The organism is Ruegeria sp. CE12, from assembly GCF_056537525.1.
Map to the genome: position 1 here is coordinate 171,390 of NZ_JBQFRS010000006.1, position 57,671 is coordinate 229,060.

At 54.1% G+C, this 57,671-nt stretch carries 52 protein-coding genes (2 of these 52 cut by a window edge); 13 read left to right on the plus strand and 39 right to left on the minus strand.

Annotation, left to right across the window (positions count from 1 at the left end; genetic code table 11):
- Nucleotides 1-797, plus strand: the 3' portion of a protein-coding gene (locus ACR0IO_RS15555) for a GlxA family transcriptional regulator (protein WP_480742504.1). The gene continues 100 nt to the left of window position 1, outside the view; 797 of the gene's 897 nt are visible here — the last part of the coding sequence; its start codon lies off the left edge, out of view; it ends in the stop codon at nt 795-797.
- Between the two features lie 149 nt (nt 798-946).
- On the opposite strand, the gene ACR0IO_RS15560 is transcribed toward ACR0IO_RS15555, so the two are convergent.
- On the minus strand, nt 947-1,891 hold the full coding sequence (locus tag ACR0IO_RS15560) for an alpha/beta hydrolase (protein ID WP_480742506.1): 945 nt from the start codon (nt 1,889-1,891) through the stop codon (nt 947-949).
- Nucleotides 1,892-2,000: 109 nt separating this feature from the next.
- Between ACR0IO_RS15560 and ACR0IO_RS15565 the strand changes: the two genes are divergently transcribed.
- Together ACR0IO_RS15565 and ACR0IO_RS15570 are read left to right on the plus strand one after the other, a co-directional pair.
- Complete coding sequence (locus ACR0IO_RS15565) at nt 2,001-2,600, plus strand: TetR/AcrR family transcriptional regulator (RefSeq protein ID WP_480742508.1); 600 nt, start codon at nt 2,001-2,003, stop codon at nt 2,598-2,600.
- Between the two features lie 168 nt (nt 2,601-2,768).
- Nucleotides 2,769-3,023 (plus strand): DUF1289 domain-containing protein, encoded by a 255-nt coding sequence (locus ACR0IO_RS15570; protein WP_155149318.1) that lies wholly within the window; start codon nt 2,769-2,771, stop codon nt 3,021-3,023.
- A gap of 1 nt (nt 3,024) precedes the next feature.
- Here ACR0IO_RS15570 and ACR0IO_RS15575 read toward each other — a convergent pair whose 3' ends face one another.
- The 10 genes from ACR0IO_RS15575 to ACR0IO_RS15620 all read right to left on the minus strand — a co-directional run bounded on the left by ACR0IO_RS15575 (nt 3,025) and on the right by ACR0IO_RS15620 (nt 11,739).
- Nucleotides 3,025-3,495, minus strand: a complete 471-nt coding sequence (locus ACR0IO_RS15575) for a Dps family protein (RefSeq protein ID WP_480742509.1) — start codon at nt 3,493-3,495, stop codon at nt 3,025-3,027.
- A 111-nt stretch (nt 3,496-3,606) separates the two neighbouring features.
- Nucleotides 3,607-4,053 carry a hypothetical protein gene (locus ACR0IO_RS15580; protein ID WP_155149314.1) on the minus strand — a complete coding sequence of 149 codons (447 nt, stop codon included), beginning with the start codon at nt 4,051-4,053 and terminating at the stop codon, nt 3,607-3,609.
- Nucleotides 4,054-4,187: 134 nt separating this feature from the next.
- Nucleotides 4,188-4,862 carry a class I SAM-dependent methyltransferase gene (locus ACR0IO_RS15585; RefSeq protein WP_480742511.1) on the minus strand — a complete coding sequence of 225 codons (675 nt, stop codon included), beginning with the start codon at nt 4,860-4,862 and terminating at the stop codon, nt 4,188-4,190.
- Nucleotides 4,863-4,888: 26 nt separating this feature from the next.
- Nucleotides 4,889-5,368, minus strand: coding sequence for a pseudoazurin (locus ACR0IO_RS15590; RefSeq protein WP_480742512.1), 480 nt, complete (start codon nt 5,366-5,368; stop codon nt 4,889-4,891).
- The gene (locus ACR0IO_RS15595; RefSeq protein WP_480742513.1) at nt 5,352-6,125 is read right to left on the minus strand and encodes an ABC transporter ATP-binding protein; all 774 of its coding nucleotides are present in this window, start codon (nt 6,123-6,125) and stop codon (nt 5,352-5,354) included. Before ACR0IO_RS15595 ends, ACR0IO_RS15590 begins: the two co-directional genes overlap by 17 nt.
- The gene (locus tag ACR0IO_RS15600; RefSeq protein ID WP_480742514.1) at nt 6,122-7,195 is read right to left on the minus strand and encodes a FecCD family ABC transporter permease; all 1,074 of its coding nucleotides are present in this window, start codon (nt 7,193-7,195) and stop codon (nt 6,122-6,124) included. The genes ACR0IO_RS15595 and ACR0IO_RS15600 overlap by 4 nt, the downstream gene beginning before the upstream one ends.
- Before the next feature lie 53 nt (nt 7,196-7,248).
- Entirely contained in the window at nt 7,249-8,409 is a 1,161-nt protein-coding gene (locus ACR0IO_RS15605) for an ABC transporter substrate-binding protein (protein ID WP_480742515.1), read from the minus strand.
- Nucleotides 8,410-8,593: 184 nt separating this feature from the next.
- Complete coding sequence (locus tag ACR0IO_RS15610) at nt 8,594-9,937, minus strand: TonB-dependent siderophore receptor (RefSeq protein ID WP_480742586.1); 1,344 nt, start codon at nt 9,935-9,937, stop codon at nt 8,594-8,596.
- On the minus strand, nt 9,835-10,722 hold the full coding sequence (locus ACR0IO_RS15615) for a TonB-dependent siderophore receptor (protein WP_480742516.1): 888 nt from the start codon (nt 10,720-10,722) through the stop codon (nt 9,835-9,837). Before ACR0IO_RS15615 ends, ACR0IO_RS15610 begins: the two co-directional genes overlap by 103 nt.
- Nucleotides 10,723-10,872: 150 nt before the next feature.
- Nucleotides 10,873-11,739: a helix-turn-helix domain-containing protein gene (locus ACR0IO_RS15620; protein WP_480742518.1), complete on the minus strand. Its 867-nt coding sequence runs from the start codon at nt 11,737-11,739 to the stop codon at nt 10,873-10,875.
- A 371-nt stretch (nt 11,740-12,110) separates the two neighbouring features.
- On the opposite strand from ACR0IO_RS15620, the gene ACR0IO_RS15625 reads away from it, so the two are divergent.
- From ACR0IO_RS15625 to ACR0IO_RS15635, 3 genes are all read left to right on the plus strand, one after another.
- Nucleotides 12,111-12,764, plus strand: a complete 654-nt coding sequence (locus ACR0IO_RS15625) for a TetR/AcrR family transcriptional regulator (protein ID WP_480742520.1) — start codon at nt 12,111-12,113, stop codon at nt 12,762-12,764.
- Between the two features lie 122 nt (nt 12,765-12,886).
- Nucleotides 12,887-14,191, plus strand: a complete 1,305-nt coding sequence (locus tag ACR0IO_RS15630) for an MFS transporter (RefSeq protein ID WP_480742521.1) — start codon at nt 12,887-12,889, stop codon at nt 14,189-14,191.
- 24 nt (nt 14,192-14,215) lie between these two features.
- Nucleotides 14,216-16,396, plus strand: coding sequence for a TonB-dependent receptor (locus ACR0IO_RS15635; protein WP_480742522.1), 2,181 nt, complete (start codon nt 14,216-14,218; stop codon nt 16,394-16,396).
- A 97-nt stretch (nt 16,397-16,493) separates the two neighbouring features.
- Here ACR0IO_RS15635 and ACR0IO_RS15640 read toward each other — a convergent pair whose 3' ends face one another.
- The 11 genes from ACR0IO_RS15640 to ACR0IO_RS15690 form a co-directional block, all read right to left on the minus strand.
- Entirely contained in the window at nt 16,494-17,339 is an 846-nt protein-coding gene (locus ACR0IO_RS15640; RefSeq protein ID WP_480742523.1) for a TonB family protein, read from the minus strand.
- Nucleotides 17,336-17,659, minus strand: coding sequence for an ExbD/TolR family protein (locus ACR0IO_RS15645; protein WP_480742587.1), 324 nt, complete (start codon nt 17,657-17,659; stop codon nt 17,336-17,338). The genes ACR0IO_RS15640 and ACR0IO_RS15645 overlap by 4 nt, the downstream gene beginning before the upstream one ends.
- 64 nt (nt 17,660-17,723) lie before the next feature.
- Nucleotides 17,724-18,095 (minus strand): ExbD/TolR family protein, encoded by a 372-nt coding sequence (locus ACR0IO_RS15650; protein ID WP_480742524.1) that lies wholly within the window; start codon nt 18,093-18,095, stop codon nt 17,724-17,726.
- A 4-nt stretch (nt 18,096-18,099) separates the two neighbouring features.
- On the minus strand, nt 18,100-19,053 hold the full coding sequence (locus ACR0IO_RS15655) for a MotA/TolQ/ExbB proton channel family protein (RefSeq protein WP_480742525.1): 954 nt from the start codon (nt 19,051-19,053) through the stop codon (nt 18,100-18,102).
- 269 nt (nt 19,054-19,322) lie between these two features.
- Nucleotides 19,323-20,384, minus strand: a complete 1,062-nt coding sequence (locus ACR0IO_RS15660; protein WP_480742526.1) for a siderophore-interacting protein — start codon at nt 20,382-20,384, stop codon at nt 19,323-19,325.
- Between the two features lie 12 nt (nt 20,385-20,396).
- Nucleotides 20,397-21,179: an ABC transporter ATP-binding protein gene (locus ACR0IO_RS15665; RefSeq protein WP_480742527.1), complete on the minus strand. Its 783-nt coding sequence runs from the start codon at nt 21,177-21,179 to the stop codon at nt 20,397-20,399.
- Nucleotides 21,180-21,181: 2 nt separating this feature from the next.
- Complete coding sequence (locus ACR0IO_RS15670; RefSeq protein WP_480742528.1) at nt 21,182-22,192, minus strand: FecCD family ABC transporter permease; 1,011 nt, start codon at nt 22,190-22,192, stop codon at nt 21,182-21,184.
- Entirely contained in the window at nt 22,189-23,220 is a 1,032-nt protein-coding gene (locus ACR0IO_RS15675) for a FecCD family ABC transporter permease (protein ID WP_480742529.1), read from the minus strand. The genes ACR0IO_RS15670 and ACR0IO_RS15675 overlap by 4 nt, the downstream gene beginning before the upstream one ends.
- Nucleotide 23,221: 1 nt before the next feature.
- A complete protein-coding gene (locus ACR0IO_RS15680) occupies nt 23,222-24,208 on the minus strand; it encodes an iron-siderophore ABC transporter substrate-binding protein (protein ID WP_480742530.1) in 987 nt (328 codons plus the stop codon).
- A 59-nt stretch (nt 24,209-24,267) separates the two neighbouring features.
- Nucleotides 24,268-26,517, minus strand: coding sequence for a TonB-dependent siderophore receptor (locus tag ACR0IO_RS15685; RefSeq protein ID WP_480742531.1), 2,250 nt, complete (start codon nt 26,515-26,517; stop codon nt 24,268-24,270).
- 434 nt (nt 26,518-26,951) lie between these two features.
- Entirely contained in the window at nt 26,952-27,095 is a 144-nt protein-coding gene (locus ACR0IO_RS15690; RefSeq protein WP_480742532.1) for a DDE-type integrase/transposase/recombinase, read from the minus strand.
- Nucleotides 27,096-27,413: 318 nt separating this feature from the next.
- On the opposite strand from ACR0IO_RS15690, the gene ACR0IO_RS15695 reads away from it, so the two are divergent.
- Nucleotides 27,414-28,151, plus strand: a complete 738-nt coding sequence (locus tag ACR0IO_RS15695; protein ID WP_170334513.1) for a class I SAM-dependent methyltransferase — start codon at nt 27,414-27,416, stop codon at nt 28,149-28,151.
- A 10-nt stretch (nt 28,152-28,161) separates the two neighbouring features.
- Here the strand turns inward: ACR0IO_RS15695 and ACR0IO_RS15700 are convergent, their stop codons facing one another.
- Nucleotides 28,162-29,343 carry a GSCFA domain-containing protein gene (locus ACR0IO_RS15700; protein WP_480742533.1) on the minus strand — a complete coding sequence of 394 codons (1,182 nt, stop codon included), beginning with the start codon at nt 29,341-29,343 and terminating at the stop codon, nt 28,162-28,164.
- 174 nt (nt 29,344-29,517) lie between these two features.
- Here ACR0IO_RS15700 and ACR0IO_RS15705 point away from each other — a divergent pair, with 174 nt between their 5' ends.
- Entirely contained in the window at nt 29,518-31,278 is a 1,761-nt protein-coding gene (locus ACR0IO_RS15705) for an FkbM family methyltransferase (protein WP_480742534.1), read from the plus strand.
- A gap of 76 nt (nt 31,279-31,354) precedes the next feature.
- On the opposite strand, the gene ACR0IO_RS15710 is transcribed toward ACR0IO_RS15705, so the two are convergent.
- The 7 genes from ACR0IO_RS15710 to ACR0IO_RS15740 form a co-directional block, all read right to left on the minus strand.
- Nucleotides 31,355-32,053, minus strand: a complete 699-nt coding sequence (locus ACR0IO_RS15710) for a hypothetical protein (RefSeq protein WP_480742535.1) — start codon at nt 32,051-32,053, stop codon at nt 31,355-31,357.
- A gap of 370 nt (nt 32,054-32,423) precedes the next feature.
- Complete coding sequence (locus ACR0IO_RS15715) at nt 32,424-34,496, minus strand: hypothetical protein (RefSeq protein WP_480742536.1); 2,073 nt, start codon at nt 34,494-34,496, stop codon at nt 32,424-32,426.
- An 18-nt stretch (nt 34,497-34,514) separates the two neighbouring features.
- Nucleotides 34,515-36,650, minus strand: a complete 2,136-nt coding sequence (locus ACR0IO_RS15720; protein ID WP_480742537.1) for a sulfatase-like hydrolase/transferase — start codon at nt 36,648-36,650, stop codon at nt 34,515-34,517.
- 2 nt (nt 36,651-36,652) lie between these two features.
- Nucleotides 36,653-37,567, minus strand: a complete 915-nt coding sequence (locus ACR0IO_RS15725; protein ID WP_480742538.1) for a hypothetical protein — start codon at nt 37,565-37,567, stop codon at nt 36,653-36,655.
- 5 nt (nt 37,568-37,572) lie between these two features.
- Entirely contained in the window at nt 37,573-39,189 is a 1,617-nt protein-coding gene (locus ACR0IO_RS15730) for a hypothetical protein (RefSeq protein WP_480742539.1), read from the minus strand.
- A 103-nt stretch (nt 39,190-39,292) separates the two neighbouring features.
- Nucleotides 39,293-41,539, minus strand: coding sequence for a glycosyltransferase family 2 protein (locus tag ACR0IO_RS15735; protein ID WP_480742540.1), 2,247 nt, complete (start codon nt 41,537-41,539; stop codon nt 39,293-39,295).
- 269 nt (nt 41,540-41,808) lie between these two features.
- Entirely contained in the window at nt 41,809-42,873 is a 1,065-nt protein-coding gene (locus tag ACR0IO_RS15740) for a glycosyltransferase family 2 protein (RefSeq protein WP_480742541.1), read from the minus strand.
- A gap of 448 nt (nt 42,874-43,321) precedes the next feature.
- Between ACR0IO_RS15740 and ACR0IO_RS15745 the strand changes: the two genes are divergently transcribed.
- The gene (locus ACR0IO_RS15745) at nt 43,322-44,263 is read left to right on the plus strand and encodes a hypothetical protein (RefSeq protein ID WP_480742542.1); all 942 of its coding nucleotides are present in this window, start codon (nt 43,322-43,324) and stop codon (nt 44,261-44,263) included.
- Between the two features lie 88 nt (nt 44,264-44,351).
- Here the strand turns inward: ACR0IO_RS15745 and ACR0IO_RS15750 are convergent, their stop codons facing one another.
- From ACR0IO_RS15750 to ACR0IO_RS15790, 9 genes are all read right to left on the minus strand, one after another.
- On the minus strand, nt 44,352-45,302 hold the full coding sequence (locus tag ACR0IO_RS15750; protein WP_480742543.1) for a formylglycine-generating enzyme family protein: 951 nt from the start codon (nt 45,300-45,302) through the stop codon (nt 44,352-44,354).
- 524 nt (nt 45,303-45,826) lie between these two features.
- Nucleotides 45,827-46,669, minus strand: coding sequence for a fumarylacetoacetate hydrolase family protein (locus tag ACR0IO_RS15755; protein WP_480742544.1), 843 nt, complete (start codon nt 46,667-46,669; stop codon nt 45,827-45,829).
- Nucleotides 46,670-46,686: 17 nt separating this feature from the next.
- On the minus strand, nt 46,687-47,442 hold the full coding sequence (locus ACR0IO_RS15760) for an SDR family oxidoreductase (RefSeq protein ID WP_155149266.1): 756 nt from the start codon (nt 47,440-47,442) through the stop codon (nt 46,687-46,689).
- Between the two features lie 8 nt (nt 47,443-47,450).
- Nucleotides 47,451-48,953: an aldehyde dehydrogenase (NADP(+)) gene (locus ACR0IO_RS15765; RefSeq protein WP_480742545.1), complete on the minus strand. Its 1,503-nt coding sequence runs from the start codon at nt 48,951-48,953 to the stop codon at nt 47,451-47,453.
- Nucleotides 48,954-48,965: 12 nt separating this feature from the next.
- On the minus strand, nt 48,966-50,078 hold the full coding sequence (locus ACR0IO_RS15770; RefSeq protein ID WP_480742546.1) for a fumarylacetoacetate hydrolase family protein: 1,113 nt from the start codon (nt 50,076-50,078) through the stop codon (nt 48,966-48,968).
- 1 nt (nt 50,079) lies between these two features.
- Nucleotides 50,080-50,910: an amidohydrolase family protein gene (locus ACR0IO_RS15775; RefSeq protein WP_480742547.1), complete on the minus strand. Its 831-nt coding sequence runs from the start codon at nt 50,908-50,910 to the stop codon at nt 50,080-50,082.
- A complete protein-coding gene (locus ACR0IO_RS15780) occupies nt 50,907-51,335 on the minus strand; it encodes an RbsD/FucU family protein (protein WP_480742548.1) in 429 nt (142 codons plus the stop codon). Before ACR0IO_RS15780 ends, ACR0IO_RS15775 begins: the two co-directional genes overlap by 4 nt.
- A complete protein-coding gene (locus tag ACR0IO_RS15785) occupies nt 51,325-52,377 on the minus strand; it encodes an aldo/keto reductase (protein WP_480742549.1) in 1,053 nt (350 codons plus the stop codon). Before ACR0IO_RS15785 ends, ACR0IO_RS15780 begins: the two co-directional genes overlap by 11 nt.
- On the minus strand, nt 52,374-53,111 hold the full coding sequence (locus ACR0IO_RS15790) for a GntR family transcriptional regulator (protein WP_209016337.1): 738 nt from the start codon (nt 53,109-53,111) through the stop codon (nt 52,374-52,376). The genes ACR0IO_RS15785 and ACR0IO_RS15790 overlap by 4 nt, the downstream gene beginning before the upstream one ends.
- An 84-nt stretch (nt 53,112-53,195) precedes the next feature.
- Here ACR0IO_RS15790 and ACR0IO_RS15795 point away from each other — a divergent pair, with 84 nt between their 5' ends.
- The 4 genes in view from ACR0IO_RS15795 to ACR0IO_RS15810 are tightly spaced (at most 48 nt apart) and all read left to right on the plus strand, a layout consistent with a single transcriptional unit that may run on beyond the window.
- Nucleotides 53,196-54,749 (plus strand): UxaA family hydrolase, encoded by a 1,554-nt coding sequence (locus ACR0IO_RS15795; protein ID WP_480742550.1) that lies wholly within the window; start codon nt 53,196-53,198, stop codon nt 54,747-54,749.
- Between the two features lie 41 nt (nt 54,750-54,790).
- Nucleotides 54,791-56,317 carry a sugar ABC transporter ATP-binding protein gene (locus ACR0IO_RS15800; RefSeq protein WP_480742551.1) on the plus strand — a complete coding sequence of 509 codons (1,527 nt, stop codon included), beginning with the start codon at nt 54,791-54,793 and terminating at the stop codon, nt 56,315-56,317.
- Nucleotides 56,314-57,321: an ABC transporter permease gene (locus tag ACR0IO_RS15805; RefSeq protein ID WP_480742552.1), complete on the plus strand. Its 1,008-nt coding sequence runs from the start codon at nt 56,314-56,316 to the stop codon at nt 57,319-57,321. Before ACR0IO_RS15800 ends, ACR0IO_RS15805 begins: the two co-directional genes overlap by 4 nt.
- A 48-nt stretch (nt 57,322-57,369) precedes the next feature.
- A protein-coding gene (locus tag ACR0IO_RS15810) for an ABC transporter substrate-binding protein (RefSeq protein WP_155149249.1) crosses the window boundary here: on the plus strand, nt 57,370-57,671 show its 5' end (the start). Its footprint extends 643 nt past the window's final position; 302 of the gene's 945 nt are visible here — the first part of the coding sequence; the start codon lies at nt 57,370-57,372; its stop codon lies beyond the right edge, outside the window.

Below are 57,671 nucleotides of genomic sequence, written 5' to 3' on the forward strand. Positions count from 1 at the left end.
AAGGGTATCGTTCTTTGCGCGTGACCATCACCGACACAGTTGTCCCCGGATATGACGCTTATATCCTGCCGCCTGCGGGACAGGAGGTTGATGTCTCAGCCCAACCTGACATTCCAAAATTCCTGAAACAAGAACATACACGCGGGGCGCTTGTATGCTCGGTTTGCGTGGGATTGGTTTGGTTGGCAGAGGCGGGAGTTATAGGCAATCGACCTGTGACAACCCATTGGGGATTGGAAGCCCTCATGGCCGAGCGCTACCCCGGCGCTGCGACGGACGTCGATCAGATCCTGATTGAACATTCTGATCTGGCAACTGCAGGAGGCATGATGGCCTGGGTGGATCTGTCTATGGCGCTCATTGAACGCTTTGTTGGCCGCGATGCGATGATCGAAACCTCGCGACGGTTTGTCGTTGACGTCGGCCGTATGGATCAACGGCGCTATCGTAGTTTCACCCCGGATCTTTCGCATCAGGATGCTGCAATTCGAAAGGCACAATTGGCCATCGAAAGTGGCTATGCGTCGCGTCTTTCGGTGGATGATCTCGCCCAACAAGCGGGACTGGCAGAACGTACATTCATCCGACGCTTTACATCTGCGACAGGCATGACGCCGATGACTTATGTACAAGCCATCAGGATAGAGAAAGCCAAAGATCAGCTGATCCATTCGACAAAGCAAATCCAGCAAATCGCGTTTGACACAGGATACGCTGACCACTCCGCCTTTGGCCGAAAATTCCATCAGGCAACTGGGATGACGCCCAAAGATTTTCGACGGAAGTTCTCGGCTTGAGTCAAAGCCGGGAATTTGTTCAGCACACTGAGCAGGTCTTTCGCTAAACGGCACGGTGTCTCAGGTTTTTCGAGAAACCGTACCGCCTCGCCGGTGCTGAAGTTCGCCTAAAAAGGTAGAGGTGCAAGTGTGACCTCTACCAAATTTACTCACTTGCTGAAGAATTCCGCCACAGCGTCGGTTGACGCTTTGACGGCATCTGGCTTGTAGTAGAAATCAACATGGCTGAATTCATCGAAGGCCAGTTCTTCATGCTCGTTGGTTAGCTTTTCGACAAATTGGGTCGAGCAGATCGCTGTAAAAGCCGACTTGCTGTAGATCACCAAAGAAGGCTGAACGATCTTGTCTGCATAAGCTTCACCGATGGAAATCAGAGACTGCATGCCCTGATCGCCGATATGCATGTTGGTGTAGGTCGATACAGCCTTCGGTCCTTTGACCCCATCGCGTCCGTAATAGTCATAGGTCTCTCCGGCCATCGGATTCACGCCCAGGTCAATAAACTCCTGCCGTGATTGTTCATCGTTGAGACCGAACGGGGTCACATAGTCAGGCTCGCCGGTTTCGTACATTTTCTGCATCGACGCGTTTGCAGCTGCGATCTGCTGATTGGCCATGTCGCGATCGGCCCATTGGAAGCCATCGGCCGCCATCATCCCGGAAACCATCGCGATCTTTTTGATGCGGTGGTCGGTAACGGCTGCCGACGCGATAATCGAGCCCCCTTGGCACACGCCAAGGCCATAGATCTCATCAACGAAGGACAGGGTTCCAAGGTAGGAAACCGCATCCCATGTGTTTTCAATCAAACGGAACATGTACCGCGATTGCTTGAACTCTCCAGGCAGCGCGGGTGACTCACCCATGCCCAGATAATCGAAGCCAAGGTAGATGAACCCTCTTGCAGCCATTTCCGGCCCATAGGTTGCGGGAATTTGGTCTTTGACCTGAGGGAACGGGCTGGCGCCCACGATTGCTTTATATGTCTTGGTCTCATCAAAACCTTCTGGAATATAGAGGTCTCCGACCAAATCCACTCCGAAGGATTTGAAGGTTACTTTGTTTCTTCCGGCTGTCAGGGTTTGGGTTGCCATCTTCTGGGTCCTTTCGGGTCGATCGGCATCTCGCCTTGCAAAAGTAAATTACACTGTTTACTTATGGAGTGTGGGACGTGTTTGTAAACACATCTTTTTACTTTTTGAGATGAGAATCGTGAAACGGACTGAAAAGAAAAGAAAAGATATTATCGATGCGGCCATCGAGGAGTTCCGAGAGCAAGGATTTCTGGGGGCCAAGACGACCACGATCGCCAAGAATGCGAACGTATCGAGTCGCACGCTGTACAATCATTTCGAAAGCAAAGAGGCGCTGTTCGAGGCGATTTCTGAGATCATGATCGAGCGCAACTGGAGCATGGAGCCGGTGCCCTACGACCCAGATCGCGACTTCGTCGAGCAATTGAAGGACGCTCTTTGGCGCTACATTGAGGTGATCACGGAAGAGACCGCGCTCGGATTGAACCGGATGGTCATATCTGAACTAATCCGTGACCTTGATCGATCCCGGCAGTTCTTCACTGAATCCGCAACCCATGACTACCCGATAACAAGGCTGATCAGCGAAGCCATGGATGCAGGTGTAATCCGTCAGGCCGACCCGGTCTTCGCGACCAACCAGCTTCTTGCACTAGTCAAAAACTTCTTCTTCTGGCCAGAGTTCTTCCTTGGCGAAAACCCTACGCCCAAAGAGATAATGGACGATTGCATCGCAATGTTTATGGCACATTACAAACCGAAAGATTGAAGCCAGTAGCTGCCGGCTGCTTTAGATCGATTTTGATTGCACTAAATGTTGTGACACACCCGGATTAATGGAATGCCTGCTCGACAAAATTAGTGAACTGGACCATTAGCTTCTGATCAACCAGCCACACGCCGCAGATTCAGCCAATCGTATAAGCGAGTATCAGTGATGAGCAAAAAAGTCCCGTCACCCTGTATCGATGTTTGCAAATTCCGCCGCGAGGGGCATTGCATCGGGTGTTCGATGACAAAAAGCCAAAAGAAGCTTTTTAAATCGATCAAACGACCCGATCAGCAGGAGGCGTTCATACAGATGCTGATCTGTCAGCAGGAAAAAATGGGCCGGTACACCCACTGGGGACCGGCCTATCTGAAAAAGCTGAAAAAGAAGAAGGCCAAAGTGAATATCACTCTGGCCAAATAGGTCAGCGCAGGTGCGAGCGCAGGAACCACGCGAATTTCTCGTGAGTCTGACCGCGGCTGATGCACAGATCTTCGGTTAGTGTATCGCCATGTTCGGCCGCAAGCTCACCACAGCCCGCGAGGGTTGATGCCAGAGTTTCCTGAGCGTCCAACATGATCTTGATCATTTCCTTGTCAGAAGCGTCACCTTCGTGCTCGCTTACCTTGGATCGTTTGAGCATGCCGGCCAGCGTGCCTTCTGCATGCGCATCCAGGGCTTTTATACGTTCTGCCAGATCATCCTGTGCTACGAAGTGATCCTCGTAGATCTTCTGAAAAAGCTCGTGCAGTGGGCCAAAGGCCATACCGGTTACGTTCCAGTGAAAGTTCTGGGCGAGCATGGTTGTCACGGCTGTTTCCGCGACAGATTGGTTCAAAGCGTCTGCAATGGCTGCACGGGAATCCTTGGTGAGGTCAATAGCTGTTTGGGTCATAATACTTCCCTTGATCCTGCTTGTTACAATGCTGATTTGAGGAACAAATACAGCGCTCCTCTCCATATCTAGAGGATCAGGGAATTTTTCCAAGTACTTTTTAGAATAATTCTAAATCCGATGAAATTGCTCGGAAATTGAACGGATTAGAAAGGCCAGGTTTCGTTGTGTCCAGCGCGGAACGCGTGATTGAATCAGAAACCGAAAGCTGTCGTCGTCATTCTGTTCAACAGCTTCGAACAAACGTCCAAGCCATGCCTCGTCAAACGAAAGATCGGTTGTTCCGGGCCTATAAAAAACGGGTCGATTTGAGACAGCCTGTCTGAACCCGCGCATGAGCGTTTCCGCATGGCGCATCTTTGCGTCTGCAGGATCAGCCAGCAACAGTGCACAAGCTTGCTCAAGATCAACACGTGCGGCTGATCTGCTTCGGCGGGCCACTATCCGAAGATGATCAATAATACGCAGCGACCGCTCCGACATCGTCGGAACAGGAGGCGCATAGGCGTATTCTTCAGTTTTGAAACCGATTGCCTGCATCACGTGGGACCGTTTCATTACTCTGACACTCTCAGGTGCCACCATCAGAACCTGACAATAGTAGTAAGGTATAGTTTCATCAAGTAGCGTTACAGATTTTTTGAACAGGTCTTCAGCGCTTTAGCAGTTTTCGGGTTTGTCTGCCTCGATACCTAGAGTCGCGTGAAACGGAAAAGAAGCTTCCAGCTTGAATAGACCTCAAGGCGATCCACGTCTGTCGGGAAGTAGGCGCTTGGCCCTTCCAAGGGTATGAGGGCGCTTGCCATGAACCGGCTGACCGAAACTTCAAACCCTGCATCCCGAAATGCTGTGGCAATGTCCTCGGTGCTATGATCCGGCACTTCGATGTTGGAAAACTCTTGTATCTTCGGACGCCAGCTAGCCCACAATGGGCTGTCCCTGTGACAGCAGGTTACAGCGTAGTAGCTGCCGCTAGGTTTGAGGACGTCAGCAATCTGGGCCGCGTGATCCGCAAGGTCATCGATAAGATAGATAACCTCGTGACTGAATGCGTAGTCGAAATTTGACCCTGCATCAGAGAGCCTGGTCGTTGCTTTGTATGCTATCGGACGATCGCCTTTTCGGGCTTCGGCCAGCTCGACCGCATGCTTTGCGAGATCAACGCCTACACCACTTGCGAAAGGCTTGGTGTCGTACAGCAGCCTCAGGAAACCACCCTGATTGCAACCGACATCCAATACATGTGCGCTTGGATGTTCTGGTAGATCAATTGCCTTGATCATCTCATGCCAAATCCACGCGTGATCATCACCCATCGAGTCTTCTTCTTCAGGCTTGGTCGACCAGGTTTCGATCAGGTCCGTCATTGAATTCTCCATTTATGAAAATGCGATCAGGCTGGTGTCTCAACCTGCTTTAGTAATGAGCGAAATACTTTGCGGGCCGATCCGGGGTGGCGCACTTTTTTGGCGGCCGCGAGGTTCGACACATCGCCACCTACGACAATCAACCCGACCATACCCCATTCGTAATGCGGCACACAGATATGCCCGTAGATGCCGGGGACGGTGAATTCGACTGTCAGTTCCTCATCAATCGCACCGTTCCACGGGGTTGCCCCTTCGGGGATCATACCGCGTTTGGATGCCGAGTTGTGACCGGCATCCGTTGCAAGGAATGTTACGGTATCTCCGGTTTCAATGTTCAGAATTGCGGGTTCGAACACGTTAGGGGTGTCGGGATCACCACAGTCAGCGTTGAGCATCAGGATAGAATGTGCCCCGCTTTCGGAAGTAGGTGCAGGGCAGGCCCAGGCCGCACTGGCACCGGCCAGTACCGTCATCGAACAGATGAAATTACGACGCGTAAGCATGAACAAGCAAATCCTCTCTGGGACCGGCGGTGATCTCGATATCCACGCCGTAGGTTGCAGAAATGGCAGGTGATCGCAGGACTGTATCCGCATTGCCCTGCGCCTGGATTTTTCCGTCGCCCAGCAGGATTATGTGATCGGCAAACCGCGCAGCCAAATTGAGGTCGTGCAGGGCAACGATACCGACTGCATGCCGTTCCACGATTGCCGACTTGATCCTGCTCAATACCTCCAGCTGGTGTCGCAGATCCAAGGCAGAGGTCGGCTCGTCAAAAAGATAGACGGAAGAGCGCCGGATTAGCGCCTGCGTGACCGAGACCATTTGGGACTGACCACCAGACAGCTCGCTTACATGCGCTTCGGCCAGATGGCCGATTGCTGCGGCATCCAAAGCCTTACCGACGGCGTGCATGTCCGCCTCGGTCACACGCCATCCGCGCAATTGCTTGTGGGCCATCATCACCACGTCAAAAACCGTGAGTGACGCGTTTGCTGCAAAGAACTGCGGCATGAAGCAGACACGCTTCAGCCGTTCCCGCGATGACAAACTATCAAGGTCTACATCGCCAAGATGCACCTTGCCCGAAGAAGGTTTCAGAAGCCCGGCAATCAATCGAAACAGCGTTGATTTCCCTGCGGCGTTGGGGCCGATCAGGGCTGTCAAATGACCGGGTTGCAGGGCGTCAAATCCGACGCCATCCAGAACCTGACGATTGCCATAAGAAAAGCTGAGCGCGTCTGCGGTAAGCATACTCATTGCCAGTGCCTCTTGCGTTGGCCCAGAATGAGCATGATGAAAAACGGTATCCCGATCAGCGAAGTGATCATTCCGATCGGATACACGATGCCGGGGGTTATGGTCTTTGATGCGATAGATGTACCCGACAGGATCAAAGCGCCGCACAAAGCGGACAACGGCAGGAAGCCGCGCTGATCCTCACCCACGATCATCCGGGCGATATGCGGACCAACCAGACCGACAAAAGCAATCGCGCCGACAAATGACACGGCAACTGCAGACAGGAGTGACACTCCGGCTAAAACGCTGATCCGTAGCAGTGAGACATTGACGCCAAGCGCTGCGGCTTTGTCCTCACCCATCCGAAGGGCCGTCAAGGCCCACGAGCGGCTGAGAAACCACGGCAGGATCACGGCCAGAACGGCCACGCAGACACCGACTTTGGGCCAGGTTGCGCGGGCCAATGATCCAAGCTGCCAGAAAATCAGCTGTGCCAATTGAATCTCGGAGGCACCGTATTGCAGGAATGCAAGCAATGCATTGAAGGTAAACAGCATTGCAATCCCCACGAGGATCATCGCCTCAGGCGAGACACCGCGCAGTCGCGTGAACAGGAACAACGCGCAGGACGTGAGCATCGCAAAGACAAAGGCGTTTACGGACACGAATAACCCGCCAACGCCGGGAATGACGGACCATCCCAATACGATGGCCAAAGCCGCACCAAACCCTGCTGCAGAAGATAAGCCAAGGGTAAAGGGATCGGCCAGAGGATTGTTCAAAATGGTCTGCATTTCGGCGCCGGCCACACCCAGCATTGCCCCAACTGCAACGGCCATCAAAGCCACTGGCAAACGCAATTGCCAGATGATGACGTCCTCTTTCGGAGTTGCAATGGATCTGTCGAAGATGACCTCGAACGCCCGCCAGGGCGTAAGGCTGGCGGCTCCGGTTGTAACGTCAACAACAACTAGCGCGCAAAGCAGAAATGTTGCGAGGAATACAAGAGCTACCCTGCGAAGAGAGCGGCGCTTATACGCGCGTACCAGCACTTCGGCACCGGTTAGTTCAATGGATTGTTCGGTCATGTTTTGGTCCGAGAAAATCAGGCCCCAACGTATTGAGCGTTGGGGCCTTTCTGTCAGGAGTCTTCTTGACCCAATGTGATCCAGAACTGACCGGACGCATCGTAGGGCAGGAACCGATCATGGAGTTCCTGGAATGTGGCCTCGGGATCCAGATCCTCAAAATCCTCGGGGTGAATCCACTTAGCCAGAACTTGCACCGCCACGAAGTGATATGGCGAGTTGTAGAACTGGTGATAAATCGAGTGAAAACGACCGTCTTTCACAGCGCGTAGCTCGGAAAACCCTGGACGCGACGCCAGAGCAGTCAGGCGTTCGGCGTTGACCTTCGGATCGCCCTCATATCCCAGAAGAGTCGACGTAACCTCGGGGCGGGCTTCAACCCAGTTGGCGCCTGTACCAAAGACAACGTCCGGGTCAGCTTCGATGATGCCTTCAAGGCTCAGATCAACCGAATAGGCGTTGGCTAATGTTGATGCGTGGTTAACGCCGCCAGCCAGTTCAACGAAGCGGCCATAATTGTATGGGCCAAACGACCAGCAGCAGAAATCAGCCTGCCAGCCCGCCGCGTTTTCAACGACGACCAGGGGGCGGTCTTCAGCTGGAATGGTATCAACTATATTGGATACCTTGCGCATCTGGGCGATGTAGAAATCAATGAATTCGGCCGCGCGTTTTTCTTCACCAAAAATACGGCCGAGGATCAACATCGATGGAACCGCGTTTTCAGTGGCATTTCGGCGGAAGTCGATGAATGCAACTTTCACACCCGCCGAGTCCAGTTTTTCGATCAGGCCTGTTTCTTCGGCTTTGAACAGATTGCCGACGTCCAGCAGAACAAGGTCAGTTTCTGCTTCCAGCACCGCTTCGATACTGAATTCACCAGCATAAGGATTGCCGAAATCGATCATCCGGGCGGTGTCTTCGGGGAAGGCTGCCTCGTATTTACGGAAAGCGTCCGGGTCGTATTGGACCAGATCACTTTTCCATCCGACGATCTTTTCGAACGGATTGCCTTCGATCAAGGGGGCGATGCCATACATCATCCGGCCTTCGCCGAGGATGATCTTGTCGGGCATTTCTGAAAGAGTGACTTCGCGTCCTGCGATGTCGGTGAAGGTCAGGGCTTCGGCTTGAGCGGATGTTGCGGACGCGGTGAAGCTCGCGCTGGCTGCAATGGCACCAAGGAAGCCGCTCAGTGTGGTCCGATAGGACATAGCGGTCTCCGGGTTGGATGATTACAAATTGGGTTCTAAGCGATGCGTTTATAAAACCCAAGTAAAAAAGTAAGGTAATTCGCCGTTTGTTTATGGGCAGTATTCACTTGTTGCCGGCATCGGGGTGGCCAAGCCGGTCAATACTGTTGCCACCCCTCCCAGAAAGACTGTGCGTCACAGTAGGTTAGAAGTTGTAGACAAAACTGCCTCGTACGGTCCGTCCTGCCCCCCAATAGCACGCGGTCGCATTGTCACAGGTGGAGACGTATTTCTTGTCGGTCAGGTTTGCGATGCTCAGATCAATTCGAGCGCCTTCAAAGCTTGGGTTTTTCGCGCCCAGATCATAGCTGATTGCGAGATCCGCCAACAAATAGTCACCGATTTCGATATCGTTCCGGGTGCTGCCGAAGGTCGTACCCATATATCGAAGGCCGCCTGCCAGTGTCAGCCCATCCAATGCGCCATCCAAATCGTAGCTGGCCCAGATAGAAGCCTGATTTTCTGGTGCAAACGGCAATTTGTTACCCTGTGTAGCGGCAGAGCCGTTGGTGATTTCGGCATCAAGATAAGTGTATGACGCCAGCAAGCTCAGACCATTATTAAGCGCAATGCGGCCTTCCATTTCGACGCCGCGCACCCGGCTTTCTCCGATCTGGGATTGGATAAGGCCTGTGTTCACGACCGTGTTTTGTTGGCGCAGATCAAATGCGGCCAATGTAAAAAGGGCATTTGTTCCTTCGGGCGCGTATTTCATACCCACTTCGGTCTGCTTGCTCTTGGTAGGCTCCGGCGGGTTACCGGTCGTGGTGTTGACACCCGCCAGCGGTTCAAAGGAAGTCGCATAGCTGACATAGGGAGATACGCCGTTGTCAAAGCTGTAGACCGCGCCGGCCCGCCAAGTGAATTCGTTTCCGGAGTTTTCGGTCCGGACATTGCGGGTCTCGTTCAGACTGTCGAGATCATACCAGTCGTTTCGTGCACTCAGCATGATTGTCCAGTTCGAAACTTCGATCTGGTCCTGCAGGTACACTCCGGACTGGCGCAGATCTGTCTGGGTTTGCGTCACAGGAAACAGCGGGGATGGCGTTGCGCCGTAGACTGGATTGTAAACGTTGATCGGTCTGATGGACCCGACACTAAAGTCGAAATCCGTTTTCTGTGTGAGATAGTCAACGCCAGCAAGCAATGTGTGACGTACTGCACCGGTATCGAAGCTGTAAGTCAGGTTGTTGTCTGCGTTTGTCGCTTTGGTCTTGTCGGTAATGCCGACAGCCCTGCGAAACAACAGCTCGTTCGAGCCGGGGACAAACCCAAACGGTCGCGCAACTTTCAGATCATAATCCACATCCAACCAGCGTATTTTGCTCGACAATTTCCAACCGTTTTCGAACTCGTGGTCGAACTGGTAACCAATCATGTTCTGTTTCAGATCATAGTTGTCCCAATCCGGTTCACCGGTAAATCTATCGCGCGGAATCTCTCCGTTCGGATTTGGGGCAATTGTGCCTGAGGCGGGCAGAAACTGAATGGATTTTGCATTGTCGTCGATGACATAGGCCTGCAGGTCAGTGACGTAGCATCTGTTGGTCGCCAGGTTACGCCACCCATCAAAGCGGTCCGATCATCGTTCACGAAATCCACACGGGTATCTGCGTTTCGTGCAATGCCGGTCAGCCGGTAGGTAAACCGCCCGTCTTCTGTCAGCTTGCCACCAAAATCGGCAAAACCTTCGATCTGTTTGGGCGACCCAAGTCGCAGACCAACCTGCCGTACGGTCTGTTCGGTCGGTTTCTTGGACACCAGATTAACCAGACCACCGGGCGGCGTTTGCCCATAGAGGCTGCCTGACGGACCTTTGAGCACCTCAACCCTGTTCAGGAAATAGGGATCAACCCGCGGCCAGGCGAACTGACCGCGCGCCGGTTTCAGCCCGTCCAGATATTCATTCGCGCTGAACCCACGAACACGGAACCAATCGGACCGGGGATCGTCGCCATAAAGCTGCGTAGAGACACCAGGGGTATAGCGAAGCGCTTCGGACAGATTTTCCACCTGTCTCTGTTCCAGTTTAGCGGCGGTCACCACTGAGATTGACTGTGGCGTGCGCGATATCGGCAATGTGGATTTTGTGCCAACGCTGCTGGTCTTGGGGACAAATCCGTCCTCGGCATCAGCAGACGCTTGTTCATTGCCATTAACAATGATCGGATCAAGCTCGACCGGGAAATCTTGGGCATGGCTTGGCGCTGCGGCCAGAACCACGGCAACCGAAGACAACAGGTGTGGTATGAAGAAATTGGCACCTGGCCGCATTTTTAGATCCTCGCAAAAATTGCCAAATTGACGTGATCTGGCTTTTCTCTGCAGAGAATGGCGTTCAACGAGTGCGAACGTATAAAGCGCAATCAAAATTCCGCAATTGCCCTCAATTACGCGATTGAATCAAAAGCTTTCGTGATTGTATCAATCCGCGGTGCCGCGCATCAGGCTGCCCGGATTCACGTTGAATCTGCGGCTGAACAGGGTGGAAAAATGTGTTGGAGTATACCCGACCGCATGAGCTGCCTCTGCAACTGTACAGGAGCGATTGGCCAGCATGCGCCATGCGGATGTCAGTTTTTGCTCCTGCAGCCAAGCGTGCGGTGACAAGCCAGTGACGCTCCGAAAATCGCGGCTGAATTTAGCGGGGTTTGTTCCGCATTTCCGTGCCAGTTCCCGCATATCTGGCGTAGCTACGAAGTCGGCCTGCATCAAGTCCTGAGCGTGCTTAATTCGCTCAAGGTCGATCGACTTCAGCTGAGGCTCCTTTCGGTGTGAGCCATCCGAAATCTTACCAAGGACTGTGGCGGCCAGATTCAAGCCCGTTGCCATTCTGAGCATGTTTGCTGACTTGGAACCCGGTATTGTCAGCAACTGCGTGACCATCGCCCTGATAGCTGTATCGGCGGGCATTGACTTGATGACTAAAGGGGCTTTGTCTGTTTGGTGCAGAAGTTCTTCGGGTGATTGGCCTAATTCTTGCTGGACAAGTTCGCGATCCAGCGTCAATGCTACATCACATCGTTTCGTTCCGGCATACGCTGTCTGATCTCGCTCGTGTTCACCGTCACTTAGAATGGTTAGAACCGTAGGTTGTTGGATAACAACCGGGTCCCGGAAATTCGCTCGAAGCTGCATTTCGACATTAGTGACCACCAGTTTCAAACCATCTTCGATCGGTTGATGAGTTTGTATATCGCTTACCAAATCTCCACGGGCTGAGAATATGCCCAACCTTCCATCCAGGTGCACTGATTTCTGGGCAACTTGGGAATTCGAGCTCGGTTTCATTTTCTGAACATTACCAGTTACTTCAGACCCACGATTCCTAGACAGAGCCGTTTGTTAGTTTGAAGCTGGTTTCACGTTCTATGCAGGGTCAGACCCGCCATTCTGTTGACTGGCTCAAATCGTGATCAGAATAGGGACTTAATGCGGTGGCGGTGTCAATCCCAGGTCGATGCGGCATGTTCCATTAGGCAAGACTGCATGTCCCTCGAACAAAGCATGATTGTATTTTGTTTCCGACTTGATGCTGCAAAAAGAACCTGCGCACAACCGGACAATCCGGGAATTCAACCGCTACAGAAGCTCATTGCTGTGGCCGAAAGAAACGCGCTCTGCTACAAAAATTGAGCAAAATTCGTTCTTTAGCTGAGATCATGCCAGATTCCCAGAATTCCTCTGTTTCCCCGCGCAAAGCAGCTCAACAACTGCGGTCACAAAAAAAGGTCGAGACCATTCTGGAAACGACTCTGACTTTGTTAAAAGAAGGGCCTGCAGACCGGGTGACCACCAATGCGATCGCAGCCCGCGCAAATATTAGCATCGGCAGTCTCTATCAGTTCTTTCCCAACAAAGAGGCCATTTTTTATGAACTGTTCAAACATTGGCTTGCTCAGACGCTAAATGCGCTGGATGAGGCCGGGCAGGCGCTTCAGGACGGGTTGTCCAAAGAAGAATGCATCGACGCAATTCTTGTGGCACTGGCCGGCCATCCCGAAATTAACTCGCGCGGGCATTGGCAATTGCGCCGAGCCATGGGCAGTTCGCGCGAATTGGCCGAATTGGAGGCGCAACATTTGCAGCAGATCCTTGAGCGTATTGTTGGGCTGCATGCGAAAATCAGCGGCCACCCGCCCGCCGCGCTTGGGCAGGAGCTGGCTCTGTTACAGAACCAGATCACCATAGCCTGTTTGCAGGTATTGGCCATGACTGACGACTCGCCAAACCGCACGCGGATTCTGGGTTGGTGTAAGCGAATGTTGATGCTGGTCTTCGATTTCCCAGAATTAGACGGCAAGAAGAGATCGTAATTATCATATAAAACAATCGTTTATTCAAAAATATGAGCCACAGCTCATTTTTCTTGTAAACCTGAGTAATTCTGTCTAGTTTCGCCGCGGTTTTCACCTGCAAGCAAGGCGTTCGGTCAGTAATGTCCAGGTTAAATACGATTTTCCTAACGAACCAGACGGTCCAGTCGCCGACGCCGGACCGCCTTGATGCGCGTGTGTGGTTGACGCTTGTGGGGCTTTACGTGGCTCAGGCTATCCCGATTTATCTTGTCGCCGCTGCGTTACCGCCGATCCTCCGGGCTCGCGGGGTGGACCTGTCCTTGATCGGTGGGTTGGGGATTCTGATGCTTCCCTGGGTTATCAAACCCCTTTGGGCACCGTTGATCGACCGCCTGTCGCGCTATCGGGGGATCGGGCGCAAGGGGGTTATCATAGGCACTCAGTCAATCGTTCTGCTGACGATTATCGCCTTGTCGCAGTTTGACCCGGTTCGGGACATCAGCCTGTTCTTTCCGCTTTTACTGACAACTGCGTTTGCCTCGGCGACGCAGGATATTGCAACCGACGGATATGCGGTCGAGCATCTGCCCCCGCGATATCAGTCGGGCGGAAACGCCATTCAAAGCGGTGCGGTTGCCGCAGGTGTTTTGATTGGCGGATCCGGCACCTTGTTCCTGTATGACATCGTCGGGTGGCAAACTGCGGTCCTGACCGCAGGTGCGCTTTCTTTCGCGGCAGTATTGGTTTCAGTGATAGTTCCAGAGGCACTGGGAAAACGAGAAGATGGAAGCGAAAAGCAGAAACCCGGGTTGCGCCATTTTTTCACGCGACCCGGTGCTTTAGCGGTTTTTGCATTTGCACTGGTATTCAGGCTGCCTGAGGGGCTGATAAAGGCGTTGGAGCAGTCTTTTTTGGTTGACGCGGGCCTATCCCTGTCCCTGATCGGCTTGATATCCGGCGGGTCCGCTGCTGCCGTGGGCCTGATGGGCGCCTATCTAGGCATGGTCGTGATCAAGCGCCTAGGGCTGGCACCATTCTTCGCGGCGTTGATTGCAGGTCGCACATTGATCTTCGCGCTATACGGAACTGCCGCTTTGTACGGTTTACCGTACGAAGCGCTGATAGGCCTGTCCATGCTGAACACGTTCAGCCGTTATATGGAAATTGTGGGCCTGTTCACCGTGTTCATGCGCGTTTCGTCGCTGTCACAGGCGGGAACGGACTTTACCATACTCTCGAGCGCCAACCTGCTTGTCTACATGATCGGTTCAATGGCCGCAGGGGTCGCGGCACAGGCCTTCGGATACGCTTTTGTCTTCTGGCTCGCTTGTGCGTTGTCATTCGTCACTGGGGCTATCGCCCTCGTTCTTCTTTCGAAATCACAGATCAGGCAGGTCGCACCCACCCAGGATCACTCTTCCACCCGGGTGCCCTCACCGAACTAACACACACACAAAAGGAACAATCTGATGGGACAGAAACGCGTGCTGCGAACCAGCGCGGCCCTTACCGCTTTGCTCAGTGCTTCACCAGTCTTCGCGCAAGACAGCGCAACCGAAGAAGATCTGTTGACGCTCGAGCCAATCACAATCTCAGCTTATCGCAGCAATGCCGACACCTCGACTATTCCGGGGACGGTTCAGGTCATTACATCAAACGATATCGAACAGCGTATCCTGCTGGGTGAGTCCCTCGAGCAGATATTGTCGGATTTCGTGCCCGGTCTCAGCGTTTCGAATGGCACGGTGTCCGGGGCCAGCCAGACGCTGCGTGGGCGAAACATCCAGATTCTGATTGATGGGGTAGCGCGTACAAGTGAACTGCGGGGCTTCGACCGCGAACTGGCTTTGGTTGATGTCAATTCAGTCGAACGGATTGAGATCGTCAAAGGATCGAATGCCCAATACGGGAATGGTGCTACTGGCGGTACGATCAATATCGTGACCAAGCGAGCAGGTGATGCCACCCAAACAACAGTCTTTACCCGATTGTCGGCACAGGGAGAAAGCGTATCAGACTCGTTGGGATACGAGATCTTTGCCGCTCATGATCAGCGTGTCGACAATATCGGCCTGCGGCTTGAATTGAGTGCTGAAAGCATCGGTGATCGTTTTGACGGGGCAGGGCGACAGCTCCCGTCGGACCCGCTTGTGGGTCAAGGCGGTGGGGATAACAGTGATATCTACTCGCTGGGACTGGCTGCTGATTACGAAGTGGGCTCGCATCGGTTCGACCTGCGCTTTGATGCTAACCGCTTCAAACAGACACCGGATTTCTTCACTGATTATCTGACTGATCCGGTCAGCGTTGATACGGCTCAACCCTATACCGGGCAGCCGATCAAGGATGAAACACAGGCTTTGACGCTACGCTATCTGAATTCCGATCTGGCAATCGGTGAGCTTGAGATTCAGGGCTACTACACCGACAATAAACGAACCGCGGCTTTTGTACCTGCTGGTGTTGCCAACCCGCTGTACTATCCGGTTTCCCCTACTAACCCACGGCAAAATCCCAACGCGCAAACCCGTCTGGATACAACCACTTATGGTATTCGCACCACAGTGCGCAGCGATCTGAGTCAGGTTGCGTCCGGAGCAAAACTGACCTGGGGCGTTGATATCGGCAAGGACGATGTCAATCAGGCATTGCTGGATGGGACCGAAGTCATTGCCCCAATGGATCAACGCAGCATTGCCGCCTTTGCCCAGTTGGACATTCCGCTTGGTGAAAGGTTCAATCTGTCGGGGGGTGTTCGCTATGAACGCTTCGACCTGTCGGTTCAGAATTTCGTTCGTCCTGATGTTGTCCAGTTGACGCCAGCGGGTGCGCGCCCATTGCCAGCGGTAAACGTCACAGGCGGAAACTTTGACTACGACGCGACGGTCTTTAACTTCGGCGGTGTCTATCATCTGACTCCGAGTACTGAGATATTCGCTGGTTTCTCTCAGGGTTTCTCTCTGCCGGACGTAGGCGCGTTTACCCGTCGTGCGATGGCATCCAACCCTCTCGTTCCTGGTCAGACCGTATCCTATGCTGCGATCGGACCCGAGGCTCAGATTGTCGACACCTATGAGATCGGGGCCCGTCATACCGGTGGCGCGTTCCGTATCGAAGCGTCGGCATTTTTCGCCACATCGGACGAGGGCACGGTGTTTAATTCGGCCACCAACGCCATCACGCAGCAGAAAGAGGAAACCTGGGGCGGAGAGATCATCGCGGACTACCAAGTGAATGCGGCCTTCAATGTCGGACTGTCTGCATCCTTCACCGAAGGTCGTTTCGACAGCAACAACGACGGCGAAGTGGACAGCTGGCTGCCCAACAACCGTATTGCAGCACCGGTCAAAGCAACGCTGTATGGTGATTACGTCTTTGACAATGGCCTGCGTGTGGCGGGGGAGATCGTCTACACCGGCAAGCGGGATAACAAGGGTTACACCCTTGTCGAAGATACAACCACGGTCAACGCGCGTCTGGCGAAACAGATTGGTCTGGGCGAATTCAGCTTTGCTGTCGACAATCTGTTCGACACCAATCAGTTGAACCCGACAGCCAGCTCGGTTCGCACAAACCCACTGACCGGTCAGGATATTCCTGTGGCGGCCGAGGGGCGCAGGTTCTGGGCAGGATACTCGGTGACTTTCTGACCTGACGGCTCTGCACCATCTAAATCGATACAGCCGCCGTATTCTTACGGCGGCTGTTTTCTATACGAAGCTGTCGTAGCTTCACGGTGATTGTCGTTCAGCGTGGTTCTAGCCTGATCAAAACGGAAAAACTAAATTTGTTACCCTGCAGGTTATTAGGCGCTTTCGGGAACCGCCCAGCACGGGTTACTGCCTTCAGGGCAGCGTCATCCAAGGCCGCGATGCCTGAAGATTTTCGGATGCCATGGCTTAACAGCTTTCCATCGCGTGATACGTGCAGCTCGATGGTTACACCACCGCTGGCTTTGGTTCCGCGCGGAATGCGCTTGCTCCGGTCGATACGCGCCCGGATTTTCGCGCCCCATACAGCCTGCAGCTTCGCGTTCTGGCCCGGGTTGCCGGTAGTCGCGTTGGCGCTTCCTGTCCCTGCCTGCGCCGCTCCGCCCGACCCGGCTGCCACCTCTTTTTTTCGACCGGATGATGTTGTCTTGGCTTTCTGGGCTTGCTCAGGCTTGGCCTCTGGCGGTCGGGGCTTTGGCCGCGTGTCAGATGATACCTTGATTTCGGGTTCAGGTATTGGGGGCAGGGGCGGCGGTTGGATCGCGTCCGGATTGAAATCATTCAGGCTGTCTGGTGGCGGTGCCGCCAATCGCATTTCTGGACGAGCGGCCGGGCTTGTATCTATTTGCGGAATGGTGGTCGCCAACGAGGTCGGTTCCCTTGGTGCAGTCAGTGGTGTTTGAATTTCCGGCACCGTGACAGGCGGACGCTCCCAGGTTTCGACCATCTCAGCGACAGTGGCCGCGGCGGCCTTTATGGAAACTATGGCTTCACCACCGTTACCGCCGGATTGCTGGCTGGACTCTGGTCTCTGCGCAAAGGCCAGCACATGCACCATCAGGGCGAGGGCGACAAATGCAATGATCTCCAGCGTATGTTTCATTGCGAAGTCACAATCAATTCGACGCGGCTCAGACCAGCGGACGTGAGGTCTCTCAACAATTTGGCCAGTACACTCGCTTCCAGCTCGGCATCCGCACGGAGTTGAATGATCGGATCCGCCTCGCTGATGCTCACGAGTGCTTGCAGAGCCGCCTCGGCCTCAAGCCCCTCAAATGAGATTTTTCCAGACTTGTCGACATACAGGATGCGTTCGACCTGCGGTTCCGTTTCAGAACCGGCATGGGGCGGGGTAACTTCGAATGGTTCGGGTTTGGCCAGGTTCGAGGTCATCAAAAAAAAGATGAGCAGCAAGAAAACCACGTTGATCATTGGAACGATGGATTCAGATCGCTGTCTGGTCGTGGGTGGTGAAAAGTCCATCATGTCACTCGACTAAAACCACTGAAACATACCCGGCTTGCCGCAGGTTTTCGGTCACCGTAACAATACGTTGCAGGGTTGCACTGTCCTTGCCGCGCAGCACCAGCATATCGGACGGAGATTGCATCAGCGGTGCAAGCGACTGGGCAATGTCGTTGGTTTCTATGCCGTTAAGCGTTATGCGATCCGGGTATACATCGATCAAGCGCGGTGGGCCGGTGTATTCACCGCCTGAGCCAACCAACGGCAACGGTAGCATGGCGTCCGCGCCGAACCGCGATGCCAGCATGAAAAAGACCAGCAGCAGAAACACCACATCGATCATCGGCGTGAGACTTGGTTTGCGCCGGGTTCTGGCTGGCGGTGCGAATTGCATGCGTCTACTCCGCCGCCAGCCTGATCTCTTCGGGTTGTTGGGAAACAAACAACCGGGTTGCTCCATCCTCGACATCTCGACGAATGCGGTCGATCACGGCCTCAAACCACGTAAGTGCTGCCGATGCGGGAATTGCAACTGCCATACCTGCAGCCGTTGTCAAAAGCGCTTCCCAGATGCCGCCGGCCAACAGGGCAGGGTCGGCGCGGTTTCCAGCCTGCTGAAGAGCTTGAAACGCAGCAATCATGCCCAGAACGGTTCCGAGAAGACCCAGCAGTGGCGCAATGGTCGCGATCAGCTCCAGGGCCCGAAGGCCAGTTCCTGCCTGTGCAATCTCACGCTTGGCGACCCGGGCGGTTTCTTCTCTTGCGCGGTCTTCCGACAGTTTGCGGATCGAACGGATGGCATGGGCCACCACTTTCGAGCGAATGCCTTTGCGGCCGCTGACAGTGGACAAAGCGCCTTCGGTGTCGCCGGCTTCGAATTTCGCAACTGCTTGCCCGGCTTTTCCACGCGACCACGCCCCGATCAGGGCCAGACGCCAGATCTTCCACAGTATCAGCGCCAGAGTAACAACCGACAGGGCGGCTATTGCCCAGATCGACGGTCCACCGTTCTTGAGGAATTCTGCTGCCTTGCCGGATGCATTCTGCGCAGTCAGCCAAATGTCTGCCTCCTGAGGGATTTGAGCCTGCGCACTTTGGATACCTGAGTCAGCCTCTAAAGTGTCGGTTTCAAGAGCGGTATCCGCAGGTAGTTCTTCCAATGCCGATGCTGGATTGCCAGCCAACGGTGCAGGCGCATCGCCTTCGGGTGTGTCTTGAGGATTTGCCGCTACCGGGGGCGGAGCTTGCAGCGAACTCGGAAGTTCTGGCGTTGTCGGTGCGGCTGTGCTTTGGGCAAAACCTGCTACGGGAATGGCGAGGAAAGCAGCCAGTATGATCGAGTTGGTTTTCATGGTGGCTCCAGTAGGCCGAAGTGTGTTTCGGGGTGGCGGAGTCACCTGAGACTGGCGAGATCACCCCGGATGTCAGCACAAGACGCCGAGGGACCAAGATTCCGCCGGCTTCAATCGAGTTTTCTGTGAGTTGGCTGAATTGCGGTACATGAAAGCGCAATCTGGCTCGGGTCTGCAGACCCGGTTTATAATTCCGTAGAATTCCCGTATGATTTTGTCAACATTGGTAAATTCCAATTGCCTCAGTGGCCACTTGCCGCTCAAGTGGCTCAGTCTGTGGTGCCCGGCTGGCTCCAATAAGCGGCGATATAGGCACGTGCTGAATCGCCATTCCTTGCCTTGTATTTTGCCCGTACCCGTTGGACATCGGCTTTTTCGCAGGCAAACCACAAAAAGTGCTCCGGAAACTCTTCCATGGCGGTCAGGGCAATATCCGCCAGGCTGTGTTCGTCGTTCCGATCCAGCCAGGTGACAGACACACCCGGTTGTGCCGTCAGCGAATAGGCGCAGTTGGCTCCGTTTTCTGTAAGTGCTGTTACATGCCCTAACGTGTCTGCAGGCAGAGCCTCAAGAATACGCGCCATCGCGGGCAAGGCGGTTTCGTCAGCGAACATCAGAATTCGATTTGTTTCGGGAATCCCTCCACCTCCTGGCCCCACAACAGCGACCTGCGCGCCAAGCTCAACACTCCGGGCCCATTCCGTCACGCGACCACCTTCGTGGACGAATACGTCGAAATCCATCAGCCCCTGTGCATGGTCGATCCAGCGCGTCGTATAGACTGGGCGATGCAGGGCTTTGTCACCCTTTGGCCATACCGTTGCGCCGCTTTCGGAGACGTAAGGCCATTCGACATCTTCGGATTCTTTGGGCGGCAGAACGATGCGAAAGTGGATGGCGTCATCCTTAAAACTGGACAATCCGCGGGCTTTGACCCGGACCCGGATAAAAGACGTGCCAACCGGCGTGACGGCCTGAACCGTCGCAAAGTGGAAATTGGGTGGCAGACCCCCAGCTTGATCCGCATCAGACCAACGAATTTTCTCTTCAACGCCGGGTAGGAAATGGGCCAGGTGTTCGACCAGTTGCTCTTTGAGCATGAACAACCAATCTTGCTTGGCTGCAGTCACTTTGAATGTGACACCGCCTTTGGCAGCCGCAATACTGTAGCAGCCGAACGGGGTTTCCAGCGTCACCCGCGTGTCCTCGTTTTCGAGAACGGGCAGATCGTGTTCTTTCGCCTCGTGCAGCATGATCTGCCGCATGGCGTTGAAGTCCAGTTCTGCAATATGTGTTTCGGCATTCAGTGAAAAGTCGGGCCGGATTGTCATAGGAATCTCCTCTCAGGCCGGAATGACATGGGGTGAGCCGTGAACGGGATCGGCGATCACGGTGCACGGCAGGGCAAAGACGCTGTCCATATTCGCCTCGGTGATCACCTCTGCCGGAGATCCTGCGCGATGTACTCGGCCATCTTTCAACGCGATGATGTGATCGGCGAACCGGGCGGCAAGGTTGATGTCATGCAGAACCATTGCCACGGTTCGCCCCGTCTCGCGGTTGAGTTTCTGTACCAAAGTCAGCAGTTCGATTTGGTGCGGCAGGTCGAGATAGGTCGTTGGCTCGTCCAGCAGCAGGATGTCGGTATCCTGCGCCAATGCCATCGCGATCCATGCCCGTTGTCTTTGACCACCAGAGAGGGACTCGAGTGGTCGACCAGCATTGTGCGCCATGCCGGTTTGCTCCAGCGCGGTCTCAACAGCAGTCGCGTCCTCGTGCGACCATTGCTTAAGCGCGGATTGGTGCGGGGTGCGTCCCCGAATAACCAAGTCGCGGACAAGCAACCCTTCGGGCGCGGTGGGCATCTGCGGCAGGATTGCCAGACGCCGTGCCACGGATCGGCTGTTCTGCTTGTGAATGGCTTTGCCATCCAGAACGACCTGCCCCTTGTTGACCGGCTGCAGCCGGGCCAATGACCGCAGGAGCGTGGACTTTCCACAGGCATTAGGTCCGACAATCACGGTCAACTTGCCGTCTGGTATGTCAGTGTGCAGTTCTTTCAGCACAGGTGTTTTGCCGAATGAAACTGATATGTCTCGTGCCGAAAGGCGACAAAGCTGGGTCATGTCTAAAGTGTCCCTTTTTTGAATTGGACGAGCAGCAGCCACATCAGGACGGGCGCGCCGATGATGGCGGTGAAAACGCCGGTGGGCAGGTGAACAAGTGGAACCGAGCGGGCCGCCATATCGGCCAGCAAAGTCACCAGCGCACCGACAATTGCGGCTTGTAGCAGCGCTGGCTTACCCTGGCGCACAAGGCGTCTGGAGATCGGGCCGGACACAAAAGCCACAAACGGTAGCGGCCCGGCAACACTGACGGCAAGCGCCACTAATGCGACGGCTGTCGCGGTGATCGCAAGACGCATAGGGGACAGCGCAACGCCCAGCCCATTTGCAATATCATCCGCCATCGACAGCCGGGTCAGAGGGAATTGCAGCCAAAGCGAGAGGGGCAAAAGGACGGCCAACCCGACCCAAATCAGCTGAACATCCGCCCAATTGCGTGCGTTAAGTGACCCGACCAACCACTTTGCCATTTCGGCGGCGGTTAGGGCGTCCAGCTTGGTCATGAGAAGATCAGCCCCGGCTGAGAGGGTCAGACTGGCCCCGATCCCAACGAGGATCAGCCGATAGGGGTGCAGGCCGTCTTTCCACGCAAGACCGATCACCACCAGCGCGGTAACGACACCGCCTATCAAAGCACCAAACAGAACAAATCCGCCTGTCAGGATTATGGCCAGCAGAGCACCACAGCTGGCCCCGGCGCTGAACCCGATCACGTCAGGCGAAGCCAACGGGTTGCGCAGCATGGTTTGAAACATTGATCCAGCCATACCAAACGCCGCTCCGGCTCCTATTGCGGTCAGGATTCTGGGCAACCGGTGATCCAGAACAATCATCCGCTGAATTCCCTCGGCATGACCAAGTACGGCTTGGCCGATCTGCGAGATGTTGAGGGGATAAGCTCCGAGGTGAAGCGCAGAAAGAAGCGCGACGACCAACATTGAAATCAGGCAGAGGCTAACAGTGATTGCACGTGCTGACAGGTGCATCGACAGGAAAGGCAGACGAAGGATCATAGCTTGCGAACTCCGTTGCGGCGCACCAGCCAGATCAGTACCGGGCCGCCGATCAGGGCCGACATGACACCGGCTTGCATGTTGCCTCCAAACAGGGGAAGCCGCCCCAGCAGGTCAGCGGCGACCATCAACATGGCTCCGATGCTGGCGGAAAACACCAACATCCAGCGCATATCAGCGCCTGCGATCCAGCGTGCGATGTGAGGGACAATCAGGCCAACAAAGGCAATTGGACCGGCCATTGAAACTGTCGCGCCACACAGGATGACGATTGCCAGTCCGATCAGGATTTGGGCCAGGCCGACCCGGACGCCCAGGCTGCGTGCGGTATCCGTTCCCAACATCAGGGCATTCAGAACAAAGCTTGCCAGCAGCGACAGGACGATGCCGACCGCAAAGAAGGGCAACAGAGCGGTGATTGTTCCAAAGTCGATGCCGTCGAAACCGCCTAAAACCCAGAAGCGGTACACGTCCAGCGCTTGCTGACTGACTAAGAGGAGTGATCGGCTGAGTGCCAGAAACAATGCGGAAACTGCAGCACCTGCGAGGATGAGTCGTGCAGGGTTCGCCTGATTGCCGCCACCCAGCAAAAACACCAAAAGAGAAGCGATGAATGCACCACCGAGTGCAACCCAGACAAAGGCGGCGGGATCTGTGATGCCCAACACCAAAACACAGAGCACGACACCCATAGAGGCACCGGCATTCACGCCCAAGAAACCCGGGTCCGCCAGCGGATTGCGTGTCATGCCCTGCATGAGCGCTCCGGCCATTCCCAGAGAGGACCCGGCCAGAACGGCTCCGACCAGCCTTGGAGCCCGGATCTCGCGGAGTACGATCTGATCGGGGTTCAGGGGTTCAAATGCGGCGAAGGCTGACCAGATGCTGCCCCAGCTTATCGGCCTCAGGCCAAAACGCAGGGCAAATACGGACAAAACAATCAGCCCCAACACCGACAAGCCAAGCCACATGCCTCGGGCGTCGGTGTTGGGGGCTTCCGAGGGAACGGAAGTCGTATGCGCCGTCATCTCAGAACTCCTCAGGTAAAATGCCTGCATCGCGCGAGGACGGAACCACGGTTGCCGAGTCACCATCCATCGCGGCCTCAAGCAGCGGGACGAGTTTATCCAGTGCGTAATCCAGACTCAGCGGGCTGGAATGCGAGAGTGCTGCTGACAGCAGCGGATCAGAGTAAACCTCGCGCCCCTCTTTGTAGGCGCGCATGGTTGGGCGCAGTGGCATGCGGTTCAGGGCCGATGCAGAACTGCCGCCGTCGATCCACACCAGCGCATCAACATCGATCGGTGACAGGTCTTCAGCCGGGATCAGGACGTATGATATGTCCAGCGCCCCGCGGTTGTTCACAACTTCTGGTACAACAAACCCGAGGTCCTCGAGAAACTTCCCGCGAATGTCCTGGTTTGTGTATGCGCCTGCTTGGCCCGCCCAAACCATGACCGAGGAGGCACCCTGCCACTCTGGATGCGCGTCACGGATTTCCTGGAACCGATCCTGCAGGCGAGTGATCTGGGCCTCGGCCTCTGCAGATTTTCCAGTCGCCAGCCCCACGGTGCGATGCATCTCCTGCCATGACATGCCGTGGTCGCCATACCCGGCAGCAGGCGGAACGGTTGGCGCGATCTGCGATAACAGCGAATAGTCGCGTTCAGTCATGCCCGACCATTGACCCATGATCAGGTCGGGTTTCATGGCGGCGATCTGCTCAATATTGATTTCGCCCTGCATGACTATGGGTTGCGCATCGCCAAGGGCTTCGTGTCCCCAGGCCCAGACACCATAGGGGTCGGTCCCGTACCACTTTCGCAGCGCATAGGGTTTGAGCCCCAAAGCAAGCAGAAAGTCATGGCCGATAAAGCTGAGCGATACGATCTTCTTCGGTTCGCTTTCGATCCTGGTCGTTCCGTACTTATGATCGATTTCAACCGGAAATGAATCAGCACTCGACCCGACGGGCCAGAGTGCCAATACAATACAGGTCAACAGTTTTCGCAGCATCTTTGGACCTTTGAAAGAAGGACCCGGGCGGCATCATGTCCGCCCGGGTTGGGATAAAGTTAGAAGCGGCGGCTTAGTGTCAGCTCGACCGAGCGACCTGCGCCATAGGCGCACCCGCCTGCCTGCGACGCATTGATCGCGGGGAACAGCGCGAGAATGCCGGTGTTGTCGATCTGGCAGTAGCTTACGTATTCCTTGTTCGCGAGGTTGCGGGCTGCCAGCGTTGTCACCCAACCGTTCTTTTCATAGGTCAAGGAGGCGTCATAAACCGTCACGCCGCCGACTTTGAAAGCGGCTGTATTGGCGTTGTCCGAGAAACGCTCGCCGGTATAGCGCGCGCCCAGTCCCAGACGCAAACCGGGTGCCTGAGCAACCTCATAGGCCAGCCACAACGAGGCAGAATGTTCTGGAATCCGTGCCAGGCGGTTGCCTTGGTTGGTCGCGTTCTTGGTGATTTTTGCGTCGATGTAGTTGTACGCACCCAAAATCGACAGGCCATTTCCGAACGCATAGTTTGCTTCGACTTCGATCCCTTTCGACTTGACTTCGCCAACCTGCTCAAACGCTCCGGGACGTCCGGCAACGGCCTGAGGTGTGTTCTTCTTGGTGATGTCGAAGTACGCGACCGACAACAGCGAGTTGGTGCCGAGTGGACGGAATTTCGTACCAACCTCCCAGGAATTTGCTTGCTCGACATCCAATTGCTTGCCCGCGACATCGACACCAGCCGGAGGCAGGTTAAACGATCGCGCCAGCGAGCCGTAGAAGCTCAACCCGTTATCAAGGTTGTAGGACGCAGCCAGATTCCCGCTGGTAAAGTTCCGCTTGTTGTCCAGATCGGTGGTCGTATTGGGAACGAATGGCAGCGGTGACACGGTGCTGGCTGTCCCGCTGATATCAACCCAGTCGTGGCGCAGGCCCGCATCAACAATCAGGTTGCTTCCGATTTCAAAATTACCAAGCAGATACAGGCCTGTTTGCTTGATGTTTTGGGAAATCGAATTGGTGACCAAAGTACCGGTTGGAATACCCGGAGGTGTGATAATCGAGTTGTTTTGGAACAGATTAACGCCACCAAACGCGTATGATTGTGTCCCGTCATAGTCACTTTGATAGTAGTCCAGACCACCGATGATGGTTGCATTCACGTTGCCAAACGAGAAGTCTTTCGAGATCGCGTTGTCGAATGTCGCCTGCTTGGCTTTGTTGTCGACATCGAAGTTGACCAAAACCGCTGCGTCAATCGCATTCGGAACCGGCGGGCGACCAACAAGGATCGCTGACGAAAAGAAGGCCGCAGCATAACCGGTGTTGTTGGTCCAGTCGTTGTCGGCATACCGCGCGCGCGACCGGAAGGTGAAACCATCGCCGAATGCATGATCGAATTCATAACCAATGTAATTCTGGGTCGTTTCTATATCGTTGCGGCTAGGATTGTTCGAATAGAAATCGTTGCCGTAGTGGCGCACGGGGTTCGGCAATTGCGACCCGTATTGCGGAACCAGGATGTATGAATCCGGCACCTTGTCTTTCTGGTACTGTGCAAAGACCGTCAGATTGGTTGCGTCCGTCGGTTTCCAGGTAACGGATGGTGCAAAGTAAAGGCGGCTCTGGTCTGTTTCGTCATATTGGGTGCCTGTTTCCCCACCCAGGAATACAAAGCGATATGCCAGTTCATCAGATGCAGCCGCATTGATATCGACGCCAAGCTCGACACCGCCATAGGCCGAAGCACGCGCCATAAGCTCAGTGCTGTTTTCAAATTTGGGACGTTTGGTGATCGAGTTGACCAGCCCGCCGGGCTGACTTGCCCCATAAAGGCTAGAGATTGCACCGCGCAAAACCTCGATCCGTTCAAGACCAAAGGTTTCTGTCCGCCAACCTGCAAACCCATAAAGGCGCAGTGGCATGCCATCGCGATAGCTGTTTGAATTCTGGACTTCGAAACCCCGAATGGCAAATTGGTCGAAGCGACCGTCTACGCCAAATGTCTGTGCGGTTACACCGGGTGTATATGAGATCGCTTCTTCAATGGTGGTTGCACCTTGGTCGTCGATCTGCTGAGGGGTGATGACGCTAATCGCGCGCGGTGTTGTTGCAACGTCTGCCAGAAGCCCGCGCGTTGCGCTGACAGCTGCCTCTGCCGCATAGCCTTCGACGTTATCCAGTGCGCTGGTCTGACCACCCTCGATGGTGATTGGCTCCAGCACGACTTCGTCTGTTGCGGTCTGAGCCTGCAGCGGTTGCGCGGCCAAACCTACTGTTACCACAAGTGGCCCTGCTGCCAGAACCTTGCTTCGTGTTGACATATTCCGTCTCCAGGCGCCGACAGGCGACGCCGGCGCATTATGTGTTCAAAACACAAAAGCTTTCCCGGTCTGGCTTGGGTGTTTTCACCTCTGCCCGGGTTCGCTGTCCCACATTTTTTGGCTGGACTTTGTGTCGCCGAGGCGGTGACTTGGCCTTGCTTCTTAGCATGCAATGCACGCTCTGGCAGCGGCGTAAAATTGTAGAGTGATTTTGTCAAGTTTACGTGAGGCGTTTCTCGTTATAGTTGACGTAAGGGACAATGCACTGAGACAGAAATGCTGCAGCTGGCCTGGGCAGGGCTCTTGCCAAGTGGCTGTGTCGCAAAATACAGAGTGATCAGAATCCATCCTTTTGCTGAGCAACCGAACTGCTTCAGGATCTTGTTTACTTCTCGAATACCAGCTGCATTCGCGCTCTCGGGCCGATTATGATTTTACCTGTAATGCCATTTGAAAAAGAACCTTGTCTCGGTTGGGCTATCGCTCCGCTCAGATAACATGACGTCCCGGGTATTTCCTGCTTTGTCGACCACGCGATACATATACATACACCCGCCGCGTGCACGCAGGTAAGTCACATTAATTTACAGGGAATTCTGTGCTGGACTTTTCATCAATTGTACTCGAGCTGCGATCAGCGACGCGTAGTTTACAGAAGTGCAGCCTTGGGGATTGGCAGTCTTTCAACAAGAGCAGATGTCAGAATGCGCATGTTCGTCAAAAAGATCCCAAAGCTTGAGGCACATCCTGAATCGTGCAGCTCAGCCGATATCAATGGGTCCTGCCCCTAGAAACAACTTGTGCACAGCGGGCCAGAGACGTTACCCGTAAACCCACGACCCGCAGCATGATTGTGCATTGGTGCTGTTCAACTAACTAACTCAGGCTTAATTATCATGGCTATACCCGATACGCTGGCTGCGCGATTGATCGAAGTTACCAAGAACAACAACTTGGGTGGTCACTTTCTCATGCTCGGGCGGCAGCGTTGGATTGGGACGCGCAAGGGTAAGGCAGCCAAGTTGCTGGCAGATACGATTGGCACCTATTTGCCCGGAAAATCTGAAGAGGACCTGAAAAATCCGAACGATGCCTATTCCGAGCAGTTTTTCAAAGCGCTTGGATACGACCAGGTCGACTCTCTGGACTTTTCTGAATTTGAAAATGCCAGCATCATACAGGATCTAGGCGCAGAGCTGGACCCTGCCTTGCACGAACGCTTTGACGTGATCTATGACGGCGGTACGTGTGAGCACATTTTTGAGTTGCCTACGGCCTATCGCAATATCCATAAAATGCTGAAAAAGGGTGGTGTCCTGATCGCGCATTCGCCGTGCAATAACTGGATCAATCACTCATTTTATCAGATCAATCCCGAAATGGTGTACGGGTTTTGGGAAAAAGCCATGGGTTATGAACTGTTGAGCCTTATCCTTCAGCCCCTGCTGCCAAATTTCTCTGACAGAGTGGTAACCACGACCAATCCCAACGTCACAGGCGTACGCCCACGCCTCAAGGGAAAGCTACCTCAGAACTCCCCAATTATGATGTGTTATGCGGTTCGAAAACCATTCGACACAGAAGGGAAAGGGGTCGCGTATCAAACGGACTATATGGAAAAGTGGCAGGGTTGAGGAATAGGACTTATTGGTCTGACTGAAGCGCGCCAGCTTTTCGTTCGGCATCCCAGCGGAACAGCAATCGTTTCAACATGGCGATTTTGCCTGAATGCACCTTATCATCACGATCGAGGCGCTCTCCACCGTTGATCAGTTGCCGCATGCGGTACGGCCGTTTCCCGGACACTATTCCATCCAGTTGAGCGGGTAACAGCCCGGCGGCGGCACAAGCTTTGACCCAGGCCTCATCAAGTGATGGCGGCGGGTCCTGTTCCGATGATACGCACCAACTGTGCTCGAACCGCGTCATGATATAGTCCAGTACTGGAATGTGCGGATGCCTGCGATCGGATTTGTACGGCATCTTGAAGACATCCGTGACCAGTTCATAGGAAGGCCAGTAAAACAGTTTGCCTTCTGCTTTATGCGCGCGCACCACCTCATCAATGGCAACACGCAGCGATGCCTTGGAAACTGAATTCGAGGTTATACAGGAATTGTCGCGAAAGGTTGCGATCAGCGGTATCGGTGACAAGGTTACGATTACTTTCGCATCTGGACGATGCTTGCGGATCAACTGGTAGATCGCGTCAATATTCTGGCGATTTTCCTCCACGCTCGCGACCCGGAACTTGTGGCGGGATGGATCATAAACGTTCTTAGGGATCGTGCGCCAAAAGACATTGCCCGTGGGCTCGTCGTACCAAACTTCACTCAACCCGAAGGTCAGGATGAAGACGTCTGTTTTGTCAAACAGCTCTTTGGTTTGCGCCTGTGCCACAGGGTCATAGCCATATTCTTCTGCCTTGTACCCATGCCAAAGAACCTGCGAGAAAACCTTGTTTTGCCAAGCCCATTCAAACTGTTGGCGAATTACGAACGAGTTAACCATCCCTTCGCCGCAACTAACTACATAGGCACGCTTGGCCTCTTCGCCCTGGGTCAGAACCCGAAAATTCCGCTTTGACAGCCAATTTGAGATATTCGCCGCAAAACAAGAACCGAAAGCCGTTATCTGGGTTTCCGGGGTTATACACGGAGTATCTGGTTGCCACCCCTTTAAAACAAAGGTCTCTACGGCTTCTTCATCGACCATTTGTAGGGCTGTCGGGTTGAAGTTTGTATGTTCGCCCCGAAACCAGGTTCGGAACTCGGGGCCATCTTTCGTCGTGGACTGGAAGTTGTGAGAAATTGCCTTTTTAGTCATCCAGACACGCCCTGATCGCCGAAAAAAACCACCTGCCCAAGGTGCCTGAAATGAGTTTCCGAGGCAAGTTCAGCGCAACAATTGGTAACTTCAGAAAATAGCAACAATGATCTTCAGACGGGCAGCAAGGTGTAGAATTCAAACCAAAACAGATAGTATACAGAGGCGGAAACTTTGCATGGGAATTTCTGTAGTATGAATGATCTGAGCTACGATGAGCTGATTGAGGTTCAGGGTATAAAGCTACCTCTTTGTAAGAACATCGTGACCCCTCGCATCGAAAGGCAGATGAGGCTTGGAAACTACGAAGTCGGCGAATGCGCTGCTGCACGAAAATTCATACGTAAGGGTGACAGGGTTCTCGATCTTGGGGCAGGTATAGGTCTTGTCGCCAGTGCGGTCTCCAAGATCGAAGGCATCGAAAGGATTGTGTCAGTAGAGGCCAATCCTGAACTGCTGGAAGTTATTCAAGAAACACACAAAATCAATGGAATAGACACGGTCGAACTACGCCATGGGATAGCGTCAAGGGTAGCGGCAGAACAAGTTCCGTTCTATTTGCGGGGTCATTTTTGGTCTTCCAGTATGGAGCCGGATTCGCGCCCATACAAAGAAGTGGTTCCCATGACCGCTTTTGCCATGAACGATTTGATCGAAGAGATCGACCCAACCGTGATCATCGCCGATATTGAAGGCGGAGAACTCGAGATTTTTGATGGGTTGACGTTGGATAACGTTCGAACAGTTATCATCGAACTGCATCCGCTGGTCTACGGAGTTGAAGGGCAGCGCAAGGTTCTGAAGTTCTTTGATGACCTCGGGTTCCGTGCCGAAGACGAGTACCGCTCGGGAAGTGTTTGGGTGTTTTCGAGAATGCCCGTCAAACAAGTGCCAAGGTTTTTGACACGAGGTCCATCCAGCCCGGTACATAATCACGACAACCCTCAGTTCATCATTCCGACCTGCATGCGAAATGAAGGCCCATTCCTGTTGGAGTGGCTGGCCTTTCATCGTTCGATAGGAATTCAGAATTTCGTGGTATTTTCTAATGACTGTTCGGACGGAACTGACCTTCTATTGGATCGGTTGGATGAGTTGGGTGTCGTGACCCATCTGCCCAATCCGGCCAAGGCAGCCAAGTCAACGTACTTTCAACCTCTCGCCATGAAATTTGCGATGGACATGCCTCAAGTGCGAAGGGCGGATTATGTAATTCAGACGGATGTTGATGAGTTCATCAATATTAAGGTCGGCGACGGAACGGTGACCGATCTGTTGAATGCAGCGGGGCCTTTTCATGTTCTTTCGATCTCGGAACTGAATTTTTCGAGCAGCGGGAACTGGGAATTAAAAGACGGCTGGCTCACCGAGATGTTCCGGGAGCACGAAACTGACAAGCCGGGTCATTGGCAGGCCCGGCGGGGGGTTAAGTCGATCATTCATGGCGCCGATAATTTTGAAACCTGGCCAGTACATCGACCAGGGATATTCGCGGGCTCATTTGATCAATTGGTTTGGCTGGATGGATCGGGTAATCCGGTTCCTGAGGACTTTGTTGTTAACCACGAAAACGGCATCGACAGGCGCGGTCGCTATGATTTGGTCCAATTGGATCACCATCCATTGCGCAGCGCGGAATCTTACCTGATGAAACAGTGGCGTGGGAGTGTTGCCGATAACCGGCGAAGCACGGATCATCATTATTATCGTAAGCGGTCTCTTGGTGGTAATTTTTATGGACACATTGATAGGCTGCTGCCTCGGGCCCGCAAAGAGTGGGATGCGTTAATATCGGACAAGAAACTCCTGGATTTACATCGGGCCTCGATTGACGTGCATCGGGAACGGATCAGGTCAATCGAGAACGAGCCAGCTATCTCTGAAGTTCGCGATTGGATTCGTGAAAACTATTTCGCTGATCAAGGGTCGGATTGATCAAACAGATACAGGAAGCCAAAGTAATGGAAGCTGGGTGAAACGAGGGCATACCAATCAGGCCCAATATGCTTCCTCAAACAGGTTTTTTTCCCTGTTTGATCAGCACAGCATTTGCCTCGTTTCTGGCGCGTAGAAACTTAGGACGCTTCTGTGGTTTGCAGGCTTCGAGAACGGCGTTGCAATACTGCGCTGTCCAATACGGCCGCCCACGTTTCAGCAGATGGTTCAACATGCGTTTCTGATAAAAAGCGCTGCTCTTGCGCGCGGTTAGGAGGGCGTAAATCTCTTGTTGCGTCAAGCTGTCTTCAATGCAACCGGTGATGATCTTGCTCAACACTCCCATGTGCCGCCACGTGGTCAGCATCCCGTGACCGTGGTGACGGCACAAGTATTTTTCTGTGTTCGACCCTTGGTATAAGGCGACGTGCAAGGCATCCGCTGCAATTGTCGGATCATAGAACAAGCGAACCTTACGGGCTTGACGCACACCATCCGGCCCATAGCCGTAAGCGCCTTCATAATCGCGCCTCCATGCGGGCTTAAAACGGGTTTCCCAGCCCAGAGTAACTTTGCGGCTTAACGTGGCTTGTGGATTCACAGCCAAAACATCTGCGCCAGGACAAGAAGCGGCGTAGGCGGTGGCGGCATACCCACCCATGGACACCCCGTAATATACCACCCGCTCGAATTGTTTGAAGAAACCTTTGTCTCGAAGTCCGTCGAAAAATGTGGCTATAGCGGGGTCACGATACCAAGTGTGGCCATGGGCCATGATCCCTAATGCAGACCATCCCCGGGATGTTATGAAATCCATTCCCCAGGGCAGACGATTGTCAGGGTCCTGCCGTGCGTCATCGAGATTTTCGAATGCGACAACAAGCACTTTTCCCTTTTGAACGAACAATGCCCGATGTTCATGACTCAACTCCTCAAAGAACCCATTCTCTCCTGCGGCTTCTTGAAAATTGTCGCGCCATTTTCGGTTACGTTCGTGGTTCATGTTTGAGTTCTACTCTTCGCCTTCAAACTACAGGGGGCACTGTTTGTCTCTGACAAGTGCTTTATGCGTAATCAACAGTGAACACGACAATTGCTAGCGCGTTTTTGAGCAGATGCGAAGTTCGAAAAAAGAAGCACGCGTTTCACTCTTTCCGTAACAGAGGCACCCGGCCAGACAAGGCGTAGCGATGCAATGTTTGCCCAGAAACTGCACGGCTGTCGGCTTGCCACCGGTCGCGCAAAGCACCATGGTTAGCTGTGCGGTTTTCGCGGTCTTCACTGCCCACATGACCCCATGCGTAAGCAAGGCTTAGTTCGGACTCATCTGGTTCTTCCTCTAAAACTAGGCGGATGTGACGGTCTGAAATTACCTCGGCGTCAATGATTGCCGGCAAATTCTGCGCCATGCCATCGAGACGAAACCCATGTGCATCATTCTCCAGCACCAACCCGTCCATTGATGAAAACTCGGCAAGAATCTGGCGTCCTTCCAAGTGAGCGATCTGCAGAGAAGGGCAGAACCATTGTTTTCCCATTTGCACAGCTTGAACGGCTAGATCACAAAGTTCATCCATCATGAGAGCAGACACAGAGCTGGGTGTTGCTGGTGTACCAGGCATAAGGGGCCAAGGATATGACGGAGTTGCAACGACCGATTTCACACCGGGATTGTCCAAATCAAATCGACCTTCGGACAACAATGCTTCAACACGCCCTGTGTCCTTGAAACCACCCCCTTGGGTGACAACGATTACAGGTTCGGCGGACTGTCCGGTTATCTGTGTCAGATCACGTACCAAAGAGGTGGTGGTTTGCCTGTAGTGTCTTGCCGCATCCAACTCGGAAATTGTCATGTCACCGCGAAGCAGTCCGAGGCGGAGGCGGTCAATAACCAGACCCTTTTCCCAACCCTTCAACGTAGCGCAAGCAACCTTCACCCTTTCCAGCAACAACCTGTAGGGTTCTGCGTGCGGGTCTGCATCCTCTGCAGTTATACCGGGCTGAGGTTGGCTTAAGGCAACATTGGTAAACAGAGTTTCCCCACTCTCATAGCGGCGTTCACTGCTTAGTGTTGCTTCAGCCAAGGGGCCGAAAGGTGCTCCGGTTCCATCCAGTTTTTCGTTCACGACATGCCAGCGGAATCTTCGCGCCAGAGTTCGGGGGACATGCAGATCGCCCCCAAATCCCACGAAACCCAATGCCGTGGGAGGTGTCTGAGCCAGTGTCACGCCATCGCGTTCTTCAAAACCGATGGTTGTTCTTTCCCACCGGTCGGAAAGATAGCGCAGGCAATCTGGTCGCACGTCCAACATCCAGACGTTTCCTCCTCCGCTAGGCCACGCAGTTTCTGGATTGTAAGGCTTGGATCGTATCCAGGCGCCCACCTTTTGAGGACGCTCAGCCTCTGCACGCATCACCAGCTTCTCAAAAGGTAATTCTGGTTTTGTGAGATAGCTCCGCCGGTTCTGGAAGGCACGGCGGAACCTCGAGGCACGTTCAACTTGGCCGCGCGCGACAAGCGCTGCTTCGATACCTTTGCGGTAAAAAGGAAAATCCTTGCGCCCTCGCAAACGTTCATAAAACAGATCCGGGGGCAACTCACCTCGCAACAAACCTGGAAGGATTGCTTTCAGGAATTTTTTCCGCCTTAGGCCGGGCGTACAGCTGGCCCCGAAACCAAAGCACTTGAGATATGTTACCTGATTTTCATCATAAACCTGCCACAGCCCTTTTAGTGGGTCATGAAACGGATCGTACAGGATATAGGTCCGAGCAAGATTGGCTGCGCGCGCCCTGTCCACCCCGGGCGACACGGGAGCGAGATCTTCTGGCGGATCGACAAATAAATGGGTGGCATTCGGCAGGAAATTCCCCAATGCCACCAAGCTGTGAGATGCATCTTCCGCGGCGCAGAGTGTGTGAGAACTAAAGTCATCAACCAGCAAACCTTCGGCCAGAGTTTCGAAGAAAGCCATTAACTCGGGTGAAATCGAAGTTGCTTCGTTAGTGCGGACAACGCGCATCTGACTGAGCTCATCTTCCTCGCAAAGTTCGTCGGTCAGGGAAGGCATTCCGTTCTCGGTCAGGAATTGGATAACCAGACGGTTGGGAGTTCGGTGGGTCAGCGCTATGCGATATCCGGCAATAGCGATCTCTTCGCCCGTTTGCAGCACTGCAATAAGATCGGCATGGGACTTCTCCCGAGCGTGCTCCATGTCACATCCGCTCCTGTTTCAAGCTATTTCCAGGCCGCAGATCGCTGGGAGTAGCGATGCCTGAGCCACACCGGCAAAAACCACCCGTTCCGTCCCACAGCTGAGTATCGTGTCATCTCCGGATTGCCTGACACGCACTTGCCCTAGTGATGCCCAATCACTCAGGTCAATCTTTCCACCTTGGAATCCTTGGATCTTTTGGGGCAGGCCGGTTCGTTGGATAGTGAGTGTTGTGGACGCGCTGCGCAAAGTAACATCATTGCTGCCTTCGGCCAGAGTGATTTGCGTATCACCGTGTCCCCCTGTGATGCGATTGCAACCGCTACCGGTAACAATCGAAACAGGGCCGTGGCCACCAATCATAGTGGTATCACCGCTGTCGCCGACCATTCGGGCGAACCCCTTTCCGGCCGTCATCGTTGTTTTCCCGGTCCCGCCGTATAGGACACAATTGGCATTTGCTGCCAGAATGGAGTTCTCGCCCTCACCACAATAGACCACCAGGTCGTCATTCTGCACGGTGATACGGTTTTTGCCCGGACCGGGATGCACAGTTAGCTGAAAGCGATTTACGCTCCCAGGGAAAAGAAACTCATTGTCTTGCTGGTTTCCGGTCGCAACAAAGCGGTTTACACCGCCACTTGCATCGGCGCCATAGTGCATGCGGGTAAACCCATCGGGCAGTGCTGCTATACCGTCATGGTTTAGTGTCGAATAATGAACTCTGGCCCCCGGCGCGGTCGGCGCAATGTCATCAGGAGAAGCGTCCAACGATCCGATGGCCCCAAGACTGCCAGCATTGGGTGGATTCGTCGAATCTGTAAAGCTTACGTGAAATGGCGCGGCACTGCCTTCTGCGTCGGGGAGAAGCAGGCCATGGGAGGCGCAAACCTGACTCAAATTTTGTCGCCATTTCGCGTAGTCCGGATGTTTACCCGCGAGGTTCTTGGTCAGCCATGGGTCGTCTTGAACATTGTGAAACTCGCTTTCACCGTTCTGATACAGCGTGATCCTATATGCGCCTTTCCGCATGGATGTATTGCCATATAGAAATGTGGGAACAGCGCGCTCAGGGTCAGAGGTACCGTGCGTCATGTCTTTCAGCGATCTGCTGATCGCACAGTGCATCGGCGGGCAACCAGCATAGTCAAGAATGGTCGGTCCGACATCCAATAAAGCAACTGGATCACGAACCTGTCTTGGTTGCGCATCAGGGTCGTGAATGATCAGGGGAACGCGACAGCTTTCTTCCCAGAGCGTAAATTTGCGCATCCGCCCCTTATCGCCAAGATGATATCCATGATCTGAGGTAAATATCAGGACGGTGTTATCCGCATGGCGCGACGATTTGAGCGCGGTCCAGATGCGACCAATCTGGCTATCAACATGAGAATAGGCTGAGAAATAATTTCGAACCGATTTACGCCAGTAGTCAGCGTCTCGAAGATCCATGTTCTTTCCCATGAATCGGTCGGGATACCCGGTCGTATCGAACCCATCATTCCATGCCTCAGGCATCTGGAAATCCTGTTCGTTGTACAACCGCTTAAAGGCTTCAGGCGTTTTGAACGGTATGTGTGGATGGTGAAAGCCGATCTCGCGATAAAATGGCGCGGCCCCATCGTAGGTCTCCAGAAACTCTACTGCATCTGTCGCGGACTGATGGTCATAATAGAGTGAATCGTGTGCGGGATCAGTAGTACCGGCTCCGCCGGTCAAGCCGCCAAAACGCCTGACAGGGACGGATTGAGGAGGACCAAGGCGCAACGGGTGTGGGGGGTGCGAATAAAGAACATCATGCACCGGCCTGGGAAGTGGAGCAAAACTGTGGTGAACCTTCCCGGCGGTCGAACAATAGTATCCGCTTTGCTTGAGCTTGAATTGCCAAAGCTGTTCGGGGCGCAACACATCGAACAGGTTCGTATAATTGTCCAGAATGCCAGTTTGGTAAGGTGACAGACCCGACATCAGGCTATTGCGTGATGGACCACAAATCGGGGCCTGACAGTATGCCGAGTCAAACGCCGCCGAATCCTCGGCGATCCGGTCAAGGTTGGGAAGGTGCAGGGGTGCGCCAAAAGCTTCACGATACTGAGAGTAGGCACCGCCATCGTCGACGGTAATCAGAACAATGTTCTTTTTCTCTTGCGCCATGATTACCTTTCCCCAGGCAATTTGGCCGATTGCTCATCGACGGCTGCAGCCGAAAGCTGAGATTTGCGTCTATTGGTACGAAAGGCGCGGCGAAACCTCGCAATTCTATCGTCTTTGCCACGGGTACTCAGGTGCGTTTCCATGACGATACGGTAAACGTAAAGCTCTCTCCGCTTGCGAATCCATTTATAGAACTCTGACGGTTGGAGCTCTCCGCTAATAGCGCCCTGCATAAATGGCTTCAAAAGCCCCAGTCGTCGCAGAACCACAGCCGATTTGTGCCCAAACCCGAAGCCCTGCAAGTGAATAAGCTTCTGCTGCGGTAAACGCATGACATGTCGTTTGTCTGGTGCAAAGAAAGGATCATAGAGAACATAAGCTTTCCCTAGGCCACTTAACTGCGAAGCAGCATCAGAAAAGGGCAGCGACCAGTCTCTATCCCGCCCTTTGCCAAACCGTGTTTCCCAAGGAACCAGATCGCTCTGCAATGTAGATTGCGGGCTAAGTGCCACGACTGTGGCACCGGGACAAAGAGAGGAAAATGTTAATGCAGCAAACCCACCCATTGACGTCCCGATCAACGCGATTTTCTCGAAGCCTCTAAAGAAGCCTGTACGCCCTAACTGTTCGAGAAACGCAATCAGCCTTGCATCGCGAAACCAGCTTGGACCACGGGCATATATACCAAGATGGCTCCAGCCGTTTTCGCGAACAAATTTCCCGGCCCAGGGTTCGATATCAGGATACGGGTAGCCCGCATCCGAAAGATTGTCGAAGGATATTACGAGTTGCGCCGTATCGCGTTCGACAAAGGATGCGGCATGTTCTCCGAACTTGTGGTACCAACCATCGTTTCCGCCAGCCGGAAATATTTCTCCGTACCAGCTGGGTATCTTGTTGTGGTCCACGTCTTCCATGACAATCAGCGCTTGTGCACAATCAGAACCTGATCGCGACGGGTCTTGTCAAACTGTGCCTGAAATATGAAAGCTCCCGAGAAATCCAGTCTCATTGCATTGAATTCTGCGGCAGTTTTACTGTCAGAGTGGCTGAACACACCGTTTTTGAGATATGATTGAAACAAAGCCGCGGTTTTTGTGATGCCGGGTTTTTCCATGGTATCGGGTTGCCATCTCAGGTCCTCGATAATGTACATTCCGCCCGATTTCAGCTTTCCGAAAAGTTCCAGAAACCCATTCTGCTGATGGTGCGATGCATGGCTTGCGTCATCAATTATGATGTCGAACTCATCGTGCATATCTCGAGCAGCGTTACGGATGTTCTCACGCGTATCCATATCGCAGCGATGGAAGGTAAACCTTGGGTCGCTGAACCAACTAAAATCTGATACATCCAGCCCATGAATCTGGGCTTTCGGAAAGAACTCTAGCCACATTCTCACCGAGGGTGCATCCGTTGTGGTTCGGTCGGCATGCTTGCCGTGCTCGGGGCCCCCGATTTGCAAACCCATTTCCAAAAACGAGATATCCTTATCTCGATATGGAAGAAAGAGCATCTGGTAGAGTTCTGAATAGCGGTGTTTTTTCGATCCTTTGTCCGAATTGTAGCGATCCGCCAAGTCGGTTAGATTTATCTTCCCGCGACCATATTTTTCAGATGCAGGAACAGGAGATGCAGGGTCAAGATCAATGGTTGTGGCTGGCATTGCAGGAGTGTCTTTAGCAATCGGTTTACTGTTTCTTTCGGGGCGACCTTTGTTGGGGATCGGCGCGAGGTCCGGATCAATTCCATGCTTGATCAGAAGCCTTCCCAACAGGCTTTTGGGGTGGGGTGCGCCGCCCTCTTTTTCTACCAAACGCGCACGCATGCGACGACCGTAAAGGTGAATGGAACAGGTGTTTTCAGTTATGTAAGGAGACACGTCGAATTTGCGCTTCAACATCATGCGACGGTCTTTGAAAGTGAATGGATAGAGCCTGTCCTGAGGCAGCGCAAACTCGATCTCACCGGTCGCGTGCAGAAAATGTGTCACTGCGTGTGGACCCCAAACACCCCATGGCTGTTCACCGACATGGACTGGATTACCTGCATCCCGGGCGGTTTCAAGCTCTTTGACATAATCCCCGCCATACCATGCGGGGATTGCAAATTCATCGCTTGTATGAGCCAGAAGCGCGCGCAGCGTATCGCTGTCACGTGGTAATCCAAGAACACCTCCGTTCACGTGCTTTTCGGATTCCCAACCGTAAAAATGGCCATTGGGAGTTTCGAAAGGCTTCATGCAGTAGGCATCTGTATCAGCCCAGATCATGTTGTCGTTCTGTTCAAGCAACCGGTAGCGAAACAGATCAGAATGCAGGGCGGGGCTACCAGTACGCTCATGCGCCAAAAAGTTCTCACGCGGCAAGATATCGGCGGCATCTGCAAATTCGACGCCATCTGGCACGTTTTTTAGTGGCCCATAGTGATACAGGACAGTGGTGTGACCTGCATCCACAAATGATTTAATACAAAGCTGCTCCAGGAAGCTGAGCGATCCTTCCATCCACAGCATTCCAATGACCGGTTTCTGATTCAAGACGACCTCAATAACAAAAGACTACTTAGACTTGGCATTCCTGACCTTTCGAGCAAATTCTGCTATCAGTTACAATGGGTGACGGGCGACCAATTCAGGTAACCTAGTGTTGTGTGACATCCTGACGTTCCACCGTGAAGAACCAATCAGCATCCGGACGTTTGGCGATCACTTCATCTGGCACGACCTCCGGGCCGGACAAAAAAACATTCGCACCAAAGTGACTGTGCAAGAGCGAGAGGCGTTCCATCCGTTGGCTCGTTAACGCAGAATAGAACTGGTTGTAGTCGGGTCTCGCCTTCAGCTCCTCGATCTTGGTCCGGTGGCACTTTAGTGAATAATCATGGGCTTCGGCGATCTCAGGATCTTTGAGAAGTTTATTCAGTTCGCCGCGCATCTTTGGCAGCATCCGGGCAATAGAGCGATCGACTTCAGCGTTATTGTTCATTCGAAACCAGTAAGCGAGTCCCTGATCGCGGTCCACATGGTTCACGCGGCCCCTGTCTCTTTTTACCAAAAAGCTCTCTGCCGAACGCACAGCGTAGTGGTTGAGCTGCACAAGATCGTAACCGTAGGTTCCGGTCGTGGAGCGCCAGCTGTTGCGATACATTTGGCGAGGCAAAGGTTGCCCTGATCCGTTCACCCAATGAACACTTTCCCACAGTTGTGGATTGAGCCCTTTTGGCCGATGAACGCCCAGCTTCTTGAACAGACCAACATTCCGGAAAAGCGTTTTGAATCCCCATGCCTGATGTGGCTTGGGTGTAAATTCACGTGCGCAACGGATGAATTGTTCGATAACCGGGCTTTCGTCAAAAAGATGCACATTGCCGTTGCCGAACAAACGCCAGGTCATTGCAATCATGTTGGCATCCGGAACGTGTTCGAACAACGCATCAAGCGTGCCATTGCCGCATTTGATATTCACAAACTCATCCACGTCGATACAGGTCACCCATGCGGCGTTGGCAACGATCGGTTCTTCTTGCGCTGAGCGGAGTGCAGCGTGCTGCGGTTTTAACCCCATCTCGCGAAACGGGTTTTCTCGGTGTTGTATGTATCCCTTGCGCTGTAAGAGCTTCAGCATTGTGTCCGTACCATCGGTACAGTCGTTTGTGTATACGATCACATCGTCGAAACCGATTGCACGATGATATGCCAGCCATTCAAGTATGAAAGGGCCTTCGTTTTTCATGGCAGTCACGATGACACGCCCGCCAGTTTGTTTGGCTGCTGGCGTCAAGGCAATTTGTGGAACACGCTCAGGGCTTCCATCCCAAAGAGTTTCAGATTGGTTGATCAGATATGAATCTTCAACCAAAGAGGTTTTAGGCACGATTTGCGAAACTGATGGCGCAGGATGACGTAGAGCTGTGAAACGATGAAATGCCCCGGTGACAGATCCACTCGGATTGACATTGCCGATCCGAACAAGCCGCCAGACGGCGCGATCGGAGACCTGTTTTGGTGCTATGCACCAACGATTGCTCGCGCCGGAATTGTCAAACTGAACACAGATATGGTCACTAAAGTGCGGATTGGCCTGATCACGCAATCGCCAAGGGTAACAGCGCCGGCCAACCAGAGAAATCAATCCACTGGATGTATTCACGGCGAGATCGAAAATGGAATCCTCACCACGAGTGATGAGGTCGCATACATCAATATTCGCGACAGCCCGAGCGCGCGATAGCCCGCGCAAACGCATTATTTCATAAACTGACACCGTGCCCAGAGGGCTATGCCAACGGTCAGGAGACGGCACGTCCATTCGGTCTTTGCCCGGGGCATCCGGGGCACAAAACGGGTGCCATTCAGGCGGTAGGTCAGCTCGGCCAAGAGGCATGTCACTGCTGAGTAATTCGACGTTGCAGGTCAGACCACGTTGCCGCAGACCGGCCTGTAAATCTCGGGCGAAAGCCTCATCCTCTCCGGGCTTTGCGCGGTCGAGGATCATAGCCGCATCCATCTGGTGTTGATCCACGTGATAGGCCAACCAATCCAGCACAACTTCAGCGTCTTCACCGTTGCGCACTGCAGCAAGTGCATTTCGCCCTTCGAAGGCGGCAAAGCTTGGTGTTGCGACCTCAATCGAACAATCTTGGCCGTCTATCGTGAACACTGGGGATACTGCGTCGTGCAAATGAAAGCGCATCACCGTTTGGCCGCCGAGTGTGCCATGTGTATATAGCTCGGCACCTTGGCGTGGGCAGATTTGTTCGGGCAGGACTTGTCGGTCAAAGAACAGAGTTAGAAGCCGCCCGTCGTCTCGGACCGTTTCAACTGCATCAAGAAGAACGAACGCCCCAAAATCACGGCTCTTCAGGCGGCTTCGATTAAACGCGACCATAAGGATAGCCTCTTCCACAACAGTGTTCGCACAGACAGAACACTGCGCTTCGTTCCTTCAACGGGATTACACCAGTCTGACTTTTCCAATTCAAGTTTCAGACCCATCATTTGCAATCAGTTGCGTCAAAGCGTGCCTTTTTTGTGTTCGGGGACAAACATGAACAGTCAATGTATCTCGCCAGCGCTCCATCCTTGGATTCTTAATAAAAGCAGTTTTCCCAGCTTAAGCGCACATCCGCAGCGGGTTTGAGCTATCTTGATCAAAGGTTATCTGGTCTTGCTGTTTTCTTCTGCTTCCGCACGATTGCGCAGTTCCGTCCCCTTTGCGTGCAACTTTCTTGCAAGTTGCGGATCCACGTCGCGCCGTTCCGTTCCAATTATTCGAGTCAAAAGCTGCAGCCCATCCAGCGTATCCATAACCTCGTTCGCGTGCTTTATGTGCCACCGTAAACCTTGTTGTGACAATCTGCTGAGTTCTTTGTCAGCGTTTAGTTCGTCGAGCATTTCCTTCAACGCAGGCAAATGACGCTGGATCGACCTTTCTTCAATCGAGTTGAAATTCCGGTCAGCCCAATATCCCAGATCAATTTCTTTGTGCGATCGGTTTGGCAGGCCACGAGAGGACTTCACCAGATAGGCAAGGGCAGATTTGACCGAATAGTGATTGAGACAAACCAGATCCATCCCCGCCAAAGGCCCGAACGTTATTAAGCCACGCTGTTGGTAAAAACCTGGTAGTGGTCGACCTGAGCCGTTAACCCACCGAAAACTGTGCACGCGATCTCTCTCAGGTTTTTTGGGGCGATGCACGCCAAGCTTTTGATAGGTCCCGTCATTGCGGAATAAGGTTTTGAAGTGGCTTGCCTCCCAAGGCGAGTAGCAGGGAAACGGGGCTGCATGTGTGAACTCCTCCAGAACAGGCGACGCTGAAAGGTCCACCTTTCCGCTGTTGCCAAAGAGTCGCCATGTCAGAGCGTACGCATCAGCATCAGGAGCCGACGCAAACAGATCATCAAGATGTCCTGTACCTGTCTTGATGTTTACGAACTCATCGACGTCTGAAAACAATATCCACTCGGCAGCCTTGGTAAGCTCATGCTTGCCGGCCAGTTCTAGCGCGGTCCACTGCACCCCCTTCTTTGCATAGTCTTGATTGCGCTCGTGGGTTACCCACCCTCGTGCCGCAAGCGCATCCAGCAGATCATCAGTGCCATCTGTACAGTCGTTTGAGTAAATGAGAATGTCATCAAAACCGATCAGTCGGTGATACGCTACCCACTCCAGAATATACGGCGCTTCATTTTTCATCGCCGAAATTAGGAGACGTGCCATCTGGGTACCTGCATTGTGCTTATTGATCAGAGTTGGATTGGTGCGAAGAACGCGTTTTTGCTCGTGTTCACCTAGGTGTCAATGTCGATTGGGTTTGGTGTTTTTGCCCGGAGATTTGTGCCAGCTTAGGCACAAAGATTGGGTGCCACAAACTTTGATTTTAGATTGACGCAAGTGCAAGTGCTCCCCTGCTCAACCTTTTGTCGTGCATACCTAGAACTTGCTAAGCATGATGATCTAGTATCGTCGCTTGAGTTTTTTGGCATTGTCGGAGGGATATTCCCGGTGGTGCTGTGAGGTCTTTCATCTTTTTCGCTGCTTGTCCCAGTCAGGGGTTCATCACGAAAAATCTAACTACTTTCAGCAGGAAATTCAGGTTTCAGAACAAGATCGAAAGTAATATCTTTCAACATGTCACTGGAAGAATTATGTCCTTCTGTCGGGTGCTTTGCGACAATCGATACTTAGACTGGAAGCGGGGGCAGGAGTTACAGGATGCAAGGACAAAATTAGAATGCAGTTGGTCATCCATGCTGGTGTCGCTTTTACCGATGAAGGTCGACTATTGCAGTCTCTTCAAGCCAACGGTCGTGTATTCTCAAAAAATGGCGTGGACATTCCCAGGCCTCGCAGATTTAAGCATTCGGTTTGGCCTGTCCTTCAATCATTGTGGACTGAACCACCGAGTTCGGCCCTACACGAACAATTGCGACGAGCTTTACCGAACAATCCGGACGTCAAACGGACGATGTTGTCCAGCGATGAAATCCTGGGCGGTATCACCGAAGCCATCCATGAAGGCCAGTTTTATCCATTGGCAGGTCAGCGATTGGCTTATATTGATGAAGTACTGCAAGATACTCAGATTGAGTTGTTTCTAGCGGTACGGAATCCCGGTGTTTTTATTCCCAAAGTGCTGATGTCATTAACTGAAGATCAGCGAAGATCCGTTTTTGAAAACACCGACCTGAGCTGCCTGAGCTGGCTCAGTATGATTGAGGATATCAGAGATCTGGCCCCCAATGTGAAAATGACTTTGTGGAGCAATGAGGACACGCCATTGATCTGGGGTGATATTCTTCGTTTGATGGGGGGCTTTCAGGATGACGTAGCTTTCGACGATGAGTATGGGTTGCTAAGTTCATTGCTACGTCCGACCGGTCAGCGCGAGGTTTTGTCCTTAATCCGGCAAGATCCAGCGCCAGAGAAAGAAGATTTGCGAAAGGACTTATCGCGCATCCTGAAAGACTTTGCAGAACCCGACAAAATCGAGGAAGAGATTGATCTACCCGGTTGGTCGGATGATATTCTCAGCGCATTTTCAGAACTGTACGAACAAGATTTGGCACAAATCGCGAACATGCCTGAAGTCCGGTTTCTGGCACCTTAAAAGGGTATTTATGCCAACCGGATTTGCGTGAATCCCGGGTGCAAACTAAGGGATCTAAGTCGATACGTGTGCGCGTTTCGACTTTGTTTCATGAAGCTATCCTGAAGCCGGTATGCCCAGTTGAACTGTCTGGCATATTCCAGGTTCTGGAGTGAACAAAGTAGCGCTCACAATAAGAGGCATGGCATAGATATGACCCACCCCGTATGATTTTACCTGGGCCATCCACCTGGGATAGCGGGTTTACAGCCGGAGATCCTTGGGTGCCATGTGGCAGTGGCCCAAACGCGTCCGCACACCATTCCCAGACGTTACCGGTCATTGCATAAAGACCATAGTTATTTGGATCGTAACTGTCGGCCGGTGCCGTGCCGACGTAACCGTCTTCTGCCAAATTTTCATTAGGGAAATTGCCTTGCCAAATGTTCTGCGCATGGCCTGACCCGGGTACGAGAGCATTCCCCCAAGGCAGACGCTTCCTCTTTAATCCACCGCGTGCTGCGTATTCCCATTCCGCCTCAGTCGGTAAACGCGTACCGGTATATTCGCAAAACGCCACGGCATCATGCCAACTGATGTGAGTTACCGGATGTCGCCCGCGGGCAGTAATATCGCTTCCCGGTCCTTCGGGACTACTCCAGCAAGCGCCTTCTACCCCACACCACCAAGGGGTATGTTGGGCAAATCCTCTGGTAAGACTGGTGTCAGGTACAAATTGGTAAAAGACATAAGACCAGCCTTCAATTTCAGCGGTTGTTCGATAACTGGTCTCGGCCACGAATGCTGCAAAAACCTCATTTGTGACGGTAGTGCGCCCAATATTGAAGCCCGACAGTTTTACCCGTCGCGGCGGGCTGTCAAGATCATCCGCGTAGCGTGATTTTCTCGTCCCCATCTCAAAAATACCACCGGGAATAGGAACCATTAACGCATTGATTGTGTCACGCAGAGAACGTGAAACACCAACCTGCGGCAGTGGCGTTCGATGAGTAGTGCGCGAAGGTGTGATGGGTGCGCAGCCGCATACTTTGTTCTTCATCTGCTTGTCTCAAGATGTTCCTTGATTACCCTCATGAAGGGCGAAGGTCCGCAACAAACAACACTGTGCCAGTGATCAGCTTCACCCAAGTAGCCAAACTTGATTGTTAGTGCATGATTGCCCTTTGATCCAATCGTCTTTGAAGGGCGAAAGCAAGCTGGTTTGTCAGCGGCTGACCGCAGGATCGAGGTGATAACTTCGCCGACGACGGGGTCCTAATGCGACGACAACAATGGCACCTTCAGGGAACCGTTTTCTGCCCACCTTGTCCAACCGAGCAACTCCGGCATGCAGGGCACTTCACGCACTCAGAGCCAGGGCGTCAGCTTTAATTGGAACCGTATTGCCGCAATGATATTGAGCGGCATTGCCAAATCGGTAAGCCGAACCGGAATTCCAAGTGAAATACGCACGTCAACGCCTGTGTTGTTTGGGTTTGCGCATCTCTTTAAGGCCAACCCTCGAACGCTTGATCCGGGGTTTGGCTAAACAAGTGTTTTGAGGATTATTTGAACCTTTTAAGGTTATCCGGCCACAACGTCCTGCCGCTGCACGCCTAATCCTTCTATGCTAAGCTCCATTTTGTCGCCGGGTTGCAGGTAGATCTGCGGATCTTGCCCCATACCGACGCCGGGCGGTGTTCCTGTTGAAATCACATCCCCGGGTTGCAGCGACATAAACTGCGACAGGTGAGATATGACGGTTGCCACGCCAAAATGCATCGTTTTGGTTGAACCGTTCTGATACCGGTGCCCATTTACCTCAAGATACATCGGCAGGTTTTGCGGGTCTGGCACTTCGTCCCGGGTCACCAGCCAGGGGCCAATCGGGCCGAACGTGTCGGCGGATTTTCCTTTTACCCATTGGCCTGAGCGGTGAAGTTGAAAGTCACGCTCAGACAGGTCGTTGACAACGCAGTATCCGGCTACGTGGTCCAAGGCTTCTTCCTCTGAGATGTATTTAGCCTCTTTGCCGATGACCACGCCCAGTTCCACTTCCCAGTCGGTTTTGACAGATCCGCGCGGGATTTCGACCGTATCGTTGGGGCCAACGATGGCAGAGGTTGCCTTGAAGAAAATCACTGGCTCAGCAGGCAACTCCATGCCGCTTTCTGCGGCGTGGTCGGCATAATTAAGGCCAATACAAATGAATTTTCCGACATTGGCGACGCAGGGTCCAATGCGTGGATTGCCGTCTACGACAGGCAGGCTGGCCACATCTACAGTGCGCAGTTTTTTAAGAACAGCATCACCAAGAGTTTCACCAGAGATGTCACCGATCAAATCGGAAAGGTCGCGAACAGTGCCGTCCGAGGTTAACATGCCGGGTTTCTCAGCGCCTCGGGGGCCATAACGTAGTAATTTCATTATAAGGTCCTTCCTGCTCAGATCGTCCAGCCGCCGTCGATGGCAAAGGGCTGACCCGAAGTGTATTTGCTTGCGTCACTGGCCAAATACAGTGCCAGTTCTGCGATCTCTTCCGCTGTGCCAATTCGACCCATCGGTTGACGGGCGATGAAATCGGTCATTGCCTGTTCATAGTCTCCGGTGGCCTGCAGTCTTTCATGCAGGCTTGGGCTGTCGACGGTGCCCGGACATATTGCGTTGCAGCGGATGCCCTGGGTCACGAAATCGGCAGCCACAGATTTGGTCAAGCCAATTACGGCCGCTTTTGAGGCGCAGTAGGCAAATCGGTTGGGTACACCCTTCATGGATGATGCGACCGACGACATGTTGATGATTGACCCACCGCCTGCTTCCAGCATTCCCGGAAGGGTCAGTTGGATCAGTCTGAACATGGCTTTGACGTTGAGGTCGAAGCTGAAATCCCAGTCCTTTTCGTTGCACTCAAGGATTGAGCCTCCCGCAACATAGCCCGCACAGTTAAACAGAACGTCCAGATTTGGCAGGTTGGCTATAGCAGCGGTCACGGCCTCATTGTTCGTTACGTCCAGATTGAGCGGTTCAATCCCGGGGATACTGCCCAATTCGGCAAGCGAAGCATCGTTGATGTCGCTCGCGATCACACGGGCACCTTCGGCCGCAAACAATTCAGCGGTTGCGCGTCCAATGCCTTGACCGGCCGCCGTGATCAGAGCGGTCTTATCCGCAAGCCGGTTGGATGGTTTGAATGTCGACATGGGCAACCTCACAGTTTCTCGGGCAGAAGGTCAGATGGGATGTCCTGATAACAAACCGGTCGCAGAAAGCGCCGGATCGATAATGTCCCGACGGATGTGGCACCAAAATTGGTCGAGGCAGGGTAAGGGCCGCCGTGGACCATGCTGTCGCAAACTTCGACTCCTGTGGGAAAGCTGTTGGCAAGCAGGCGCCCTGCCTTTCGCTCGAGCAGCGGTAGCAATGCCTGAGCCGCTGGTTTGTCGTCTTCATCGAGGTGCAGCGTGCATGTCAGCTGGCCTTCTATGGCCCTGGCGATTTGTTGTATCTGCTCAATGTCTTTCACGCGCACTATAATGCCTAAAGGTCCAAAGACCTCTTCCTGCAACTTGTGATCGGCGAGCCAGTCATCACCGGAAACGGTGAAAAGATATGGGGCAGAGTCGCGCCCGTCGCATCCGGTGCCCATGACCTTCGAAACGCCTGTTCCAGCGGCGACACGTGAAACACCGTCCCGATACGCCGCCGCAATTCCATCGGTCAGCATGGTCTGGTCATCTACCGAAGACAGGCCGGCCTCGGCTGCGGACTGAAATGCATCGGCATCCGGACCGGAAATGATCACGGCGATACCGGGATTGGTGCAGAACTGACCTGCGCCCATCGTCAGCGAAGTCGCCCAGCCCGCACCGATCTCAACCCCGCGCGCGGCTGCGGCTCGTGGCAGTATGAACATTGGGTTGACGGAACCCAGCTCTCCAAAAAACGGAATGGGCTCATCGCGTTGTGCGCACAGATCAAACAGGGCGCGCCCTCCACCCAGGCTGCCGGTAAAGCCCACCGCCCGGATCAGCGGATGTTGTACCAAACGGGTGCCAATATCGCGTTTGCCGCCCTGAACCAACGAAAACACTCCTGGATGAACACCGGTCGCCTTGATGGCGGCGTCGATTGCTTGGGCAACGATCTCGCCAGTACCAGGATGGGCCGAGTGACCTTTGACGACGACCGGGCACCCCGCAGCCAGCGCTGCGGCTGTGTCGCCGCCCGCGACAGAAAATGCCAAAGGAAAGTTAGACGCACCAAATACAGCAACGGGGCCCAGCGGCCGCTGGATCATCCGAAGGTCGGGGCGGGGTAGGGGTGCACGATCTGGCTGGGCAGTGTCGTGGCGGTGGTCAAGGTAGTCTCCGGCCTCGATATGATCTGCAAACAGGCGCAACTGGCCCACGGTGCGACCACGTTCACCCTGCAAGCGTGCCTCGGGCAGTCCGGTTTCCTGTGTTCCGATTTCGGTGATCGCATCTCCTCGCGCATCAATTTCATCCGCGATTTTTCGCAGCAGCGCAGCGCGCTCAGCGCGGGTGGACCAACCAAAACTGGCAAAGGCATCCTCAGCGGCTTTCACGGCTCGGTCGACAAGCACGGGGGTTCCCAGGGCAAAGTCATGGCTGGGACCATGCGCGGGTTCCGACGCAAAGGTTGCTTCTGCGCCGACCCATTCGCCAGCGATCAGGTGTTTTCCAGTCAACATGTTAGTTCTCTCTTACAGCAGGCCGCGATGGGCGAGGTTTCGCATCAGGTGAGACGCCCCGAAGGTCCATTCGGGGCATTCCGTCGACAGGCGCACCGTGTTTGTCAGCGCCCCAAGTTGTGCGTTGGCAATGGTGACGACATCGCCAAGCTTATGAGTAAATCCACCACCGGGAGTATCGCGGTCCTGGGTTGGGGCGAATAGAGTTCCGAGAAACAGCATCAGCCCGTCAGGATATTGATGATGGCGTCCGATGGTCTGCTTCACAAGATCTACTGGATCACGGCTAATCTGGGACATCGACGAACTACCGTCTAACACAAACCCGTCTGGTCCTGTGACGGTAAGCGTTAGTTCGGCCTGACGTATATCGTCCAACGAAAATGTCTCGTCAAACAGCCTTATCATCGGCCCGATTGCGCAAGAGGCATTGTTATCTTTTGCCTTGCTCAGCAACAGGGCTGAGCGGCCTTCGACATCACGCAGGTTTACGTCATTCCCAAGTGTTGCACCCTTAATTTCACCTTGCGAAGTCACGGTCAGAACAATTTCGGGCTCGGGGTTGTTCCAGGTTGAAATGGGGTGAAGCCCGATACTTGCACCAAACCCGACTGAGGACAAAACCTGTGCTTTGGAAAACACTTCGGCATCGGGGCCAATCCCGACTTCCAGGTATTGGCTCCAGAGATCTTCGGCGATCAGGGCCTCTTTGACCTCAGCGGCATCGCTCGATCCCGGTACGATGTTCGAGAGGCTGTCCCCGATCCGGTCCCCGATGCGCGCTCTGATCGCATCTGCCTTGGCAGGATCGCCTGCAGCCTGTTCCTCGATCACGCGTTCGACCATAGACCCGGCAAATGTGACACCGCAGGCCTTTATGGCCTGCAAGTCGCAAGGGGCGAGCCATCGGTGGTTAGTGTCCAGCGGGCCGATATCTTGACCTTGAGCTTTTTGTACATAGTCCGCTGTATCGTCGCGTTCCAGGATATCCCGGACAGTTGGTGCCGTTTTCGACGTGATATCTACAACTTGCCCATGGCGCAGTGTTACCACGCTGGGGCCGATCCCGGCGCGTTCAATACGCCCGAGCCACAGCCCGTCTGAATCCAGTGTGGGTATATTCATTTCAGTCCCTGAGGTTATAGGCCCGGGCGGCATTCCCACCCATTATTGCTTGGCGTTCTGCGTTGCTCAGTTGGCTTAGCAGCATATCGGTGGTTTCGAGCCAGCGCTGGTAACTGCAGGCCAAGGTGCAAACTGGCCAGTCACTGCCCCAGATCAGGCGCGACGGACCGAAGGTGTTCAGCAAATGATCTACGTACGGTCGCAGGTCTTCAATCGTCCAATCTGCGGCAGCCTCGGTTACCAGACCCGACAGTTTACACCAGGCGCTGGTTTCTCGGGCTAATGCTGCCATGTTCTCGGACCAATCACCCAAGATCGCGTCTTTGATCAGTGGTTTCGACCCATGGTCGATGACCACGCGCATATCGGGCCGGCGTTCAAGAAGTTGCCTGAGCGGGCCCAGGTGCTGGGGCAAGGTCAGGGCATCGAATGTCAGGTCATGTCGCTGAATTGCTTCGAAAGCCGGTGTCAGCGTGCCGCCCAGCATCCACATAGGGTCAGCGATGTCCTGTATCATCGGGCGAAGGCCGACCAGTGCTGGGTGTGTGGCCAAAGCGGCGATCTGTGCCGACGCATCAACGGCTTCAAAGTCAACCCAACCCGCAACACCTTTGATGAACGCGTTCTGATCCGCCAGAGAGAGCATGTATTCGGTCTCGGCCAAAGTCGGTGCCGCTTGCACAAGGACTGTGCCATCAATCTCAGCAGCACCGAGCAGAGGTGCTATATCCTCTGGAATAAAATCCCTGTAGATCGCGCTCAGATCGGGCGTCAGCCAACCATAGTCGCCGCGCGCCAGAGCCCAGAAATGCTGATGCGCGTCGATCCTCATCCGATCACACCTTTTTTCAGAATGATGTTGCCATAGAGTCTGTGCTCGCCTGTCTGGACGATGGCAAAAGCGTTGGTGGCACGCTCGTAGAAAGCAAACCGTTCCATCCCTTGAATCTTTGCTGGAGTGTCCGCGGTCGCGTCGATGATGCGCTGAAAGTCCGCCACAGCGTCAGGAATTGCGTCCGGGTCTCCGACAACCTGCATGGTCAAAGCCGGATCAGGAACGAACGTGTCCAAGGGCATCACGGACAACACGGCCTGTAATATTTCGCTGGCCGAAGACCCATCCGCCCGGATGCATTCCGGCCCACTGCTAGACCCCGGGAAATTCGCATCTGCGATAACGATCTCATCCCCGTGGCCCATGGCCCTCAGGGTATAGAGAAGATCCGGCGAAAGTATCGGGTTGATGTTACGCAGCATCTGCAACCTCACTTGGTATAGGTGCGTCCGGGCGGATCAGGCCCTCGGATTTCAGATCCGACCAAAGACTCGGAGGTATGTCGCGCTCCATCAGCGCAACATTGGACTGCACCTCGGATGCGTTGACGGCTCCGGGTACCACTGTTTTCACACAAGGATGACCCAGAACAAATTGTAGCGCTGCAGCGATCAGCGGAGTTCCGTGGGCTGCGCAAACGATTTCGATCTTGCGGACCCTATCCAGAATGTCCTCGGGCGCGTCCGCGTAATTGTACTTGGCACCGGGCACTGCCCCAGTTGCGAGAATGCCCGAGTTGTATGGCCCGCCCAAGATGATCCCAACATCGCGCTGCTCACAGAGCGGCAGGAAACTGTCGAGGGCTTCCTGTTCCAACAGCGTATACCGCCCTGCCAATAGGAACCCGTCAAAGTCACCCAGCCCAAGAAGCTTTTCGCAAACCTGCCATTCGTTTACGCCTGCGCCGATTGCGGCGATTTCGCCTGCATCGCGCAATTCCGTCAGCGCCTTGTATCCCCCGCCATCAAAAAGCTCGCGCACTTTGGCATCCGACAATTCCTGACTGCCTTGGCTGAAGACACAAACATCATGGACCAAAAGGATATCAGAGTTGGCGACACCGATCCTGTCGCGGCTGGCCTCGTAAGACCGCATTACCCCGTCATAGGTATAGTCAAACACGATCCTCTTTTGGGGCACGTCGACGAAGGCTTCGGGTGTCACCTCATGCGGTTCGCAATCCAACAGAAGGCGACCGATCTTGGTCGAAAGCTGTATGTTCTCCCGACCGAACCTGGCAATCGCTTCGCCAAACCGGTTTTCGGACCGGCCAAGTCCGTATTGCGGCGCAGTGTCGAAAAAGCGGATGCCAGCGTCATATGCCGCCTGCAACGCCGCTTGTGCGTCAACATCGGATACTTTGCGGTACAGGTTTCCCAACGGCGCTCCGCCAAAACCCATTCGGGTCAGTGGAACAGGCCGTGCAGTACGATTGTTCAATGGCTCTGTCTGAGAAACGGTCATCCTGCCTCGCTATCCGGCTGTGGCGTGAGGTTGAACAAATGAGGCTTTTGCCGCTCCAGTTGCTCGATACGCGGCATCAACTGCCCAAGGTGAATGCGCATGGCGTCCTGCGCAGCCTGTTCATCGCGGTTGCTGATCGCCTCGAAAATTGCCCGATGTTCGGCCAGTGTTTCGGCGATCCGGCCCGGTGTAGGCAACAGCAGCATACGGGCGCGGCTGACCTGCAGGGAAACGGTCTGTGCTACGTCCGCGAGGCGTCGGAAGCCGGTGAACTCCATCAGCAGAGCATGGAACTCTTCATCGGCCTGATAAAAGCCGGGGATGTCCTCATCCTCGATCAACAGTTCCTGCAGGCGCATGTTGCGGCTTAACCGTTTGCGCTGATCGTCGGTCAGATCGCGTGCAACCTTGGCGACGGTTGCGAGCTCAAGTGCCTCGCGCAGGAAAACGCCTTCGCGGATTTCGGCCATCGAAAAGTAGGACACGCGGGTTCCAGATTGCGGCACCACATCCACCAATCCTTCCGAGGCCAGTCGTGCAATCGCATCGGCAACAGGGGCGCGCGAAACGCCCAGTCGCTCACACACAGGCGCCTTTCGTAGATTTGCGCCGGGTGGAAAATCCAGCGACAGAATCGCCTGCTTCAGTGAGTGGTGGACCCGTTGAGTCAGCGACCCTTCGGTTGTCGTGATCTCAGGCAGCAAAGCGGCGTCTATGTCTTGTTGTTTGTTCATGCTTAGCAATTTAGCATTCTAACATGTTAGTTGACAAGTAACGATTTTGAGCTTAGCAACATTGGCCATGCAAGCGGGGAAGACATGCAAGCACATAGCGGCATAAGTGTATTGGAGGAGGCGGCGCGCGAAGTCGTAAAGCTCAATCCACAAGACAATATCGTCATAGCTTTGCGGGATTTGGAGGCGGGTGAGCAGCCCACTTCTGCTCCAGTGCCGTTAGTCTCTTCAGTCCCCCGCGGTCACAAGATTGCTGTGGCTCCAATTCAGGCTGGCGCGAATATTATTCGTTATGGCCAGATCATCGGGCAGGCCAAGTGCGACATCGCGCCGGGTGAACATATCCATGTGCACAATCTTGGTATGGGGGCGCACCAGCAGGACTATGCGCACGCAAGCGCGAACACGCCGCTGTCTGCTTTGAACGAAGGTCGGACGTTTGACGGTTACCATCGAACCGACGGCAGAGTGGGCACACGCAATTACATCGGCATTTTGACCACAGTGAACTGCTCGGGCTCTGTTGCACGTTTCATTGCCGAAGCTTCTGAAAAGTCTGGGTTGCTGGACAGTTTTCCCAATGTCGACGGTGTTGTCCCAATCGTGCATGGGACTGGCTGTGGAATGTCCGGCAAGGATGAAGGCTATGCCACCTTGTTCCGGACGCTGGCCGGTTATGCGCAACATCCGAATTTCGGGGGTATCCTGCTGATCGGTCTGGGATGTGAGGTCATGCAAGTGGCCGATCTTGTCGGTGGGCGTCCAATCCGCGCTGACGGGGTGCTTCGCTATATGACCATTCAGAGCGAGGGCGGAACCCGGCGTACCATTGAAAGGGGGCTGGAAGAACTGCGCGGCATCGCTGAGTTGGCCAATCAGGCTGAACGCGCCCCGGCTCCGATCAGTGCCATTACGGTCGGCATGCAATGCGGCGGCTCTGATGGGTATTCGGGGATCACCGCGAATCCGGCATTGGGATATGCCTCGGATCTGCTGGTGCGCCACGGCGGCACGACGATCCTATCGGAGACCTCGGAAATCTACGGGGCGGAACACCTGCTGACCCGGCGCGCCGAGTCGGTAGAGGTCGGCGAAAAGCTGATCGACCGTATCCATTGGTGGGAAGATTACACTTCCCGCAACGGCGGTGAGATGGATAACAACCCGAGCCCCGGCAACAAGCGCGGCGGGCTCACGACAATTCTCGAAAAATCGCTGGGCGCTGTCGCTAAAGGAGGCACCGCGCCGCTACGAGATGTCTACAAGTTCGGTGAGATGATCGACAAGCAAGGTTTTGTCTTCATGGACAGTCCCGGGTTTGATCCATGTTCGGTGACCGGACAAGTGGCCTCGGGCGCGAATCTGATCGTGTTCACCACCGGGCGAGGATCAGTGTCGGGGTATCAGCCGACGCCCTGTATCAAGCTGGCCACCAATTCCGAAATGTACGCACGCATGGCTGACGACATGGACCTGAATTGCGGCGACATCGTCACCGATGGGGTCAGCATCGAGACCAAGGGTGAAGAACTGTTCGAAATGCTGATCCGCGTCGCCTCGGGCAACAAAACAAAAAGCGAGGAACTTGGCTTTGGGGGCGTTGAATTCGTTCCCTGGCAAATCGGCGCGGTGATGTAATCCGCGTTTGGCCCAAGGGAGAAGGGCACATGGGAGGAAGCATGACTAAACTGGTCGAAATGACGGGGATTGAAAAATTCTTCCCCGGCGTGCACGCGCTGAAATCCGTGCAGTTCGATCTGGAACCGGGCGAAGTTCACGCGCTTATGGGTGAAAACGGTGCCGGGAAAAGTACGCTGATGAAGATCCTGTCGGGTATCTATCAGCGCGATGGTGGAACGCTGAAGATTGAAGGGCGTGAAGTCAGCCCGACAACCCCCCGTGAAGCGCAGGATCTGGGCATTGGGATCATTCATCAGGAGTTGAGCCTGATGAACGACCTGAGCGTTGCTCAGAATATCTTTATTGGACGCGAACCTCGCAAAAGTTTTGGCCGTTTGGACGAGGCGGCACTGAATACGCAGACCGCCGAAATCTTTGCCTCGATGAACCTCAGCCTTGATCCCAAGGCGTTGGTGGGTAGCCTGACCATTGCGAAACAGCAAATGGTCGAGATCGCCAAGGCGCTGTCGTTCCGATCCAAAGTGCTGATCATGGACGAGCCCACGGCGGCCTTGAATGACGCCGAGATTGCGGAGCTGTTCGTGATCATCCGCCGCCTCAAGGCCGAGGGCGTGGGCATCGTTTACATCAGCCACAAGATGGACGAGTTGAAACAGATTTCAGATCGTGTGACGGTCATGCGCGATGGGGAATATGTCGGAACGGTAGGGGCCGCCGAAACCCCGATCAGCCAGATCATCGCTATGATGGTTGGACGTGAGGTCAATGAAGAGCCGCTGGACGTACCTGATCTGGGCGACGCTGAGTTGTCTCTGCAGGTCACCGGACTGAACCGGGACAAAGAAATTCAAGACGTCACCTTTTCGGTCAAAAAGGGCGAAATTCTGGGCTTTGCCGGTCTGATGGGCGCAGGTCGTACCGAGGTTGCACGGGCTATCTTCGGGGCCGATCCCAAGGATAGCGGCGAAATCCGGGTACATGGTCAGGTGGTGTCGATAAAATCACCCACTGACGCCGTCAAAGCGGGGATTGGATACCTATCCGAGGACCGGAAGCATTTCGGCCTCGCCACTGGTATGAACGTACGCGATAACATCGCGCTTGCCTCGATGGACCTATTCACCGGCGCAGGCGGGGTTCTGCACGATGGTGAAATCAGCGACACCGCCAATAGCTACATTAAGCAGTTGGGCATTAGAACGCCATCTGACGTTCAGGAGGTTCGACTGCTGTCGGGGGGTAATCAGCAGAAGGTGGTCATCGCCAAATGGCTGCTCCGCGACTGCGATATCCTGATTTTTGACGAACCCACGCGGGGTATCGACGTCGGTGCTAAATCCGAGATTTACAAACTGCTGGAAGACCTGGCGGGGCAAGGCAAGACGATCATCGTGATCTCATCGGAACTACCCGAAATCATGCGCCTCAGCCATCGCATCGCCGTGATGTGCGAAGGCCGACTGACCGGCATTCTACCCGGCGGAAAAGACACCACTCAAGAAGACATCATGCATCTGGCCACGCAGCGCGCGGCGGCGATGCAGGTAACAGGGACAGTCCAATGACCACAGCTACGGATATCGACAAGAAGAAACCCCTCGCGGGTCTGTCGGAAAGCGGTGCCTACCAAAAACTGCTGGCGTTCGCGAGTTTGATCGCCCTGCTGATCGGCTTCTCGATCGCGTCGCCGAATTTCATGCAGACCTCGAACATGATCGCGATTTTGCAGGCGACCTCGGTCAACGGGGTGCTGGCGGTGGCTGCGACGCTGATCATCATCACCGGCGGGATCGACCTATCGCTGGGAACATTGATGACCTTCTGTGCGGTGATCGCGGGCGTTGTTCTGACCTATCTGGGGATGCCCTTGCTGTTGGGTGTCGCAGCGGCCATCGCGGCGGGGGCGCTTTGCGGTCTGTGCTCGGGTACGTTTGTGGCCAAGATGAAGATCCCGCCCTTCATTGCGACTTTGGGCATGATGCTAATCCTCAAGGGTATGTCGCTGGTGATCTCGGGCACAAGGCCGATCTATTTCAACGACACGCCGGGCTTTGACCAAATTTCGCGCGGGTCACTGATCGGCGAGGTTTTTCCGTCTCTGCCTATCCCCAATGGTGTGCTGATCCTGTTCCTTGTGGCTATCGCAGCCTCATACATTCTGGGGCGCACGGTTCTGGGCCGGTACACCTTTGCGCTTGGTTCCAATGAGGAAGCAGTGCGTCTGTCCGGCGTAAACACCGACATGTGGAAGATGCGCATTTACGCGCTAGCCGGCGCGATCTGCGGCATCGCCGGCATCTTGATCGCCTCGCGTCTGAATTCCGCGCAACCGGCATTGGGACTTGGATACGAACTGGAGGCGATCGCCGCCGTTGTGATCGGAGGGACTTCTCTGTCCGGCGGGCGCGGGACGATTCTGGGTACGCTCATTGGTGCCTTGATTATGGCCGTGCTGACCAACGGTTTGCGCGTGCTGTCCGTCGCGCAGGAATGGCAGACCGGTGTGACCGGAGCAATCATCATCCTGGCCGTCTATGCCGATATGGCACGGCGCAAGAAATCGGGATGACCAAGCAACTAAATCAATAATCAAAACGACCAACTGGAGGAGAAAAACATGTTTTCACGTCGTTTCATTCTGGGGGCGCTGAGTGCAGTCACCCTGGCAGGACCCGCCTCGATGGCGGCGGCAGAAGAAATTTACATCCCGCTGGTATCCAAAGGTTTCCAGCATCAGTTCTGGCAGGCAGTAAAGTCTGGCGCGGAACAAGCAGCTGACGAGTTTGATGTCACCATCACATTCGAAGGCCCAGACAATGAAACAATGGTGGACCGCCAGATCGATATGCTGGCTGCCGCTTTGGCCAACAACCCAAAAGCCATCGGTTTTGCCGCTCTGGACAGTCAAGCCGCAATCCC

Coding starts and splice junctions, on each gene's coding strand:
- ACR0IO_RS15725 (WP_480742538.1), bottom strand. CDS start 37,567: ATGGAAGACGTGGACCACAACAAGATACCCAGCTGGTACGGAGAAATA.
- ACR0IO_RS15590 (WP_480742512.1), bottom strand. CDS start 5,368: ATGCTTACGCGTCGTAATTTCATCTGTTCGATGACGGTACTGGCCGGT.
- ACR0IO_RS15630 (WP_480742521.1), top strand. CDS start 12,887: ATGTCCAGGTTAAATACGATTTTCCTAACGAACCAGACGGTCCAGTCG.
- ACR0IO_RS15740 (WP_480742541.1), bottom strand. CDS start 42,873: ATGGCACGTCTCCTAATTTCGGCGATGAAAAATGAAGCGCCGTATATT.
- ACR0IO_RS15750 (WP_480742543.1), bottom strand. CDS start 45,302: ATGAAGAACAAAGTATGCGGCTGCGCACCCATCACACCTTCGCGCACT.
- ACR0IO_RS15650 (WP_480742524.1), bottom strand. CDS start 18,095: ATGCAATTCGCACCGCCAGCCAGAACCCGGCGCAAACCAAGTCTCACG.
- ACR0IO_RS15595 (WP_480742513.1), bottom strand. CDS start 6,125: ATGAGTATGCTTACCGCAGACGCGCTCAGCTTTTCTTATGGCAATCGT.
- ACR0IO_RS15715 (WP_480742536.1), bottom strand. CDS start 34,496: ATGGAGCACGCTCGGGAGAAGTCCCATGCCGATCTTATTGCAGTGCTG.
- ACR0IO_RS15580 (WP_155149314.1), bottom strand. CDS start 4,053: ATGAAACGGTCCCACGTGATGCAGGCAATCGGTTTCAAAACTGAAGAA.
- ACR0IO_RS15735 (WP_480742540.1), bottom strand. CDS start 41,539: ATGGTCGCGTTTAATCGAAGCCGCCTGAAGAGCCGTGATTTTGGGGCG.
- ACR0IO_RS15675 (WP_480742529.1), bottom strand. CDS start 23,220: ATGACGGCGCATACGACTTCCGTTCCCTCGGAAGCCCCCAACACCGAC.
- ACR0IO_RS15665 (WP_480742527.1), bottom strand. CDS start 21,179: ATGACCCAGCTTTGTCGCCTTTCGGCACGAGACATATCAGTTTCATTC.
- ACR0IO_RS15795 (WP_480742550.1), top strand. CDS start 53,196: ATGCAAGCACATAGCGGCATAAGTGTATTGGAGGAGGCGGCGCGCGAA.
- ACR0IO_RS15635 (WP_480742522.1), top strand. CDS start 14,216: ATGGGACAGAAACGCGTGCTGCGAACCAGCGCGGCCCTTACCGCTTTG.
- ACR0IO_RS15605 (WP_480742515.1), bottom strand. CDS start 8,409: ATGTCCTATCGGACCACACTGAGCGGCTTCCTTGGTGCCATTGCAGCC.
- ACR0IO_RS15660 (WP_480742526.1), bottom strand. CDS start 20,384: ATGACAATCCGGCCCGACTTTTCACTGAATGCCGAAACACATATTGCA.
- ACR0IO_RS15755 (WP_480742544.1), bottom strand. CDS start 46,669: ATGAAATTACTACGTTATGGCCCCCGAGGCGCTGAGAAACCCGGCATG.
- ACR0IO_RS15720 (WP_480742537.1), bottom strand. CDS start 36,650: ATGGCGCAAGAGAAAAAGAACATTGTTCTGATTACCGTCGACGATGGC.
- ACR0IO_RS15625 (WP_480742520.1), top strand. CDS start 12,111: ATGCCAGATTCCCAGAATTCCTCTGTTTCCCCGCGCAAAGCAGCTCAA.
- ACR0IO_RS15640 (WP_480742523.1), bottom strand. CDS start 17,339: ATGAAACATACGCTGGAGATCATTGCATTTGTCGCCCTCGCCCTGATG.
- ACR0IO_RS15655 (WP_480742525.1), bottom strand. CDS start 19,053: ATGAAAACCAACTCGATCATACTGGCTGCTTTCCTCGCCATTCCCGTA.
- ACR0IO_RS15800 (WP_480742551.1), top strand. CDS start 54,791: ATGACTAAACTGGTCGAAATGACGGGGATTGAAAAATTCTTCCCCGGC.
- ACR0IO_RS15695 (WP_170334513.1), top strand. CDS start 27,414: ATGGCTATACCCGATACGCTGGCTGCGCGATTGATCGAAGTTACCAAG.
- ACR0IO_RS15685 (WP_480742531.1), bottom strand. CDS start 26,517: ATGTCAACACGAAGCAAGGTTCTGGCAGCAGGGCCACTTGTGGTAACA.
- ACR0IO_RS15670 (WP_480742528.1), bottom strand. CDS start 22,192: ATGATCCTTCGTCTGCCTTTCCTGTCGATGCACCTGTCAGCACGTGCA.
- ACR0IO_RS15765 (WP_480742545.1), bottom strand. CDS start 48,953: ATGTTGACTGGAAAACACCTGATCGCTGGCGAATGGGTCGGCGCAGAA.
- ACR0IO_RS15570 (WP_155149318.1), top strand. CDS start 2,769: ATGAGCAAAAAAGTCCCGTCACCCTGTATCGATGTTTGCAAATTCCGC.
- ACR0IO_RS15790 (WP_209016337.1), bottom strand. CDS start 53,111: ATGAACAAACAACAAGACATAGACGCCGCTTTGCTGCCTGAGATCACG.
- ACR0IO_RS15710 (WP_480742535.1), bottom strand. CDS start 32,053: ATGGCCCATGGCCACACTTGGTATCGTGACCCCGCTATAGCCACATTT.
- ACR0IO_RS15770 (WP_480742546.1), bottom strand. CDS start 50,078: ATGAATATACCCACACTGGATTCAGACGGGCTGTGGCTCGGGCGTATT.
- ACR0IO_RS15780 (WP_480742548.1), bottom strand. CDS start 51,335: ATGCTGCGTAACATCAACCCGATACTTTCGCCGGATCTTCTCTATACC.
- ACR0IO_RS15585 (WP_480742511.1), bottom strand. CDS start 4,862: ATGACGGACCTGATCGAAACCTGGTCGACCAAGCCTGAAGAAGAAGAC.
- ACR0IO_RS15575 (WP_480742509.1), bottom strand. CDS start 3,495: ATGACCCAAACAGCTATTGACCTCACCAAGGATTCCCGTGCAGCCATT.
- ACR0IO_RS15785 (WP_480742549.1), bottom strand. CDS start 52,377: ATGACCGTTTCTCAGACAGAGCCATTGAACAATCGTACTGCACGGCCT.
- ACR0IO_RS15560 (WP_480742506.1), bottom strand. CDS start 1,891: ATGGCAACCCAAACCCTGACAGCCGGAAGAAACAAAGTAACCTTCAAA.
- ACR0IO_RS15565 (WP_480742508.1), top strand. CDS start 2,001: ATGAGAATCGTGAAACGGACTGAAAAGAAAAGAAAAGATATTATCGAT.
- ACR0IO_RS15620 (WP_480742518.1), bottom strand. CDS start 11,739: ATGAAACCGAGCTCGAATTCCCAAGTTGCCCAGAAATCAGTGCACCTG.
- ACR0IO_RS15600 (WP_480742514.1), bottom strand. CDS start 7,195: ATGACCGAACAATCCATTGAACTAACCGGTGCCGAAGTGCTGGTACGC.
- ACR0IO_RS15680 (WP_480742530.1), bottom strand. CDS start 24,208: ATGCTGCGAAAACTGTTGACCTGTATTGTATTGGCACTCTGGCCCGTC.
- ACR0IO_RS15615 (WP_480742516.1), bottom strand. CDS start 10,722: ATGCGGCCAGGTGCCAATTTCTTCATACCACACCTGTTGTCTTCGGTT.
- ACR0IO_RS15805 (WP_480742552.1), top strand. CDS start 56,314: ATGACCACAGCTACGGATATCGACAAGAAGAAACCCCTCGCGGGTCTG.
- ACR0IO_RS15700 (WP_480742533.1), bottom strand. CDS start 29,343: ATGACTAAAAAGGCAATTTCTCACAACTTCCAGTCCACGACGAAAGAT.
- ACR0IO_RS15775 (WP_480742547.1), bottom strand. CDS start 50,910: ATGAGGATCGACGCGCATCAGCATTTCTGGGCTCTGGCGCGCGGCGAC.
- ACR0IO_RS15760 (WP_155149266.1), bottom strand. CDS start 47,442: ATGTCGACATTCAAACCATCCAACCGGCTTGCGGATAAGACCGCTCTG.